41 protein-coding genes and 1 tRNA gene (1 of these 42 only partly in view) are annotated in these 50,877 nt (G+C 71.4%); 24 read left to right on the plus strand and 18 right to left on the minus strand.

The genetic code is table 11. The annotated features are described in order from the left end of the window. Positions 1–232, plus strand: the end of a protein-coding gene (locus E1269_RS07460) for an aminodeoxychorismate/anthranilate synthase component II (protein ID WP_131892940.1). 410 nt of this gene lie to the left of the window's left edge; only the last 232 of its 642 coding nucleotides appear in the window; the start codon falls outside the window, past its left edge; the stop codon is at positions 230–232. A gap of 60 nt (positions 233–292) precedes the next feature. Here E1269_RS07460 and pknB read toward each other — a convergent pair whose 3' ends face one another. The 6 genes from pknB to E1269_RS07490 form a co-directional block, all read right to left on the minus strand. Further along, positions 293–2,176 carry a Stk1 family PASTA domain-containing Ser/Thr kinase gene (gene pknB / locus E1269_RS07465; protein WP_131892942.1) on the minus strand — a complete coding sequence of 628 codons (1,884 nt, stop codon included), beginning with the start codon at positions 2,174–2,176 and terminating at the stop codon, positions 293–295. 85 nt (positions 2,177–2,261) lie between these two features. Beyond that, positions 2,262–3,734, minus strand: a complete 1,473-nt coding sequence (locus tag E1269_RS07470) for a peptidoglycan D,D-transpeptidase FtsI family protein (RefSeq protein WP_131892944.1) — start codon at positions 3,732–3,734, stop codon at positions 2,262–2,264. Continuing rightward, complete coding sequence (locus E1269_RS07475) at positions 3,731–5,125, minus strand: FtsW/RodA/SpoVE family cell cycle protein (protein WP_131892946.1); 1,395 nt, start codon at positions 5,123–5,125, stop codon at positions 3,731–3,733. Before E1269_RS07475 ends, E1269_RS07470 begins: the two co-directional genes overlap by 4 nt. Then, the gene (locus E1269_RS07480) at positions 5,122–6,567 is read right to left on the minus strand and encodes a PP2C family protein-serine/threonine phosphatase (protein WP_131892948.1); all 1,446 of its coding nucleotides are present in this window, start codon (positions 6,565–6,567) and stop codon (positions 5,122–5,124) included. The genes E1269_RS07475 and E1269_RS07480 overlap by 4 nt, the downstream gene beginning before the upstream one ends. 6 nt (positions 6,568–6,573) lie before the next feature. After that, positions 6,574–7,050 carry an FHA domain-containing protein FhaB/FipA gene (locus tag E1269_RS07485; protein ID WP_131892950.1) on the minus strand — a complete coding sequence of 159 codons (477 nt, stop codon included), beginning with the start codon at positions 7,048–7,050 and terminating at the stop codon, positions 6,574–6,576. A 4-nt stretch (positions 7,051–7,054) separates the two neighbouring features. Further along, positions 7,055–7,774, minus strand: a complete 720-nt coding sequence (locus tag E1269_RS07490; RefSeq protein ID WP_131892952.1) for an FhaA domain-containing protein — start codon at positions 7,772–7,774, stop codon at positions 7,055–7,057. Positions 7,775–8,054: 280 nt separating this feature from the next. On the opposite strand from E1269_RS07490, the gene E1269_RS07495 reads away from it, so the two are divergent. Then, positions 8,055–8,141 (plus strand) — tRNA-Leu (locus E1269_RS07495). Positions 8,142–8,233: 92 nt separating this feature from the next. After that, positions 8,234–8,824, plus strand: a complete 591-nt coding sequence (locus E1269_RS07500) for a short chain dehydrogenase (protein ID WP_131892954.1) — start codon at positions 8,234–8,236, stop codon at positions 8,822–8,824. A gap of 21 nt (positions 8,825–8,845) precedes the next feature. On the opposite strand, the gene E1269_RS07505 is transcribed toward E1269_RS07500, so the two are convergent. Both E1269_RS07505 and E1269_RS07510 read right to left on the minus strand, forming a co-directional pair. After that, positions 8,846–10,273 carry an MFS transporter gene (locus E1269_RS07505; RefSeq protein ID WP_131892956.1) on the minus strand — a complete coding sequence of 476 codons (1,428 nt, stop codon included), beginning with the start codon at positions 10,271–10,273 and terminating at the stop codon, positions 8,846–8,848. A gap of 23 nt (positions 10,274–10,296) precedes the next feature. Beyond that, the gene (locus E1269_RS07510) at positions 10,297–11,019 is read right to left on the minus strand and encodes a TetR/AcrR family transcriptional regulator (protein ID WP_131892958.1); all 723 of its coding nucleotides are present in this window, start codon (positions 11,017–11,019) and stop codon (positions 10,297–10,299) included. Positions 11,020–11,177: 158 nt separating this feature from the next. Here E1269_RS07510 and E1269_RS07515 point away from each other — a divergent pair, with 158 nt between their 5' ends. Continuing rightward, positions 11,178–12,101 (plus strand): NAD-dependent epimerase/dehydratase family protein, encoded by a 924-nt coding sequence (locus E1269_RS07515; protein ID WP_131892960.1) that lies wholly within the window; start codon positions 11,178–11,180, stop codon positions 12,099–12,101. A gap of 7 nt (positions 12,102–12,108) precedes the next feature. Here E1269_RS07515 and E1269_RS07520 read toward each other — a convergent pair whose 3' ends face one another. From E1269_RS07520 to E1269_RS07530, 3 genes are read right to left on the minus strand one after another with little or no spacing between them, the layout of a single operon-like run. Then, a complete protein-coding gene (locus E1269_RS07520) occupies positions 12,109–12,708 on the minus strand; it encodes a class II aldolase/adducin family protein (protein WP_203433108.1) in 600 nt (199 codons plus the stop codon). Continuing rightward, a complete protein-coding gene (gene otnK, locus E1269_RS07525; RefSeq protein ID WP_131892962.1) occupies positions 12,705–13,985 on the minus strand; it encodes a 3-oxo-tetronate kinase in 1,281 nt (426 codons plus the stop codon). The genes E1269_RS07520 and otnK overlap by 4 nt, the downstream gene beginning before the upstream one ends. Next, positions 13,982–14,770 (minus strand): DeoR/GlpR family DNA-binding transcription regulator, encoded by a 789-nt coding sequence (locus E1269_RS07530; protein ID WP_203433110.1) that lies wholly within the window; start codon positions 14,768–14,770, stop codon positions 13,982–13,984. Before E1269_RS07530 ends, otnK begins: the two co-directional genes overlap by 4 nt. Before the next feature lie 67 nt (positions 14,771–14,837). On the opposite strand from E1269_RS07530, the gene E1269_RS07535 reads away from it, so the two are divergent. From E1269_RS07535 to E1269_RS07575, 9 genes are all read left to right on the plus strand, one after another. Then, positions 14,838–15,728, plus strand: coding sequence for a hypothetical protein (locus E1269_RS07535; RefSeq protein ID WP_131892964.1), 891 nt, complete (start codon positions 14,838–14,840; stop codon positions 15,726–15,728). Beyond that, complete coding sequence (locus E1269_RS07540) at positions 15,725–16,408, plus strand: aspartate/glutamate racemase family protein (protein ID WP_131892966.1); 684 nt, start codon at positions 15,725–15,727, stop codon at positions 16,406–16,408. Before E1269_RS07535 ends, E1269_RS07540 begins: the two co-directional genes overlap by 4 nt. A 249-nt stretch (positions 16,409–16,657) precedes the next feature. Then, the gene (locus E1269_RS07545) at positions 16,658–18,064 is read left to right on the plus strand and encodes an extracellular solute-binding protein (protein ID WP_131892968.1); all 1,407 of its coding nucleotides are present in this window, start codon (positions 16,658–16,660) and stop codon (positions 18,062–18,064) included. A gap of 70 nt (positions 18,065–18,134) precedes the next feature. Beyond that, positions 18,135–19,031 (plus strand): carbohydrate ABC transporter permease, encoded by an 897-nt coding sequence (locus E1269_RS07550; protein WP_131892970.1) that lies wholly within the window; start codon positions 18,135–18,137, stop codon positions 19,029–19,031. Further along, a complete protein-coding gene (locus E1269_RS07555; RefSeq protein WP_131892972.1) occupies positions 19,028–19,933 on the plus strand; it encodes a carbohydrate ABC transporter permease in 906 nt (301 codons plus the stop codon). The genes E1269_RS07550 and E1269_RS07555 overlap by 4 nt, the downstream gene beginning before the upstream one ends. Further along, entirely contained in the window at positions 19,930–22,500 is a 2,571-nt protein-coding gene (locus E1269_RS07560; RefSeq protein WP_131892974.1) for a glycoside hydrolase family 2 protein, read from the plus strand. The genes E1269_RS07555 and E1269_RS07560 overlap by 4 nt, the downstream gene beginning before the upstream one ends. Then, a complete protein-coding gene (locus tag E1269_RS07565) occupies positions 22,497–23,879 on the plus strand; it encodes a GH1 family beta-glucosidase (RefSeq protein ID WP_131892976.1) in 1,383 nt (460 codons plus the stop codon). Before E1269_RS07560 ends, E1269_RS07565 begins: the two co-directional genes overlap by 4 nt. A 33-nt stretch (positions 23,880–23,912) precedes the next feature. Beyond that, the gene (locus E1269_RS07570) at positions 23,913–25,760 is read left to right on the plus strand and encodes a hypothetical protein (RefSeq protein ID WP_131892978.1); all 1,848 of its coding nucleotides are present in this window, start codon (positions 23,913–23,915) and stop codon (positions 25,758–25,760) included. Then, complete coding sequence (locus E1269_RS07575; protein WP_131892980.1) at positions 25,757–27,289, plus strand: FAD-dependent oxidoreductase; 1,533 nt, start codon at positions 25,757–25,759, stop codon at positions 27,287–27,289. Before E1269_RS07570 ends, E1269_RS07575 begins: the two co-directional genes overlap by 4 nt. 81 nt (positions 27,290–27,370) lie before the next feature. On the opposite strand, the gene E1269_RS07580 is transcribed toward E1269_RS07575, so the two are convergent. Continuing rightward, positions 27,371–29,032, minus strand: a complete 1,662-nt coding sequence (locus tag E1269_RS07580) for a glycoside hydrolase family 84 protein (RefSeq protein WP_131892982.1) — start codon at positions 29,030–29,032, stop codon at positions 27,371–27,373. 24 nt (positions 29,033–29,056) lie between these two features. On the opposite strand from E1269_RS07580, the gene E1269_RS07585 reads away from it, so the two are divergent. Both E1269_RS07585 and E1269_RS07590 read left to right on the plus strand, forming a co-directional pair. After that, positions 29,057–30,889, plus strand: coding sequence for an MBL fold metallo-hydrolase (locus E1269_RS07585; protein WP_131892983.1), 1,833 nt, complete (start codon positions 29,057–29,059; stop codon positions 30,887–30,889). Positions 30,890–30,937: 48 nt separating this feature from the next. Further along, positions 30,938–31,942, plus strand: coding sequence for a LacI family DNA-binding transcriptional regulator (locus tag E1269_RS07590; protein ID WP_131893037.1), 1,005 nt, complete (start codon positions 30,938–30,940; stop codon positions 31,940–31,942). A gap of 123 nt (positions 31,943–32,065) precedes the next feature. On the opposite strand, the gene E1269_RS07595 is transcribed toward E1269_RS07590, so the two are convergent. After that, positions 32,066–34,693, minus strand: coding sequence for a glycoside hydrolase family 38 N-terminal domain-containing protein (locus E1269_RS07595; RefSeq protein ID WP_131892985.1), 2,628 nt, complete (start codon positions 34,691–34,693; stop codon positions 32,066–32,068). 226 nt (positions 34,694–34,919) lie between these two features. Between E1269_RS07595 and E1269_RS07600 the strand changes: the two genes are divergently transcribed. From E1269_RS07600 to E1269_RS07630, 7 genes are all read left to right on the plus strand, one after another. Beyond that, positions 34,920–36,302, plus strand: a complete 1,383-nt coding sequence (locus tag E1269_RS07600) for an extracellular solute-binding protein (RefSeq protein WP_162606268.1) — start codon at positions 34,920–34,922, stop codon at positions 36,300–36,302. After that, on the plus strand, positions 36,289–37,260 hold the full coding sequence (locus E1269_RS07605; RefSeq protein WP_203433112.1) for a carbohydrate ABC transporter permease: 972 nt from the start codon (positions 36,289–36,291) through the stop codon (positions 37,258–37,260). Before E1269_RS07600 ends, E1269_RS07605 begins: the two co-directional genes overlap by 14 nt. Continuing rightward, positions 37,257–38,168: a carbohydrate ABC transporter permease gene (locus tag E1269_RS07610; protein WP_203433114.1), complete on the plus strand. Its 912-nt coding sequence runs from the start codon at positions 37,257–37,259 to the stop codon at positions 38,166–38,168. Before E1269_RS07605 ends, E1269_RS07610 begins: the two co-directional genes overlap by 4 nt. 73 nt (positions 38,169–38,241) lie before the next feature. Further along, entirely contained in the window at positions 38,242–39,300 is a 1,059-nt protein-coding gene (locus E1269_RS07615) for an ROK family protein (RefSeq protein WP_203433117.1), read from the plus strand. Beyond that, positions 39,293–39,913: a D-sedoheptulose-7-phosphate isomerase gene (locus E1269_RS07620; protein ID WP_131892989.1), complete on the plus strand. Its 621-nt coding sequence runs from the start codon at positions 39,293–39,295 to the stop codon at positions 39,911–39,913. The genes E1269_RS07615 and E1269_RS07620 overlap by 8 nt, the downstream gene beginning before the upstream one ends. After that, on the plus strand, positions 39,910–42,486 hold the full coding sequence (locus tag E1269_RS07625; protein ID WP_203433119.1) for an alpha-mannosidase: 2,577 nt from the start codon (positions 39,910–39,912) through the stop codon (positions 42,484–42,486). The genes E1269_RS07620 and E1269_RS07625 overlap by 4 nt, the downstream gene beginning before the upstream one ends. Then, complete coding sequence (locus E1269_RS07630) at positions 42,464–44,470, plus strand: YyaL domain-containing protein (RefSeq protein ID WP_131892993.1); 2,007 nt, start codon at positions 42,464–42,466, stop codon at positions 44,468–44,470. Before E1269_RS07625 ends, E1269_RS07630 begins: the two co-directional genes overlap by 23 nt. 175 nt (positions 44,471–44,645) lie before the next feature. Here E1269_RS07630 and soxR read toward each other — a convergent pair whose 3' ends face one another. After that, positions 44,646–45,125 (minus strand): redox-sensitive transcriptional activator SoxR, encoded by a 480-nt coding sequence (gene soxR, locus E1269_RS07635; protein WP_131892995.1) that lies wholly within the window; start codon positions 45,123–45,125, stop codon positions 44,646–44,648. Between the two features lie 279 nt (positions 45,126–45,404). Between soxR and E1269_RS32135 the strand changes: the two genes are divergently transcribed. Then, positions 45,405–45,566 carry a hypothetical protein gene (locus E1269_RS32135; protein WP_162606269.1) on the plus strand — a complete coding sequence of 54 codons (162 nt, stop codon included), beginning with the start codon at positions 45,405–45,407 and terminating at the stop codon, positions 45,564–45,566. A gap of 31 nt (positions 45,567–45,597) precedes the next feature. Here the strand turns inward: E1269_RS32135 and betC are convergent, their stop codons facing one another. Genes betC through E1269_RS07655 form a run of 4 tightly spaced genes read right to left on the minus strand, consistent with a single transcriptional unit; the run spans position 45,598 to position 49,937 of the window. Continuing rightward, positions 45,598–47,142 carry a choline-sulfatase gene (betC, locus tag E1269_RS07640; protein ID WP_131892997.1) on the minus strand — a complete coding sequence of 515 codons (1,545 nt, stop codon included), beginning with the start codon at positions 47,140–47,142 and terminating at the stop codon, positions 45,598–45,600. 60 nt (positions 47,143–47,202) lie between these two features. Beyond that, a complete protein-coding gene (locus E1269_RS07645; RefSeq protein WP_162606270.1) occupies positions 47,203–48,222 on the minus strand; it encodes an ABC transporter substrate-binding protein in 1,020 nt (339 codons plus the stop codon). Between the two features lie 45 nt (positions 48,223–48,267). After that, positions 48,268–49,056, minus strand: a complete 789-nt coding sequence (locus E1269_RS07650; protein ID WP_131893001.1) for an ABC transporter ATP-binding protein — start codon at positions 49,054–49,056, stop codon at positions 48,268–48,270. Beyond that, a complete protein-coding gene (locus E1269_RS07655; protein ID WP_131893003.1) occupies positions 49,053–49,937 on the minus strand; it encodes an ABC transporter permease in 885 nt (294 codons plus the stop codon). The genes E1269_RS07650 and E1269_RS07655 overlap by 4 nt, the downstream gene beginning before the upstream one ends. Before the next feature lie 199 nt (positions 49,938–50,136). On the opposite strand from E1269_RS07655, the gene E1269_RS07660 reads away from it, so the two are divergent. Beyond that, positions 50,137–50,877, plus strand: a 741-nt coding sequence (locus E1269_RS07660; RefSeq protein WP_131893005.1) for a GntR family transcriptional regulator, incomplete at its 3' end; no start/stop codon positions are given.

A 50,877-nucleotide genomic window follows, 5' to 3' on the forward strand; every position in this document is an offset into this window, starting at 1 on the left:
GGACGCGCTCGAGGTCACCGCGCGCACCGAGGGCGGCGTCATCATGGCGCTTCGCCACCGCGACCTGCCGGTCGAGGGCGTCCAGTTCCACCCCGAGTCGGTACTCACCGAGGGCGGGCACCGCATGCTCGCCAACTGGCTGACCACCTGCGGCGACGACGGCGCCGTTGAGCGCTCCGCCGGGCTCGCCCCGGTGGTGAGCCGCGGCCCGTCGCTGGAGCTGACCGGCTGAGCCACCGACGACGCCGGCCCGGGTTCGTCCGAGCCGGCCGGCGAAGGCCCCCGGCTGCCCCTACGGGTTGCCGAGGACCCCACCTTCCTCGCCCTGCTCGCCGCTCTCGTTGCCGGTATCGGTGCCCGTATCGGTGCCGGTATCGGTGCCGGTATCGGTGCCGGTCTCGTCGCCCGTATCGGTGCCGGTCTCGTCGCCGGTGGGCTCGTCGGTGGGCGACTCGGTCTCCGTCTCGGTGGGCTCCTCGGTCGGCTCGTCCGGCTCCTCGGCGACGTAGATGATGACCGTGTCACCCTCTTCGGCCTCGGTACCTTCCGGGGGGTCCTGGTTGAAGACCACACCGGGGGGCTGGTCGCCAGTGACCTCGGTGACCACCGACGGCGTCAGTCCGAGCTGCTCGAGCCTCGCTTCGGCCTCGGCCTGGGTGTCGCCGATCAGGTTGGGCACCTCGACGGTCTCGGTGCCGCTGGAGTAGACGATGTCGACCGAGGTGTTCGGCGCCACGGGGCTACCACCCTCGGGGTTGGTGCTCAGCACCTCACCCTCCGGGCGGTCGCTGTTCTGCGCAACCCTGTTGCCCGCACGTAGGCCGGCTTCCTGGATCGCGGTCTCGGCCTCTTCCAAGGGCCGGCCGACGACGGAGGGCACTTCGACCATCTCCGGCGGCGCGCCGATGACGATGGTGACCGCGGTGCCCTCGTCCAGCTGGGTGGACGGCCGCGGGTCCTGCCGGACGACGGTGCCGACCTGGGCTTCGTCGTCGACGGGCTCGGACTCGATGGTCGCCTCGAGGTTCTCCTCGGTGAGCCGGGTCTCGGCCTCCTCCTGCGTCATGCCGACCAGGTTGGGCACGGTGGCCTGGGCCGTTCCGCCGGAGTTGAAGATCAGGTAGCCGATGAGCCCGGCTATGGCCAGCACGGCGAGTGCGCCGAGCACGACGGCCCACCAGCTGAAGCCCCTGCGCTCGTCCTCGTCCTCCTCCGGCTCGTCCGGGTAGGGCGTCTCGTCGTCGAGCGGCATGGCCTCCGTGCCGGCCGCCATCCCCGCGGGTCCGTGCGCGATGAGCTGGGTGGCCGCGGAGGTGTCGGCGGCGGCGGCGACGGGCAGCCCGGCCGCGGCCCGCTCGAGGTCGGCGCGCATGTCGTAGGCGCTCTGGTAGCGGTCGAGCCGGTCCTTGGCCAGCGACTTCATGACGATGGCGTCGAGGTCCGGCGGGATCGACGGGTCGAGCGCAGACGGCGGGGTCGCCGTCTCGCGCACGTGCGACACGGCGACGGAGACCAGGGACTCGCCGATGAACGGTGGCCGGCCGGTGAGCAGCTCGTACAGCACGCAGCCGCTGGCGTACAGGTCGCTGCGTGCGTCGGCCTGCTCGCCGCGGGCCTGTTCGGGCGAGATGTACTGTGCGGTTCCGACGACGGCGGCGGTCTGGGTGAGCGCCATACCGGTGTCGGCGAGTGACCGGGCGATGCCGAAGTCGGTGACCTTGACCTCGCCGGTGCTGGTGATCATGATGTTGCCCGGTTTGATGTCGCGGTGGACGATGCCGGCGCGGTGGCTGTACTCGAGCGCGTCCAGGGTGGAGCTGAGAATCTCGATGGACCGCTCCGGCGTGAAGCGGACCCGGTCCTGCAGCATCTCGCGCAACGTCTGGCCCTCCACGTACTCCATGACGATGTACGGGAGGCGGTGGCCGTCGACGATGTCCTCGCCGGTGTCGTAGACGGCGACGATGTTGCGATGGTTGAGCGACGCGGCCGATTGCGCCTCGCGGCGGAACCGGGCCTGGAACGTGGCGTCGCTGGCGTGGTCGACCCGCAGCATCTTCAGCGCGACGATGCGGCCGAGCCGAGAGTCGCGGCCGCGCCGGACCTCGGCCATGCCGCCACGGCCGATGACCTCGCCCAGCTCGTAGCGATCTCCGAGGAGTCGCAACTCGTTCATTGTGCGGCCCTTTCTCGTCTCAACCCCGCGCAGGCTACCGTCATCGGCATCCTCGGCGCTGCTCCTGACCGAACAGTGAGGATGGTCACGATCCCAGCACCGCCTCCATGACGTCGCGCGCGATCGGGGCGGCCAGCCGGCCGCCGCCGATGTCGTCGCGTGCTGTCTCGGGCGCTTCTTCGATGACGACGGCGACCGCGACGCGCGGCTCGTCGGCGGGTGCGAAAGAGGTGAACCACGCGTACGGTGGGTCCTCCTCGCGGCCAGTCTGCGCGGTGCCGGTCTTGCCGGCCACCTGGATGCCCTCGATCTGTGCGTTCTGTCCGGTCCCGTTCTCGACGACGTCGACCATCATCTCGGTCAGCTGCTCCGCCGTTTCAGGGGAGACGGCGCGGGTCCGCTCCTCCGGCTCGGTCTGCTCGATAGGGCTGACGAGGTCAGGACCGCGCACCGAGTGGACCAGGTACGGTTCCATGAGCACGCCGTCGTTGGCGATGGCGGCGGAGACCATGGCGATCTGCAGCGGCGTTGCCGCCACCTCGAACTGCCCGATGGCCGAGTACGCCGTGAGGGCGTCGTCGAGCTCGCTCGGGAAGACGCTGGTGGCGGCGTTCATGTCGTCGTTGGTCAGCGGCTGGGTGCCGAATCCGAACCGCTCGGCCTGTTCGCGCAGCGCGTCGGCGCCGACCTCGTTGCCGAGGTAGGCGAACGCGGTGTTGCAGGAGTCGCGCAGCGCCTCGATCAGCGTGGGCGTGCCGTCGGCACACGCCTCGCCGTTCTGGTTGGGCAGGTCGCGGTCGGACAGCGGGACGTCGTACTGCGCCGGGCCGGGCACCTCGGTGCCGGCGTCGAAGTCGCCGGTCTCCAGTGCCGCCGCGGCCGTGACCAGCTTGAACACCGACCCCGGTGGTAGCCGCTGCGCGAACGCGCGGTTGAGGTCCGGGTTGTCCGGGTCGGCCTCCAACGCCTCACGCGCTGCCTGCTGCTCCTCGATGGAGTGGCTGGCCATCGCGTTGGGGTCGTACGACGGGGTGCTGACCGCAGCGAGGATGGCACCGGTCTCGACGTCGATGGCGACGACGGCGCCCTTGTAGCCCTCGGCGACCATGGCGTCGTACGCGGCCTGCTGCGCGGCCGGGTCGATGGTGAGCCGGACCGCGCCGCCGCGAGGCTCCTCGCCCGTCACCAGGTCGATGAGCCGCCGGACGAAGAGGCGGTCGTCGTCGCCGGAGAGGATGTCGTTCTGTGCCCGCTCCAGCGCGGTGCGGCCGTAGTAATACGAGTAGTAGCCGGTCAGCGGCGTGTAGGCAGGGCCCTGCGGGTATTGGCGCAGGAACTGGTACTCGTCGTCACTGGGCACCGACTCGGCAACCGGCGTGTCGTCGGCCAGCAGGATCGGGCCGCGCTCGCGGGAGTACTCGTCGAGCAGGACCCGGCGGTTCTCCGGCCGCGCGTTGAGCTCGTCGGCCCAGAACGCCTGGACGTACGTGACGTTGATGAGCAGCGCAACGCACAGCAGCAGGCAGCCGGCGGAGATGCGGCGGATGGGCGAGTTCATCGGATCCTCACCACCTGGGTGACCGCGGTATCGGCGGCCGGCGACGACGACGAACTGGCCGGGACCGGCCGCCGGGCCGCGTCGGAGAGTCGGATGAGCAACGCCACGAGAACCCAGTTCATCACGAGCGACGAACCACCCAGTGACAGGAAGGGTGTGGTCAGGCCGGTCAGCGGGATGAGCTTCGTCACGCCGCCGAGCACGATGAACACCTGCAGGAAGAACCCGGCGGCCAGGCCGGCGGCCAGCAGCTTGCCGAACGGATCGCGCAGCAGCAGGCCTGCGCGCAGGCCGCGGGAGGCCAGCAGCGCGTACAGCAGGATGACGGAGATGAGCCCGGTCAGGCCGAGCTCCTCACCGAGCGCGGAGCCGATGAAGTCGCTCTCGGAGATCTGGGTGAGCTCGGGCCGGCCCTGCCCGAGGCCGGTGCCGAGCAGGCCGCCGTAGGCCAGTCCGTACAGCGACTGCGCGATCTGCCCGGTCGGGTCGATGAACGGGTCGAGCCAGAAGTCCACCCGCGTCTGCACGTGACTGACGACGGCGTTCGCGGCGAGGCCGCCGGCGACGATGAGCAGCAGGCCCAGGATGATCCACGAGATGCGCTCGGTGGCGACGTAGATCATCAGTACGAAGATGCCGAACAGGAGGACCGACGGGCCGAGGTCGTTCTGGACCACCAGGATGCCCAGGGCGGCCACCCAGACGATGAGGATGGGGCCGAGGTCGCGGGCCCGCGGCAGGTCGATGCCGAGGATGCGGCGCCCGGCCAGGGCGAGCGCGTCGCGCGTCTGCACGAGGTAGGCCGCGAACGCGATGATCAGGATGATCTTGGCTGCCTCACCCGGCTGGAACGTCATCGGGCCGACGTTGATCCAGATGCGAGCGCCGCGGATGGAGTGGCCGATGACCGGCAGCAGCGGCAGCACCAGCAGGAGCAGGCCGGCGAGCCCGGCCAGGTACGGCAGCCGGGAGAGGACCCGGTGGTCGCGGACGACTATCAGCACGCCGACGAACATGGCCACGCCGACGGCCATCCAGGTGAGCTGGATGGTCGCGTGCGTGGTCTCTCTGGCGATGTCGATCCGGTGGATCATCGCCAGGCCCAGTCCGCACAGCGTCACCACGATGGGCAGGATCACGGGGTCGGCGTACGGAGCTCGGATGCGGATGACGACGTGTGCGACGCCGGTGGCGGCGGTCAGCCCGCCGAGGTAGGCCAGGGCGTTCGGTGGCACTCGTCCGAGAGCACCGAGGTCGACGTTGATGTACGCGAACGTCGCGATGCCGATGGCGAACATCAGCAGGATCAGTTCGGTACCCCGGCCGCGGCGGGGGACGATCGAGTCGGCCGCCGGGGGCTCCAGGCGGGCTCGGGCGCGGTCGAGGCTCATGATGACGTTCCCGCACAGAGCAGACCGGGGTAGCCGACCTCGTTGCCGAGCCAGTCCTCCGGGTCGTCCGGCTGATCGGTGTCGGTGCCCTCGGTGCTGCCCGGTGTCTGCGTCGACCGCGGTTCGCCGGACGCGGCCGGCGGCGGGGTCGTCGTCTGTCCCGGTGTCGGCGTGGGCGTGGGTGTCGGCGTGGCCGTCTCCAGGCGCTCGTGGGCGCGGCAGGCGTTCAGCCGCAGGCCGTCGATGACGCGCTGGGCGTCGTCGAGGTTGTCCGCGGCGATGGTGTCCTCGACCTGTTCGCGGTAGATCTCCGGCAGGGACTCCACCGGCAGCCCGCCAGGGATGTCGTACAGCTCGGACAGTCGGATCGGGCCGATCTCCTGGCTGACGCCCTGGTAGATGGCGACTTGGCCGGAGCTGTCGGCGACGTAGTACTGGTCGCGGATCCAGTCGTTGGCGAGGTTGAGCCCGGCCCAGCCCAGCAGGGCGATGGCGGCGACCAGCACCACCGCGCGCGCCCAGCGGAACCGCCGCGGCGGCTGCGGCGCGTAGCGCATGGCCTCGAGGTCGTCAGGGGTCGGCTTCTCCTCGGCGCCCAGCAGCCCACGAAGCGCCGCGCCGGGGCGTCGTCGGTGCGGCCGCTCTGGCGCCGCCGGGGTGTTGCTGGCCGCCGCACCCACCAGGAACGCTTCAGCGGTGTCGTCGGGCTGTCGCGGGGTGTCGGTCTCGATGACGTCGGCCAGCACCAGCGTGACGTTGTCGGGCGCGCCACCGGCCAGAGCCAGCCGGATGAGCTCGTCGGCGGCCTCGTCCAGCTGCGCCACCGAGCCGAGGGTCTCCGCCAGGGTTGAGTCGGACACGACACCGGTGAGGCCGTCGCTGCACACCAGCAGCCGGTCTCCGGGACTGACCTCGAGCAGCTCCATGTCGGGGTCGACCTCACCCTGTCCCTGCAGCGCCTTGAGGATCAGTGACCTCGCCGGGTGAACGCCGGCCTCTTCGAGCGTGATGCGGCCCTCGTCGACGAGGGACTGCACGAACGTGTGGTCGTGGGTGAGCTGCCGGATGGAGCCGTCGCGCAGGAGGTAGGCCCGGGAGTCGCCGATGTGGACCAAGCCCAGTGCCGTGCCGGTCCACATGACGGCGGTGACCGTGGTGCCCATGCCCTCGCGGCTGGAGTCGTCGACGATGAGCTGCCGGATGCGCGCGTTGGCGGAGTCGATGGCGGCGGTCAGCGCCTCGAGCGGGTCGGTGTCGCGGGGATCGCGCTCGGCCAGGACCAGCTCGTCGATAGCCGCCTGGCTCGCCACCTCGCCGGCCGCGTGCCCGCCCATGCCGTCGGCGACGGCGAGGAGGTACGGCCCCGCGTACCCGGAGTCCTCGTTGCCCTCCCGGACCAGGCCGACATCAGAGCGCGCGACATAGCGCAGCATCAACGGCATCGGTTCCTACTTCCGCAGCTCGACAACGGTCTTGCCGAGCCGGAACCTGCTCCTGGCCGTGACCGGTGTACTGCGGGTGAGCCGCTGGTTGCCGACATAGGTGCCGTTGGTCGAGCCGAGGTCCTCGACGTACCACTGGTTGTCGTGGAACCGGAGTCGCGCGTGCTGGGTGGACACGTACTCGTCCGCGAGCGGCACGGTGCAGTCGCCGCCGCGCCCGAACGTGACCGGGCGGCCGTCGAGCGCGGCGCTGCGTCCGGTGTCGGGGCCTTCGACGATGACCGCCTTGGTGGGTGTGCCCTTGCCGGCCCGCGGCTGGCGGGTCTGCCGGGCGGCCTCACGCGCCTCCCGGCCCGGCTTGGGCTGCTTCGGTGGGCGCACGCCGAACAGGTCGGCCCGCATGGCCGACGTGACGGAGAGGATGAGTAGCCACAGAACGGCGAGGAAGCCGAGCTTGATGACCGTGAGCGTCAGCTCCGACACCCGCTCACCTCCCGGGGACGCGCCGACTGACGTCGGCGACGGTGGAGCCGAGAACGATGCGCGAGCCGTCGCTGAGCGGCGCCTGCCCGATGCGGGCACCGTCGACCACGGTGCCGTTGGTGGAGCCGAGGTCGACTGCCACGAGCTGAGTCTGCGTGCCCTGCTGGTACACCCTGATCTCCAGGTGCCGTCGGGAGACGCCGGGATCGTCGATCCGGAGGTCGCATTCGCTGCCCCGGCCGAGCACGATACCCGGTGCGATGACGGGGTGCTGCGTGCCGTTGATGATCAAGAACGCGGCTGCCTGCCGCTCCGTCGTCGAGCTCGGCGTGAACGACGAGCCGCGGTCGACACCCGCGCGGACCGCGCTGCGGATGCGGAAGTCGCCGACGATGAGGTCCTCGTGCCGCTCGAACCCGACGCCGACGGGGCCGGTGAACGCGTAGTGCTGCAGCTCGGCGTGCTCGCGCGCGAGCTCGACCAGCTCGGTCGCGAGGGTCCCGAGGTAGGCGGAGAGCCGCTCGTGGTCGCCCGGTCCGAGCTCGACCACGAAGTCGTTGGGGACGAGAGAGCGGTCACGGCTGACGATCTGGGCGTTGTTGTCCAGCTCACGCTGGATGGCAGCCGCGATCTCGACCGGCTGGACCTCGGAGCGGAACGCCCGCGTGAACGCGCCCTGAACGAGGTTCTCGAGCCGGCGCTCGAAGCGTTGCAGAACCCCCACGGAAACCTCCCTCCACCTGTCAGTCTCTGGTGCCGCCCTGGCAGTGCCCCTGATCGTAACCGCGAGCGGCACGACGATACGGTCCCGCCCAGGAACGCAGCCATACTGATGCCGCGACGCAACTCGTGTGACGACTGCGGGCGGCTCAGGAGTTCCGGCGGCTCGGCGTGTGCTCGCGCCCATGGTGTCATTTCAACCCTACGTCTGTGGAATCGCGCACCGTCGAAGGCGTGTTAACCTTGGTGCCGCAGCACCGGCCCGGCAAGGGTCTGGTGCCCATGCGCGGGTGGCGGAATAGGCAGACGCGCACGGTTCAGGTCCGTGTGTCCGAAAGGACGTGGGGGTTCAACTCCCCCCTCGCGCACCACACAGAACTCCCGGTCAGGAAGCCCTGACCGGGAGTTTCGCGTCGTGCGCCCACCAGGACGTGGACGCCGGGAGGCGATAGGAGTCAGCACTGTGAAGGTCGTCGTGATCGGGGCCAGCGGGGTCATAGGGTCGGCCGTGGCCGATGCTCTGGAGGAGCGGCACGAGGTGGTGCGTGCGTCCCGGCGCGGGCCGGTGGCCGTCGACGTGGGGCGGCCGGAGTCGGTGGAGGCCCTGTTCGAGGCGGTGGGCGGGCTCGACGCCGTCGCGTGCTGTGCGGCGAACGCGCCGACGGCCGACCTGGTGACGGCCGGCGACGACGAGTTCACCGCGGGCCTGCCGGGCAAGCTGCTGGGCCAGGTGCGGCTGGTCCGGACGGCGCTGCACCACCTGAACGACGGCGGATCGGTCACGCTCACCGGCGGGACGTTCGTGGAGCCGCTGCCCGGCGGGTCGTTCGGCGCGCTGGTCAATGCGGGGCTGGCGGCGTTCGTCGAGTCGGCCGCGCCGGAACTGCCGCGCGACCTGCGCCTCAACCTGGTGGCGCCGGGCTGGGTGCGTGAGTCGCTGGTGGCGTTCGGCTGGAATCCCGCGAAGGGTGTCCCGGTAGCCGACGTCGCCCGAGCGTACGTGGCGGCGGTCGAGGGGACGGCGCGGGGCGAGGTCGTCACCGTCACCGCGTGAGCCTATGGTCGACGGGACACCTCACCTGTCCCCGTCGTCGGCAACCGGGCTGACCGTGACGCGGCCGGCGCTGAGCAGTCCGGCCAAGGCGACACCGGCGCTGGCGGCCAGGATCACCCCGAACGTCGCCGGCCCGGGCGACGGCGCGGCGAACGCGATGGCCGTGCCGCCGATCGCGAACGCGGCCGCCGTGCTCAGCGAGCCGGCCAGGTGGCCGGCGCTGACGTTGCGGCCCTGGTTCGTGTCGTCGGAGCCGTCGAGGATCAGCAGTGAGAGCACCGGCGACGTCAGCCCCATCCCGATGCCCGCGACCGCCCAGCCGGTCAGCCCGACCGCGGGCGGCAGGTCCGGCCACGCCAGCGACGTCGCGATCGCGATGCCGGCGGTCATCGTCGCCATGCCGGTTCGCAGGACGGTGACCCGCGCGAAGCCGTGGTCGCGTCCCTGGAGCCAGGAGCCGAACGCCCACGACACCCCGGTGATCGAGAGGCTGATCCCGGCCGTCGTCGGGCCGAAGCCGTGCACCAGCGTGAGCAGCAGCGGCAGCCAGGCACCGGACGCGCCGAACGCGGCGGCGGCGAACCCACGCTGGGCGACGACCGTCGGCAGCCCGCGGCGCAGCCGGAACGTGCCGGCGGGAAGGAGCCGGAGCGCCGCGAGCGCGGTCGCGGCCGAGCAGACGGCGACGGCCGCGCCGACGGCCACGGGATGGGCCTCGAGGTGGTCGCCGGCCAGGGTGAGGCCGAAGACGGCGGCGGCCGCCGTGGCGGCCCACGGCAGGACCGCGGCCGGCGAGGACACCCCGGGCGAGGACGTTCCTGACGACGGTCGACCCGACGGCGACCGCGCGTCGGCGTCCCGGGCGGCCCGGATCGCCGGCTGGATGAGCAGCCAGGTCGGCACCAGGATGGCCAGCGCGCCGAGGAACACCCAGCGCCACCCGGCCCCTTCGGTCACGACGCCGGTGAGGAACGGGCCGATCACCGACGGCAGCACCCACGCCGCGGCGAACAGTGAAAACATCCGCGGCCGCAGCCGCTCCGGCAGCGCCCGCGCGACCAGCACCATGATCCCGACGTCGATCAGGCCCTCGGCCAGCCCGCTGAGCAGCCGTCCGGCGATCACCTGCGGCATGCCGACGGCGGTACCGACCAGCACCTGCGCGACGGCGAACAGCAGCACGCCGGCGCGCAGCGGCGACACCGGGCCGGACCGATCGGCCCATACGCCGGCGATCGCCAGGGAGACGGCGTAGCTCGCGACCGGCGCGGCGTTGGCCAGGCCGAAGCTGCCGATGGCGTCGAACTCGCGGACCAGCGTCGGGAGTGCTGTGCCGACGGCCCGGTTCTCGAACGCGCCGAGCGTCACCAACGCGACAGCACCGACGGCGAGCGGCAGGTGTTCCCGGCTGAAGAGGGTCGACGGCGCCTGCGCCGGACTGGTGGCCATGGAGGCGATGATCCAACCTCGACCTAAGTTGAGGTCAAATCGTGGTCGCTCACCGGCAGCCCGACGAGCCGTCCCAGGGTGTCGATGGTGTGCTCGAACAGCGTGGTGCGGTCGTCGACCACGTTGTTGAACTGGCCGAAGATCTCGAAGCTCAGAATGCCGAAGAGCCCCGTCCAGCTGGCGACGGCCCGTGCCACCAGATCGTCCGGGAGGCCAGGCATCAGGGACCGCACCGCCTCGGCGTCGTGGCTGAACGACGGCGGCGGCGCGGGGAACCCGTCGGGCGGCGAGAGAGCGCCGCCGGCGTACGCGTCGGCGAGGATGCGCCCGTAGACGACCGTGTCGCGGATGGCCGGTTCGACGGTGTCCTGCGGCGCCTGGTAGCCGGGCACCGGTGACCCGTAGAGCAGGGCGTACTCGTGCGGGTGTGCGAGCGCCCAGCCTCGGGCGGCCCGGCAGACCGCGCGCCACCGTCCCGGGTAGTCGTCCTCGGCGCAGCGGGCGTCGGCCTGCTCCACGGCCTCTCCGATGGCGTTGTAGGCGTCGATGATCAGCGCGGTCAGGAGGTCGTCGCGGCTCGGGAAATAGCGGTAGATGGCCGACGAGACCATGCCCATCTCGCGGGCGATGGCCCGCAGGGACAGGCCCGTGGCGCCCTCGCTAGCGAGCTGCCGTCGGCCGATTTCGGTGATCTCCCTGGTCAGCTCGGCCCGGGCGCGTTCGCGGGCGGTCCGGCTCGCACTCATGGTTCGGACTCTATCAGAGCGGCGCATCGAAAAGAGAGCGCCGCTCTTGACATCGCCGATCCAAACAGAGAGCATTGCTCTCGAAAGGAAGCACCAGTTTCACTTCGAGACTGCGACGACGCACCTCGGCGGAACAGCGACCAGAGCGGAGCAATCACATGAGCAAGCAGGTCATCGTCGGAGCCGGCCAGGTCGGCAGCCGGCTCGCCACGCTTCTGTCGGACGAGGGACACGACGTCGTCGTGGTCAGCCGGTCCGGCTCGGGCCCGGACGGGGTCACGAAGGTGTCCGCGGACGCCGGCGACCAGGAGCGCCTGACCGAGATCACCCGTGGCGCCGACGTCATCTACAACTGCGCGAACCCCCGGTACCACCGGTGGACGCAGGACTGGCCGCCGATGGCCGCGTCGCTGCTGGCCGCGGCTCAGGACAACGGCGCCGTGCTCGCCATCCTCGGCAACCTCTACGTCTACGGACCGGTCGACGGCCCGATGACCGAGGACCTGCCGCTCGCGACCATCGGCGTCAAGGGCGGCGTCCGGGTCAAGATGTGGGCCGATGCGCTGGCCGCCCACCGGGCCGGCCGGGTGCGGGTGACGGAACTGCGCGGCTCGGACTACTTCGGGCCCGGCGTCCTCGACCAGGGCCACGTGGGCGAGCGGTTCGTGCCGGCGCTGCTGGCCGGCAAGCCGGCCACGTACCTCTTCTCGCCCGACGTCGTGCGCAGCTGGACGTACGTGCACGACGTGGCCCGCGCGCTGGCCGTCGCCGGCAGCGACGAGCGGGCGTGGGGACGTGCCTGGCATGTGCCGACCGCGCCACCCCAGAGCGCCCGGGAGCTGGCCGAGCGCATCACCCGGATCGCCGGCGCACCGCGGCCCCGCGTCCGCCAGGTGCCCCGCGTCGTGATGGAGGCCATGTCGCTCGGGTCGCCGATGCTGCGCGAGCTCCGCGAGCTGCGGTACCAGTTCGACCGGCCGTTCGTGCTGGACTCGTCGGACTTCCAGGAGACGTTCGGGCAGCGGCCGACTCCGATCGACGAGGCGCTGGCTGAGACGATCCGCTGGTGGCGGGCGCGCTGAGTCGGCGTCAGCGGCTGGTGGGGCCGGCGACGGCGTCAGGTGGCAGCTCGTGATGTGGCAGCCCACGCAGCAGCAGCGCCAGCTTCGCCGTCGAGTCCAGCTCCTCGGCGAGATCGGCGGCCAGGTCGACGTCGTCCGCGGCGACGACGCTGCCGTGGTTGGCCATCAGCACCGCGTGGTGGCCGGCCATGAGCGCGGCCACGCCGTCGGCCAGGTCCTGGCTGCCGGGCGGTGCGTACGGCGCCACCGGCAGCGGGCCGAGCCTCGTGACCTGGTACGGCGTCAGCGTCGGCAGTGGATCGGCCAGGCAGGACGCCGCCACAGCATGGACGGAGTGCAGGTGCACGATGGCTTGCGCCCGCGGCCGAACCCGGTACGCGGCCAGGTGCAGCGGGAACTCCTTCGACGGGCGGTTCGCCGACAGCGAGGTGCCGTCGGCGGTCAGCACCGCCAGGTCGTCCTCGGTGACCCGGCCGAGGGAGCTGCCGGTCGGCGTGACGAATACCTGGTCACCCACCCGGACGCTGACGTTGCCGGAGCCGCCGGGCGACAGCCCCAGCGCGGCGAGCCGCCGGCAGGCCCGGATCAGCTGCCCCGCCGGGGTCACGGCGCCACCGCCCAGGCCGTGGAGAACAGGTCCGGCGGGCCGAAGTTGCCAGCCTTCAGCAGCAGCGCCAGCCGGGTCGGCCCGACACTGACCGTCCACGGAACGCCCGGGGCCACTTGGTCGCCGACGAGCACCTGACGGACGCCCAGCGCCGCGGTGACCGCGCCGGAGGTCTCGCCGCCCGCGACGATCAGCCGCCGTACGCCCGTGTCGACCACCGCGCTGGCCACGGCGGCGAGGGCGTCCTCAGCCAGCTGCGCGGAGCGGTCGCGGCCGTGCCGGTCTTGGACCCGGCGCAGCTCGCCGGGGTCGAGGCTGGTGGTGACGAGCACCGGCCGGCCGTCGCCGGACCTCAGCGCCGCGGCAACGGCGGCGACGGCGGCCGTCACCGCCCGCTCCTGGTCCGTGGCGAGGTCGTCGACGGCGATCCACACCGATGGTCCGGGGAAGGCGGCGATCTGCTCACGCGTGCGCCGCGAGCAGCTGCCCGCGAGCACCACGCGGCCGCCCGCCCGGCCCACGTCCGGCAGCGAGGTCGCCGCAGCGGCGGACCCGGCCAACTTCACATGCCGTCGGGCCAGCGCCGCCGCCAGCCCGGACGCCCCGCCCAGCAGCTCGTCGCCCTTGAACAGCGCGGCGGAGTGCAGGTCGAGGTCGGCATCGGTGAGCGCGTCGAGCAGCACGTGTCCGGTGGGGTCGTCCCGCACCCGACGGCGCACCGCGTCGGCCGCGTCGCGCTCCGTCCGCCCGCCGAACGACGGCCAGGGCACCAGCGCCACCGGCCGCGGGGTCTGTGCACCCAGCACGCGTACGAGGTCGGGATCGGTCATCGGGGTGAGCGGATGGTCACGCAGCGGCGACTCCGACAGCAGCCGCCCGTCCACGAACAAGTGCCCCTGGTAGACAGTGCGCCCGACGGCCGGCGTGGCGGGTGTGCCCGCCGAGACGCCGCCGGTCAGGTCGGCCAGCGCGTCGGCGACCGGGCCGATGTTGCCGGCCTTCGTGGAGTCGAACGTCGAGCAGTACTTCTGGTACAGCCGCCGCGCGCCGTGGTCGAGCAGCCACCGGCCCGCCGCGACCGACCAGGCCACGGCGTCGTCGACCGGTGCGGTCCGCGACGTGAGGGCCACGACGGTGCAGCCGGCTCCCGGCGCGGGCTCGTCACCGGCGCGCGGTGGTCCGAGCAGGACCGTCGCTGGTACCCCGGTGGAGCCGACGACGCCGGCGAGGTCGCAGGCACCGGTGACGTCGTCGGCCACCACGCCGAGCCAGGTCATCGCGGCTCCCCCGCCAGCACCACCCGCACCCCCGCGGTCCGGACGGCCGACACCGTCACCGCCGGCGCGGAGTCGTCGGTGACCAGCACGGCGACGGACTCGATGCCGGCGAACCGGATGGGTGCCCGGGCCCGCAGCTTGGAGCCGTCGGCGGTGACGATGACCGAGCGGGCGGCGCCGGCGATGGCCTGCTTCGTCTCGGCGTCGTACGGGTCGCTGCAGTACACACCATCCGAGCCGACGGCGGTGGCCGACAGCACGGCGACGTCGACGACGATGTTGCGCAGCGCGGTGCGCACGGCGGGGCCGCCGAACGACCGGGTGACCGGATGGAAGATGCCGCCGAGGCCGATCAGCCTGAGGTCGGTGCGGTCGGCGCAGCTGGCGATGACCGGCACCGAGTGGGTGACGACGGTCAGGTCGGGCGGCAGCACATCGGCCAGCCGCGCCACCGTGGTACCGGAGTCCATGGCCACCGTGGCGCCGGGGTCGAGCAGCGAGGCAGCGGCGTTGGCGATGGACCGCTTCTGCGCGGCGCTGTGGTCGGTGCGCTGCTCGAACGGGACACCAGCGCCGTCGGGCAACCGCGCGCCGCCGGTGACGCGCACGGCCAGCCCGTCGTCGGCCAGCTGATGCAGGTCGCGGCGGATGGTCATCTCCGAGACGCCGAGGTCGGCGGCGGCATGCGACGCCGAGATGTAGCCGGACGCCCGTAGCCGCTTCAGCAGCTCTTCGCGCCGGCGCGGCGCATCGGTGTAGCGCACCAGCCCAGCCAAGTCGATCACGGACTTTTCTGTCAAGTTGCGAACAGTCCCTTGACGTATTTGTTCAACTCCGCACAAACTTGCCGGCATGACGAACTCCCCCACCCTGGCAGCGCTGGCCCGGCCGGGCGGCGGGCTCGCAATGGTCGCCATGGACCAGCGGGAGAGCCTGCGCACGATGTTCGACCAAGCCGGAGCCGGCCGGCCGCCGACCAGCCGGCTGGTCGAGTTCAAGCTCGAGGTGGCCCGCCATCTCGGAAATCTCGCGTCGGGCTTCCTCATCGACCGTGAGCTGGGCTTCGACGAGCTGCGCCGCCGCCGGCTGCTGCCGTCGGACTGCGGGCTGATCCTGGCCGTCGACGCCCTGGAGCAGGAAGAGGGTGGCCCGGTCGAGGACACCGGCCTCGACGAGGCATTCCTCGCCGCGGACAGCGACCTCGACGGCGTCGCGGCGGTCAAGCTCCTGGTGATCTGGCGGCGCGACGAGAGGCGCGCCGCGCGGGTGGAGCTGGCCCGGGCGTTCATCGAGGCCGCCCGTGCGCGCGGCGTCCTGTCGGTCCTGGAGCCGGTGGTCCGTGCGACACCGGCCGAGCATGACCGGGGCAGCTGGGACCTGAACGCCGCCATCGGTGCGGCGGCGCGGGAGCTGTCGGTCCTCGGTCCGAGCCTCTACAAAGCACAGGTCCCCAGCGCGGGCGAGGGCGAGCCCGCCAAGTTGCTCGACGCGTGCCGGGTGCTCGACGAAGCCGTCGCCGGTCCGTGGGTGGTGCTGTCGCAGGGCGTTCGCCAGGATCGGTTCGCCGCGGCGGTCGAGGCGGCCTGCCGGGCCGGTGCCTCTGGGTTCCTCGCCGGGCGGGCGCTGTGGAGCGACGTCGTCGGCCAGCCGCCGGCGCAGCTGTCGGCCCGATCCGTGCCGCGACTGGAGCGGTTGGTGTCCATCGTCGACGAGCACGCGACGCCCTGGTGGGAGAAGGCATGACCGGACTCGGGTTGATCCACACCGTTCCCGCGCTCGGCGCTGTCTTCCACGAGCTGGTGGTCGACCACGCCGGCGACCGCGAGGTCGAGCCCATTCACGTCATCGATCCGTGGCTGCTGCGGACCGCCATGGCCGATGGCGTCACGCCCGAAGTGGTCGACCGCCTCGCGGCACACGTCGAGCACCTGCGGCGGCGCGGCGTCGCCGGGGTGCTGGTCACCTGCTCGACACTGGGCGAGGCCAGCGAGGAGGTGGTGTCGCGGTTGGGCGCGGGCACCCCGGTGGTCCGGGTCGACCAGGGCATGGCCGATCGCTCGGTCGAGATCGCCGGCGACGGCGGCCGGGTCGCGGTCCTCGCGACGGTGGCCTCGACCCTGGGACCGACCGAGCGGCTGGTGCGGCGCAGCGCGACGGCGGCTGGGGTCGCGGTGACCGTCGACTCCGAGCTGCTGGACGAGGCCGGCCGGGCCCGCGAGTCCGGCGACGGCGACCGGCACGACGCCCTGGTGGCCGAGGCGGTGGGCCGGTGGGCGCGGCCCGAGCGCGCGGACGTCGTCGTCCTGGCCCAGGCGTCGATGGCCGAGGTGGGTGGTGCGGCTGGCGCCGGCCGGGCGGTGCCGGTTCTCAGCTCGCCGGAGCTGGCCGCGCGCCGTCTGGTCGACGTCGCCACATCCGCCTGAGCACGCTGTTTCCATTTCGTTAATCCGAACCCGTTGACTCCGAAGTTGCGTGTGGGTACGTTCTCACATGGCAACGATGCCACACCGGTGACGAGCCCTTTCCAGCTCGCCACGGGGCGCGGCGCTGACCGTCCGGCCGTTGGGTACGGGCGGCCCCGAGATCTGGACATCGCGACGCTCCCGCCTGGACGTCGCCCGACGTGCAGGCGTCGTCACACCTGACGCCTCCCCACAGATGGAGGACAGTCCATGAGACCAGCAGCTGTTCGATGGTCCGTCGTGGCGCTGACGGCCGGCCTCGTGCTCGCCGGGTGCGCCCAGGGCACCAGCGACGACGACTCGTCCGACGACGGGACCGGTGGCGGCACCGCCTTCGACCCCGAGGCCGAGCTGAGCGGCGAGCTCAACGTCATGGGCTTCGGCGCGACCGACGAGATCGGGCAGACCCGGCTGGACCTGGCTTCCGAAGCCATCGCGCCGGCCGAGGTCAGCCTCATCGAGGGCGACCTGGACATCCAGCAGTTCCTGTCCGCCGTCGCGACCGGTGAGCCGCCGGAGCTCGTCTACGCCAACCGCGACCAGATCGGCACCTTCGCCTCCCGCGGCGCGATCATCCCGCTCGACGAGTGCATCGAGGGCGAGGGCATCGACACGTCGATGTACCTCGAGCCGGCGCTGGAGCAGGTCACCTTCGACGGCAGCGTCTACGGCATCCCCGAGTTCAACTCGGTCCAGATCACCCAGGCGAACGCCGATCTGCTCGCGGCGGCCGGGCTGACGCTCGAGGACGTGAACGGATCGGACTGGGACGCCGTCAGCGCCGCGAACGAGGCGATGCACCAGGGCGACGGCGGGCTCTCCGTGATCGGCTACGACAGCAAGCTGCCGGAGTTCCTGCCGCTGTGGGCCAAGGCCAACGGCGCCGACCTGCTGTCCGAGGACGGCCGGACCGCGCAGCTGGACGACCCGGCCGTCCTCGAGGCGCTGGAGTGGGCGGTGAGCATCTACGACGCCCAGGGCGGCTTCGGCACGGTGAAGGCCTACCGCGACTCCGCCGACTTCTTCGGTTCGGGCAACCAGTTCGCCACCAACGTGCTGGGCGCGATGCCGATGGAGCAGTGGTACGTCAACGTGCTCAACGACGTCTCGCCGGACGCGCCGATGGCCTTCGACACCGTCCGCGATCTCGAGGGCGAGCCGCTGGCCTATGCGTCGGGCTCGGCGTGGGCCATCCCGGCGGATAGCGCCAACCCGGAAGCGGCCTGCCGGTTCATCAAGACGATGACCGAGACCGAGAGCTGGATCGCTGCCGCGCAGGCGCGCGTCGACCTGCGCGAGGCCGAGGGCAAGCCGTTCACCGGCCTGCTGACCGGCAACGCCGAGGCCGACGCCGCCATCCAGGACCAGTTCGTGCACCCCAGCGGCGACGAGAAATGGGACGCCGCGGTGGCAGCCACCTACGAGGCCAACGAGCACACGTTCAGCCTGCCGGCGAACCCGGCCGACGCGGAGTTCAAGACCGCCTGGCAGGACGCGGTCAACCGGGTCCTCAACGGGCAGCAGGAGCCCGCGGACGCCCTGGCCCAGGCGCAGGAGGAGGCCCAGGCGGCGCTGGACGAGGCATGGGCGACCTGGGACGAGCGGGAAGAGGGCTGACGCCTTGGCCCGCACGCAGGTCGATGCGCCCGGGACGCTCGGTGACGACCGAGCGGCCCGGGCGCGCCGCATGAGCCGCCGGCGTGAGACGCGGGCGGCGCTGCTGTTCATCAGCCCGTGGATCATCGGGTTCCTGGTCTTCACGGCGTGGCCGATCATCTACAGCGCGTACCTGTCGCTGACCGACTACGACGTGATCAACGACCCGAACTACGTCGGGTTCGAGAACTACGAGGAGCTGTTCCGCGACCCCGACGTCGGGCTGGCGCTGTCGAACACGTTCTACTTCACCATCATCCAGGTGCCGCTCTACGTCATCGTGTCGCTGGCGCTGGCTCTGCTGCTCGACAAGGCCGGGCGGGCGTCCGGCTTCTTCCGCACCGCGTTCTTCCTGCCGAAGATGACGCCTCCGGTCGCCGTCGGCATCCTGCTCCTGCTGCTGTTCAACGGGCAGAGCGGCCTGATCAACGAGGCGCTGGGCTGGTTCGGCGTCGACGGACCGGCGTGGACGACAGACCCCGACTGGGTGAAGCCCGGCCTGATTCTCATGAGCCTGTGGTCCGTGGGCTCGTCGGTGATCATCTTGCTGGCCGCGCTGCGCAACGTGCCGCAGGAGCTCTACGACTCCGCGAGGGTCGACGGCGCCGGCTGGTGGAAGACGACCATGCGGATCACCGTGCCCATGATCAGCGGCGCGCTGTTCTTCATCTTCATCGTCAACACCATCGCCGGGTTCCAAACCTTCACCGAGGCCTACACGGCCTACTTCGGGTCGGGCAACACGACGTACAGCAACGATGCGGCGCTGTTCTACGTGATCTACCTGTTCCGCCAGGCGTTCGAGTTCCTCAACATGGGCTACGCCTCGGCGATGGCCTGGCTGCTGTTCGTGATCATCATGATCTTCACGGCGATCCAGATCAAGGTCAGCCGGCGGTTCGTCTACTACGAGGGTGAGCAGCGATGACGACGCAGACGCGGCTCGACTCCGAGGCGGCGCCGGAACCGCGGGCCACGCGGACACCGGTGCGGCGGCGCCGCAAGATCACGCCGGTCAAGGTGTTGATCTGGGTGGCGCTGATCCTGGCCACGCTGATCTTCATCTACCCGTTCATCTGGCTGCTCAGCGCGTCGTTCAAGCCCCGCGGGGAGGTCTTCGACAACAAGCTGATTCCGGAGACGTTCACCTTCGACAACTACCTGAACGTCTGGCAGGAAGCGCCGATGGCGCTGTGGCTGTGGAACACGGTCCTGGTCACGGTGCTCGCGGCGGTGACGGTGACGGTCAGCAGCGCCATGGTGGCCTGGGGCTTCGCGTACTTCCGGTTCCGCGCCCGCAACCTGCTGTTCGCAGTGGTGCTGGCGACGATGATGCTGCCCGGCGCGGTGACGATGATCCCGCAGTTCCTGATCTGGAACAGCCTGGGGATGGTCGACACGCTGACCCCGCTGTGGGCACAGAACCTGTTCGGCAGCGCGTTCTACATCTTCCTGCTGCGACAGTTCTTCCTCGGCCTGCCGAGGGAGCTGTTCGACGCGGCGAAGGTCGACGGCGCGAACAACTGGACGATCTTCACCCGCATCGCGATGCCGCTGTGCAAGCCGGCTCTGATCATCACGCTGCTCTTCGAGTTCCAGGCCATCTGGACCGACCTCATGCGGCCACTGATCTACCTGCGCGACAGCGACAACTTCACCGTCCCGCGCGGGCTGAAGGCGCTGTTGGACCAGTACGGGTTCGGTGGCGAGTGGCACTGGGAGATCGTGGTCACGGCGAGCGTTATCACGACGGTACCGATGATCATCCTGTTCTTCCTCGGCCAGCGTCACTTCGTCCAGGGGATCGCGACCACCGGCAGCAAGGGGTGACGACGGTCGACCTGGGCGGCGGGTGGTCGGTGCGGGAGGCGCTCGGCGACACCTGGCAGTGGTACCTGGACAAGCCGGTCGAGGCGCGCAACAACGCCGGTGACGCGGTGGCCGGCGCTGGCCTGACCCCGGGCTGGCTGCCGGCCCGGGTGCCCGGCGCGGTGATCGGCGACCTGCACCGGGCGGGCGAGCTGCCCGACCCGTACGTGGGCCGCAACTCGCGCTTCGCCGAGTGGGTGAGCGCCCGCTCGTGGGTGTACCGGCGTTCGGTCGAGGTCCCGCCGCTGGCGGACGGGGAGCGCGCGGTGCTGTGCCTGGACGGGGTCGACCCGGGCGGGACGGTGTACGTCGACGGCGTCCGCGCCGGGCGGGCGGTCGGTCTCTACCGTCGCTGCCGGTTCGACGTCACGGCTCAGCTGGCCGGCGGCGGCACGCACCGGCTGGCGGTCGTCGTCGACCCGGCGCCGGTCGGCGAGCCACAGGTGGGCCGCACGGAGCGGGTCACGATACACGCGCCGCGAATGGGCTACGGCTGGGACTTCTGTCCGCGGCTGGTCCACCAGGGGCTGTGGCGCGACGTCCGGCTGGAGATCGGCCGGCTGCACCTGGCCGACGTGTCGGTGCGGCCGTCGGTGGCGGCGGACCTGAGCACTGGACGGGTGCACGTGCGAGCGCTGGCCGAGGTGCCGGACGGGTCGGCCGTGACCGCCGAGGTGGTGGTCCGGTACGACGGTGCCGAGATCGCGGCCGCACCGCTCGCCGTCGGCCCGGCGGGCGAGCTGAGCGGATCTGTCCCGGTGCCGTGGCCGCGGCTGTGGTGGCCACGCGGGCTCGGTGACCAGCACCTGTACGACGTCGAGCTGCGGGTCGCCGACGGTGCCGGAGCCACCGCGGCGGCCCGGGCGAGCACCGGGTTCCGGCACGTACGCATGGCCGGCAACGACGGCGCGGAGCCGGGCGCGCTGCCCTACACCGCGGTCGTGAACGGCCGCCGGGCGCAGCTGCTGGGCTGGAACTGGGCGCCGGCCGACGCGATGTATGGCGACATCGACGCTCTGAAGGTCGAGCATCTCGTCGACCTCGCGGCGCGCTCCGGTGCCCGGCTGCTGCGGGTGTGGGGCGGCGGGCTGGTCGAGACGCCGGCCTTCTACGCCGCCTGTGACCGAGCCGGCCTGCTGGTCTGGCAGGAGTTCTCCCAGTCCAGCTCCGGCCTGCAGAGCGCCCCGTCGGACGACCCCGGCTTCGTCGCCCAGCTGCGGGCCGAGGCCGACGCCGTCGTGCCCGCGCGCACCCATCATCCGTCCCTGCTGATGTGGGGCGGCGGCAACGAGCTGGAGGACGACGACGGCCCGCTGACCGAGCACCGCTCGCCCGCGCTGGCCGCGCTGCGCGACGAGGTGGCGCGGCTCGACCCGGGCCGGCACTGGGTGGCGACGTCGCCGACCGGGCGCCGCTTCCACAACCGGCTCGACGTCATCGAGACCGACCCCGACGGCATGCACGACGTGCACGGCCCGTGGGAGCACCAGGGCCTCGAAACGCACTACACCCTCTACAACCGCGGCCGGGCGCTCGCGCACACCGAGTTCGGCGTCGAGGGCATGGCCAACCGTCGGGCGTGGACGGCGCTGGTGCCGGAGCCCGACCGGTGGCCGGTCGGCCGCGACAACCCCGTCTACCGGCACCTGGGCGACTGGTGGAACAACGCCGAGCTGGTGCGTGCGTCGTTCGGCGGCCGGCTCGACTCGCCCGACGCCTACCGCCGGGCCAGCCAGTTCCTGCAGGCCACTGGGCTGGCGTACGCGGTCGAGGCGGACCGGCGGCGGTGGCCCCGCTGCAGCATGGTGCTGCCCTGGCAGCTGGCGGAGTCCTACCCGAACGCCTGGTGCACGGCCGTCGTCGACCACGCCGGTGAGCCGAAGCCGGCGTTCCACGCGGTCGCGCGGGCCTACCGGCCGGAGCGGGTGACGGCTCGGGTCGATCGGATCGCACTCGCCGGCGCGCCGCCGTCGGTGCAGGCGTGGGTCTGGTCCGAGCCGGGCCGGGCCGCCGGCGGCACCGTCACCGCGCGGCTACTCGACCAGGACGGGCGGCAGGTCGCGACGCGGACCTGGCCGATGATCAGGGCCGTCACGACGCCGTGGCCAGTGGGCGAGTTGTCCGTCGGGGCCGACGCTGTCACGACGCCGGTGGCGTTCTGGCAGCTCGACTGGAGGGCCGCCGACGGCTCCGTCGTCGATGAGGAGTGCGTCGTCCTGGCCACCGGCGCGGACCTCTCCGGGCTGCTGGAGCTGCCTCCGGCCGACGTGACGTTCCACGTGGAACGGACACCTGAGCAGTGGATCGTCGACGTCGAGCACGTCGGTGGGCCGGCTGTCGTCGGGCTCCAGCTCGCCGACGACCGGCCGGCGGAGTCGAGCGGCTGGGGCGTCGTCGCCGGTGACCCGCGACCGCTCCTGCCCGGCCGGCGGCGCCGCTTCACCGTCGAGTGGCGGCACGACGCCGGACCGCGCCGGCTGCTGCTCGAGTCGTGGAACACCGAACCTTCTGTCCTGGAGCACCAATGACGTATCGGTTCCCGGCCGAGTTCCTGTGGGGCGCGGCCACCTCCGCCTACCAGATCGAGGGCAGCCTGGACGCCGACGGCCGCGGCGAGTCGGTGTGGGACGTGTTCGCCCGGCAGCCGGGCGCGATCGAGGGCGGCGGCGACGGCTCCCGGGCCTGCGACTCCTACCGGCGCTGGGCCGAGGACGTCGAGCTGGTAGCGGCGCTGGGGCTGAGCGCGTACCGGTTCTCCGTCGCCTGGTCGCGGATCGTCCCGGACGGCCGCGGCCGGGTCGAGCAGCGCGGCCTGGACCACTACGAACGGTTCGTCGACGCCCTGCTGGAGCGCGGCGTGACGCCCGTGTTGACGCTGAACCACTGGGACCTGCCGCAGGCGCTGATGGCCGACGGCGGCTGGGCCGCGCGGTCCACCGTCGACGCCTTCGCAGAGCTCACCGTTGCTGTCGCGGACCGGCTGGCCGACCGCGTAGAGTGGTGGATAACTCAGAACGAGCCGTGGATCATCGCGCTCCTCGGCTATCACCTCGGCTTGCACGCCCCCGGGGTCCGCGATCTGGGCGCGTCGGTCGCGGCCGGGCACCACGTCATGCTCGCGCACGGCGCGGGGGCGGACGTCCTGCGCGCGCATCGGGGCGCCAAGGTCGGCGTCGCCCTGAGCCTGTTCCCCTGCGATGCCGCGACACCGTCCGAGGAGGACGCCGCCGCCGCCCGGGGCTCCGACGGCTACGTCAACCGCTGGTACCTCGACCCGCTGTTCGGCCGCGGCTACCCGGTGGACATGCGCGAGCACTACGAGCGGGCACTGGGTCGCGAACTGACCGAGATCCGGGACGGCGACGAGGGCGCGATCGCCGGGCGCTGCGACGTCCTCGGCGTCAACTACTACACGCGGCGGGTCGTGGCCGCGGCCGAGCCCGGACCGGACCGTCCGTTCCCGTGGCGCGTCGTCGGCCCGTCCGGAGACGTGGCCCGGACCGACGAGGGCTGGGAGATCGCGCCGGACTCGTTCCGTGACCTCCTGCTGCGGCTGCACCACGAGTACGGCACCCCGGTGCTGATCACCGAGAACGGCGGCGTCTTCGGCGACGCGCCGACGCACGACGGCCGGGTGCACGACGTCCGCCGCTCGGCGTTCCTTCGCGGGCACGTCGCCGCGATGGCAGAGGCGATGGCCGCCGGAGCGGACGTGCGCGGTTACCTGCACTGGTCGCTGCTGGACAACTTCGAGTGGTCGCTGGGCTACCGGCCCCGGTTCGGCCTGGTGCACGTCGACTACGCGACCGGCCGGCGTACGGTCAAGGACTCCGCCCGGCTGTACGCCCGGGTCGCCCGCGACGGGAAACTGCCGGCCGACGATGAGCCGATCGCCGCGTTCGGCTGACCCGATCCCACGAGGAGAGGACGTGTTCCCCCGATGACGTTGACCAGCCCCGAGCTGTCGGTCCACCAGGGAGCCGACGGCGGCACCGTCGTGCTCGGCACGGCGTACCGGCTCGAGGTGGACCCGAAGCAGCCACGCGCCGTCCTGCGCGACCGATCGGACGGGCAGGTCTGGACCGAGCTGTCGCTGCTGGCCGGGCTGGACCTGGTAAGTGGCCGGGACGAGTCGTACGACATCGGCGCGGCCCGGGTGTCGAGCCTGGCCGACGACGCCGTCGAACTCGTCGTCGAGGCTTCCAGCTCGGTCTGGGAGAGCAAGGCCCTACACGTGCTGTGCACGCCGGGCGAGATCGAGGTGTGGGCGCGGGCCGCCGGCCCGCGCGTGGGCGAGCGGGCACGGCTGGGTGAGATGACGTTGTTGGGTGGCCGCGCGGTGCTGCCGAACGGGGCCGGTGGCACGTTCCGCTCGTCCATCCGGTTCGCCGCGCTGTTCAGCCCAACGCCGACCGAGCCGGTCCACGTCGTGCGGCCGGCCACGTCGCCGTCGTCGCTGGGTGTCGTCGGCGACGCCGCACCAGGGCGGCTGCACGGCATCTTCTCGCCGCCGCCGCTGTGCTGGGCCCTCGGCGACCGGCTCGCCGACGGCGCCACCGACGTGCCGGACGGGCGCTGGTGGGGACTGTCGCTGCGAGCGCCGGTCGAGCAGCTGACCATGACCGCGGTGCGCTACGCGCCACTGGACGGCGGGTTCGTGCTGCGGCTGGACTACGAAGGTCACACGCTCGTGGATGCCGAGGGGACACGGACCCCGTCGGTCGTGCTGCGCCCGGCGGCCTCGCCGTGGCAGGCGCTCACGGAGTACCGCGACGACCTGGTGCAGCGAGGACTGGCGCCGGCCGAGCCGCCACCGGGCCCGAACTGGTGGGCCGAGCCGATCTTCTGCGGCTGGGGGGCACAGTGCGCGCGGGCGTCCCGCACCGCTGACCATGCTGACGGCGCTACGGTCACCGGCGCCTCGCAGCTGGCCCGCCAGGACGTCTACGACGAGTTCCTGGACATCGTGGACGGCGCGGGACTGGACCCGGGCACGATCGTGATCGACGACCGCTGGCAATACGCGTACGGTACCGGCGACGTGGACCTCGACCACTGGCCCGACCTGCGCGGGTGGATCGCCGCCCGGCATGCCGAAGGACGCCGCGTGCTGCTGTGGTGGAAGGCGTGGGACCCCCAGGGCGTGCCGGTCGAGGAGTGTGTCACCGACCCGGCCGGTCGACCGGTCGCCGTCGACGTCGCCGACCCGCGGTATCGCGAGCGGCTCGCCGGGATCGTCGCGCACCTGCTCGGACCGGACGGCCTCGACGCCGACGGACTCAAGATCGATTTCACCCAGCGGGCGCCGTCCGGCGAGTCGCTGCGGGCCGCCGACGGGCCGTGGGGCATCGCCGCTCTGCACCTGCTGTTGGCGACGATCTCCACGGCGGCCAAACGTGCGAAGTCGGACGCTCTGCTGGTGACGCACACGCCGCACCCGTCCTTCGGCGACGTCTGCGACATGGTGCGGCTCAACGACGTCCTGGAGCGTGATGTCGCGGGTGAGCCGGTGCACGTGGTCGAGCACCTGACCTTCCGGCACGCGGTCGCCGGCCACAGCCTGCCCGGGCACCTGATCGACACCGACCAGTGGCCGATGCCGGACCGCGTCTCGTGGCGGTCCTACGTCGAGGCCCAGGGTGACCTCGGCCCGGGCGCGGTGCCCGCGCTGTACTACCTGGAGTCGATCGACGGCTCGGGCGAGCCGCTGACCGCGGACGACCTGGCGCTGGTGGCGACGTCGTGGGCGCGGTACCGCGCCGTGCGCGCCCAGGAGATGACGCCGTGACCGACGTCGTCGTCTACGGCGCCACCTCCGGCGGGGTTTGTGCGGCGGTGGCCGCAGCCCGCGCCGGCGCCCCCGTCGTGCTGCTCGAGCCCGGCCGGCACGTCGGCGGCATGACCTCGGGCGGGCTCGGCTACACCGATGTCGGCGACGTGCGGGTGGTTCGCGGCATGGCCGGCGAGCTGCGCACGGCGATCGCGTCCTGGTACGGCGTCGCCGAGGGACACTTCGCCGGGCCGGAGCCGCGCGTCGCCGAGAGCATCTACCTCGGCTGGCTGGACGAGGCCGGTGTCGACGTCCGCTTCGGTGCGGTGCTGGCCGGCGCGGACGTCGTCGACGGCGTCATCGGCGCGGTGGTGCTGAGGGACGGCTCCAGGGTCTGCGGTGCGGTGTACGTCGACGCGTCCTACGAAGGCGACCTGCTGGCCGCGGCCGGAGTGCCGTACGCCGTCGGGCGCGAGGACAGGTCGCTGTACGGGGAGCGATACGCCGGCCGGCAGGAGCTGGTGCCCGGCCGGCACACCGTCCCGCCGTTGATCTCACCGTTCGCCGGCGACGCCGCGGGCGAGTCCGGTGGCGACGTCCTGCCTCAGCTGCACGACCGGCCGCTGGCGCCGGTCGGGGCCGGTGACCGCGGGGTGATGTCGTACGGATACCGGGTCTGCCTCACCCAGGCCTCCGATCGCGTTCCGTTCACCCGGCGCGACGACTACGACGAGGCGCACTGGGAGCTGGGCCGCCGCATCTTCGACCGGTGGCGTCGCGACGGCGTCGACGTGCGCGCCGGCCAGCTGCTCGGCCTGGAGCGCAACCTGCCGGGCGGCAAGTGCGACGGCAACTCGATCGGCCCGTTCTCGCTGAGCGTGCTGGACGGCTCGGCGTGGTCCTACCCGGACGCGGGCCCGGACGAGCGCGAGCGGCTCCGCCTGCACCACCTGCACCACGCCCAGGACTTCCTGTACTTCCTCTCCCACGACGCGGCCGTGCCCGCCGCGGTTCGAGACGAGATGTTGACTTGGGGCTACCCGGCCGACGAGTTCGTCGACACCGACCACCTGCCCCATCAGCTCTACGTCCGCGAGGCGCGCCGGATGCTCGGCGAGTACGTCCTGACCGAGCACGACCTGCTGCCCGCTCCGCGACCACAGCACGACGCGGTGGCGATGGGCTCGTACCACGTCGACATCCGCGAGGTACAGCGCACGTGGCGCTGGGTGCACGAACACCCGAAGCCGGTCGGCATGGTGTTCACCGAGGGGTACCTGTCGGTGCCGGTGCGGCCCTACCCGATTCCGTTCCGCTCCATCGTGCCGCGCTACGCCGACTGCGCGAACCTGCTGGTCCCGGTCTGCCTGTCCGCGTCACACGTGGCGTTCTCGTCGGTGCGGATGGAGGTGCAGTACCAGATGCTCGGTCACGCCGCCGGCCTCGCCGCGGCCCAGGCGGCGTCGTCCGGCCGCCCGGTCCAGTCCATCGACGTCGCCGTCCTGCAGGAGAAGCTGCGCGCCTCCGGCCAGGTCCTAGCCCTCTGAAATGATCACGTTCAGCAGGATCCCCCGAGCCTCACCATGATTGCGAGCATGGTGCGACACGAGATCTCGTGCTGAACGTGATCATTCGAGGACGGCGTGGACGAACGGGGGGACGATCGTCCGCAGAACGTTGTGCTGCTCGTGGGCCTCGGCTGCCGTGACGGCGGCAGCGGCGGCCGCGCGGGCATCGTCGTCGGCGGGACCGGCCAGCAGGTCCAGTGCCGCGAGGCCGGCCCGGCCCATGGCGGCCATCGCGATCAGCCACGGCATGACCTCGCGCTCCAGCCGGTCGGCCGGCTCGCGCGGACCGTTCGGCGCGGCGGCGACCATGGCCGCGAACCGGTGCCGCAGGCGCGCCCCGGTGGCGGCCGAGCCGTCCTGGGCGCCGCCGATGAGCGCCGACAGCTCCGAATCCTGGGGCGCCGACGGCGGCCACGACGCGCACGCGCGGGCGAGCGTCCGGACGGCCTCCGATGCACCGACGGAGTCCAGGGCCCGGGCGTGCGCCGACGCCGGGTCGTACCCGTCGAGCTTCCACGCCCAGTCGGCCACGGTGGCGACGGCGATCTCCGAGGCGGCCTCGTGCGGCATCGGGTTCGCGGTGATGCCGGCGAGACGCGCGCCGGCCAGGTCCGTCGTCCGGCCCACCAGCGGCCCCAGGAACAGGCGCGGGAAGTCGAAGTCGTTCACCGGGAAGTTGTCCCAGAGCAGCAGCTCGTGGTCGTAGCTGACGGCGGCGGCGTCGATCTCGTCGCGCGTGAGGTCGCCGACCACGACATCGCGGCCGGTCCACCACACCAGGACGTCTTGGGGAAGCTCGGCCGCCAGCAGGTCGCGGTGCGGGGACGCCGTAATACCGGCGTAGTCGGTCGGCACCATGATCAGCGGCCGGTCGAGCCCGTGCGGCCGGAGGAACCGGTCGATGACCTGCCGGCAAACGGCGGCGTGCGCGCGCGCCGACGAGCCCGGTGCGTCGCCGAACGCCTCGAGGTCGGCCCGGTGCGAGAGCTCCGGCGGGATGTCGTCGAACAGCAGCGCGACGTCGCGGACCCCGACTTGCCACACCTGCTCCAGCTTGGCCAGCAGCAGGTCGAGCTCGTCCGGGTCGCTGTAGACCATGGACAGCCCGGGCGAGATGGAGAAGACGAAGCGCACGTGGGACCGCTGCGCCGCCCGCACCAGGTCCGCCAGGCGCGCCAAGTCGGCTTCCGGATACGGGTCGCGCCATTTCTTGCGGTGGAAGGGGTCGTCCTTCGGGGCGTAGACGTACGCGTTGAGCTTGTGCCGGCCGGCGAATGCGAGGTGGGCCAGCCGGTCGGCGTGTGACCACGGCGGTCCGTAGAAGCCCTCGATCGTGCCGCGCCAGGGCAGGTCCGGCCAGTCCTCGACGCTGACCCGCGGCAGCACCCCGTCGGCGGCCAGGGAGAGCAACGTCTGTGCGCCGTAGAACGCCCCGGCCGGGTCGGCGCCGGTGATGGTCACGGTCGAGCCGTCCACGGTGAGGCGGTAGCCCTCCGCGGGCCGGCCGCTCCCGGGCTCCACGCCGACGACGACGGTGAGCGGCGCGGCGTCGCTGGTGGAGTCAGGTGGCGTCAGTGCCGCCAGCACCTCCGCCGCCGTCGCGCAGACCGGCTCGGCGAGCACCTCGACGGAGCCGAATCGGATGCCGTCGTCGGCGACCTGGATGTGCTGGGGACGGGGGATGAGCCGCGCGGCGGCGGTGGCAGGCGACCCGGTCGGCATTGTGGGAACGATACCATCGGGGGCATGTCGTGGAACGAGGTCGCGCCGGGCGTGTTCCGGGTGCGCGACACCTGCAACGTCTACGTCGTCAAGGCCGAGGACACCGGGGAAGGCATCGCCATCGACTTCGGGTCCGGTGTCGTGCTCGATGTCCTGGACGAGCTGGGCATCGACCGCCTCACCGACGTGCTCATGACGCACCACCACCGCGACCAGGGGCAGGGGTTGCCGCGAGCGGTGGAGGCGGGCATCCGCGTCCACGTGCCGCCGGTCGAGCAGGACCTCTTCGCTCGGGTCGACGACCTGTGGGCTGGGCGCCCGATCGCCAACGACTACAACCTGCGCCAGGACAAGTTCTCCCTCCTGGAGCCGGTGCCGGTCGACGGGATCGTCCCGGAGTACCGCACAACCGGCTACGGCGGTGTCGACGTGCGGGTCGTCCCCACGCCCGGGCACACCACCGGCTCCGTGACGTACGTCGTCGAGCGCGCCGGGCGGAACCTGGCCTTCACCGGCGACCTGGTCTACGCGCCGGGCAAGGTGTGGTCGCTGGCGGCGACCCAGTGGTCCTACACCGAGAACGAGGGACCGGCGATGACCGTGCTCAGCTGCTACCAGCTGATGGACGAGCCGCTGGACCTGCTGCTGCCGTCGCACGGCGAGCCGATGGACGACCCCCGCGGCGCGCTGGGCCTGCTGGCCGAGCGCATGCAGCGCTACGTCGACTCGCGCTGGCCCCATCCGTGGGACCTGCGCGGCCGGCTGGACGACCCGTTCACCGCACTGACACCGCACCTGCTACTGAACCGCACCAGCAACTCCTGCTCGTACGTGCTGCTGTCGGAGACCGGTGCCGCCATGGTCATCGACTACGGCTACGACATGACCACCGGGCTGCCGGCGGGCACCGACCGGGCGGCGCGCCGGCCGTGGCTGGCGTCGCTGCCCGCGCTGCGGCGCCGGTTCGGGGTCGAACGCATCGAGGTGGCGCTGCCCACGCACTACCACGACGACCACGTGGCCGGGATGCCGCTGCTGCGCGACGTGGCGGGCACCGAGATCTGGGCGCCGGCCACGGTGGCGCCGATCCTGCGTGACCCGGAGCACTACGACCTTCCGTGCCTCTGGTACGACCCCATCCCGGTGGACCGCGACCTGCCGGTCGGTGAGTCGTTCCGCTGGCACGAGTACGAGATCACGGTGCACGACCTGCCCGGGCACACGCTGTACCACGCCGGCTTCGAGCTGGTCGTGGACGGCGTCAAGGTGCTGGTCACCGGGGACCAGCAGGAGCACCTCGGCGTCGCGGGCCGGCGCCGCGAGATCCTCAACTACCAATACCGCAACCTGTTCCGAATCGAGGACTACCGCCGCAGCGCCCAGCTGTACCGCAAGGTCGCACCGGGCCTGATGGTCAGCGGCCACTGGGAGCCGCGCTGGGTCGACGACGCCTACCTGGACATGGTGGCCGATCTCGGCGAGGAGTTGATCGAGATCCATCGCGAGCTGCTGCCGCTGGACGAGCTGGACATGGGCGCCGGCGGCGTCGTCGGCCGGATCGAGCCCTACCGCAGCCGCATCGGGGCCGGCGAGACGCGGCCGTTCGAGGTGACCGTCCGCAACCCGCTGCCGGCGACGGCGGACATCACGGTACGAATGGTCCTGCCGCTAGGCTGGGCGGCGGACCCGGCGGAGCTGGTCGCCACCGTGGACGCGGGGGAGGAGGTCTCGGCGACGGTCGGCATCACGGCGGCCGGCGTGGCGCGGCGCCGGGCCCGGGTCGCGGCCGATCTCACGGTGGGCGAGCTGCGGCTCGGTCAGCACATGGAGGCGTTGGTCGACGTCGTCGAGCACTGACAGGGGTTGAAGGTGGCACTGGACGGTAGCGGGGCGGCCGTGCCGGAGATGACGCGCCGAGCGACTATCAAGGACGTCGCCGTGGCAGCGGGTGTCTCGCGGTCCACGGCGTCGCGGGCGCTGACCGGCCGCGGCTACGTCGCCACCGACGTTCGCGAGCGCGTGCTGTCGGCCGCCAAGGACCTCCGCTACGTCCCCGACGCCACGGCCCGCTACCTCAAGCAGCAGGTCAGCCTCTCGCTCGGGGTGCTCGTCTCGGACCTGCGCAACTCTTTCTACGCCCGGCTCGCCGCCGGGGTTGGGCAGGCCGCCCGGGCCCAGGGCTACAGTCTCGTGCTGGCCGAGGACGGCGGGTCGGCCGACGCCCAGGTCGAGGCCGCCGAGACGTTCGTGGCCACCCGGGTCGCGGGCGTCGTCGTCACCCCGGTGTCCGAGGACGTCACCACGTACCTCTCCCGCCACCGCATCCCCGTCGTCGAGGTCGACCGCCAGTTCGCCGCTGGTGCCTGCGACGCCGTCGTCGTCGACAACCAGACCGCGTCGCAGCGGGTCATCGACCATCTCATCGGGCTCGGGCACCAGCGCATCGCCCTGTTCATCGACGAGACGACGTGGACGACCGGGCGCGAGCGGCACGCCGGCTACCGGGCAGCGCTGGCGGCGGCCGGCATCCCGCTCGACCCCGACCTCGTTGTCTCGTCCGGCTGGGATGTCGATGCCGCGCACTCGGCCGCGTCGGCGCTGCTGGCCGACGAGCACCGCCCCACCGCGGTCTTCGCGGCGAACAACGTGCTCGCCGAGGGCGTCTGGCGGGCCGCGAACGACCTCGGGTTGCAGATCCCCGATCACCTCAGCCTGGTCTCCTTCGACGACGCGCCCTGGATGAGCCTGGTGACGCCCGGACTCACCGCCGTCGCCCAGGACGAGGCCGCGCTCGGCGAGACCGCCGTACGGCGGCTGCTCGACCGCATCGCCGCCCCCGAGGCCGCTCCGGTGACCGTGATGATGTCCACGAAGATCGTGCACAGGCAGTCCACCCGAGCTCTGCGCTGACTGGATTCCGAATGATCACGTTCAGCACGAGATCTCGCGTCACACCATGCTCGCAATCATGGTGAGGCTCGGGTGATCCTGCTGAACGTGATCATTTCGGAATCCAGAGCACTCGGATGCTGATCAAGAGGGACGACGGAGCCAGACGTCGACGACGGCGTGCGGCGCCAGGTCGATCCCCAGTCGGCGTTCGGGGCCGAGCGGCTGCCACCCGGCCTGGCCGTCGCCCACAGAGGCCTCGACCGAACCATCGATCACCCAGCCGAGCTCTGCGGTGATCGGCACGTCGGACAGCGACCGCAGGCGCGCGCGCACCAGGCCGTCCGCATCGGCCGGCCGCAGGTCGACCAGCAGGTCGTCGCCGGGGTCGACGATCAGCGCGGCGGCGCCCGCGGGTTCGACCGGGCCGGCGTAGTGGCGTCCCACGATCGGGCGCAGGAGGTCGTCGCCGAAGCGCCGGACGGCGGCGGCGTCGTGCGGGCGCGGCGCGAACCGGTACCGGAATGTCTGCGTCCCGCCCTGTGCGGCGCGGAAGTTGGTGAAGTGCAGGTTGTTCATGAGCCAGCTGTTGACGTGCCCGGTCCGCGCCTCCAACCGTCGCGCCCACCGGCCGGTCTGGAAGCCGCCCAACTGCACCAGCGGGGCGTCGTACGAGCCCCAGAGCACCGCGGCGCCATCGCCCGCGACGCCGAGCGCGTGCTGGATCGCGTACCAGTCGCGGCTGGTGTCCGGCAGCTGCTCGTGCTCGGCGACGAACGCGGCGCCGGCGGTCTCGACCGTGAACCGCGGATCGGCGATGGCGAACGGGAACGTCACGAAGACGCTCTCCGGCTCGAACGTCTCCGCCTTGGTCACCGTGATGTCGAGGTCGACGATGTCCGACAACGGGTAGAGGCGCAGTGTCGTTCGCACGTCGATCGCGCCGACGGCGCCTTCCCAGGTCAGCGCGACGAACCCGGTGCCGTTCACGATCCGCGCCGGGCCTGACGACGTCGCCGCCGTCCGCTCGAACTCCGGGCCGGGGAAGTCGGGATGGAAGTCCCGGGGCCGGGTGAGGAACGGGTGGTCGGAGTCGGCCGGGATGGTCTCCGCCACCAACGCACCCAACGGGAACGCCGCGTCGCGATCCACCAGCTCGCGACCGGTTCGCCGGTCGACCAGGCTGATCACGCCGCCCCGGGTGGGGTCGGCGGTGACGGCGTACTCCGGCGTCTTGATGGCGTCGCCGATTCCGCCGTCGACGGGCTCGGCGGGCAGCGCGACGGTGGCTACTCCGAATGGCTCGACGGGCGCGACCACGACGGCTCGACCGCCGGCCACGTCGACGACCACCGGGTCGGTCCGGCGCCTGACCGTCGGGTTCACCAGCACGATGGACGACCCGCCGAGGCAGGTGCGGTCCGTGCCGGGGCCGGTCCGATGCATCGCGGGACGTCTGGCGTCATCGCCTTCCGAACCGCCCGACGAACCGCCCGACGAACCGCCCGACGAACCGCCTGACGCTCCGCTGGCCAGCAGGCGGAACAGGCCCTCGACGGCGACGTGCCGAGCGAAGTCGTAGGCGCCGTAAGCGAAGCCGGCCTTCGCGTTCCAGTGCGACGCGGTGTATGTGCTGCCGGGGTTGGAGAAGCTCTCCCACGATCCCCAGGTGTGCTCTGCGAACAGCCACAACAGCCGGTCCACCTCGGTGAGGTCGTCGGCCAGCTCGGCCCGGGACCGCAGCCGCACCGGGCCGCGGGAGTGGCCGAGCACCGAGGCCAGGTCCACCGCGCCATCGCCGCGGAGGTCGGCCAGGGCATGCATGGTCTCGCCGGTCAGCTGATGGCTGCGAGCCAGGCGGTGCACCGACAGCTCACGCGCGGTGGACCCGTGACCGTGCGACCACCAGTCGGCCCACTCGCCGCGGACGACGGGCAGCTCGACACCCTCCGTCGCGGTCCGCTCCAGCCGGTCCAGCGCCTCATCCATGGTGGCCAGCCGCATCGGCCGGTCCGCGTGCGCGTCGTTCCAGTGCGCCACGAGAGGCAGGAACTCCAGCGTGGGCCAGCGGTTGTCGTTGGCGGCGTGGACGACGGCGACGTCGAACGGGTAGTCGTCGCGCTCGTCCAGGTCGTCGACCAGGGAGGTCACCCGCTTGGCGGCCAGCCTGACGTCGCCGTCGATGATGCCCCATTCCTCGCCGATGCCGTAGTGGGTGCTGAGGAACACGAAGACCCGGGAACCGTCAGGTCCCTCCCACCAGAACCCGCTGGGCTGGGTGAACGGGGGGCGGCCGTGGTCGGGGTTCAGCGCCATCACCAGCCGGGTGATGCCGTGGCGCCGCATCGCAGGGACGGCGCCCCAAGGCAGACCGTTGACGTCGCCGTGCTGCTCGGTGCGGATCGGGATGCCGGCCTCGATGAGCGGCGCGAGCGCCTCGTACGTCCGCTCGATCTCCTGCTCGCCGGGAAGTTGCGTCATGTTCAGATAGCCGCCGGTGACGGCGACGCGCCCGCGCACCACCAGCCGCCGCAAACGGTCGACATCGCCGGCATCGGCGTGCCGGAGGAACTCGATGACCGGCCGGCTGACCTCGAACGTCCACCGCAGTGCGCCGGCACCGTCGGACGTCGTCTCCTCACATAGGTCCAGGACCCGGCCCACGATGTCGCGATGCTGCCGGTCGATGAGCCGAGGGCTGTCGGTGTAGCCGACGTCGTGATGGGTGTGCGGGACGAGCAGGATCTCCGTGATGCGGGGGCGCGACGGCACGATGGACACTCCGGTGTGGGAACGATCTCGGCATCTGAGCCAAGCAGCTGCCCCCTTGGGGCGTCAAGGGCCATGCCGGTGACGTGCAGGAACCGCGGAAATCGGTTCCTCGCCCTTGCTGACGGGCTTGACGGCCCTTCGAGCGCTTGTCATGATTCCGAGGAATGATGGGATCGATCCCACTACGGTCCTGCCGATCTCGACGTATCAAACAGGGAGCGCAAAGATGCGGAGACCTCATGTGATGCCGGTGGCCATCGCCGGAGCGGCCGCGCTGACGTTGACCGCCTGCGGCGGCGTCGGCGGCGGGGACTCAGGCGACGACGGCGGTGACGCCCAGTCCGGCGGCATGTCGGCGGAGCCCGGAGGTTCCATCACCACGATCGGCTTCGCACTGCCCGACGAGATCGCCACGGTCCGCGTCGAGGCGTTCGAGGAGACGTACCCAGACGTCGAGGTCAACATCAACGAGGGCGGCTTCGACGAGCAGCAGTTCCTGTCGTCGGTCGCCAGCGGCAACCCGTCCGAGCTGGTGTACATCCCCGGCGACCAGGTGGGAGCGTTCGCCGCCCGCGGCGCCATCCAGCCGCTCGACGAGTGCGTCGAGCAGCGCGACATCGACCTCGAGCAGTACAGGCCGAACGTGCTGGACCTGGTGCAGTACGAGGGCTCCACCTACGCGATCCCCGAGTTCTACAACACCCCCGTCCTCATCCTGAACAACACCGTGCTGGCGGAGGCCGGATTGACACCCGAGGACATCGACATCGCTGACCAGGAAAGCCTGCTCGCCGCGGCCGAGGCGATGACGGTCCGCAATGGCAGCACCTACGAGCGCATCGGTGTCCACCTGCGGCTGCCGGACATCACGCCGTTCTACGGCGTGCTTGACGGGAACCCGTGGGTCGCGGCCGCGGACGACTTCCTGCTCGACGACCCCGCGACCGTCGCGACCATGGAGCGGCTGAAGGCGGTCCAGGACGCCCAGGGCGGCCACGTGGCGCTCAAGGACTTCGAGAACACCTGGGACCTGTTCGGCGAGGGCAACCCCTTCGCGCAGAACCAGGTCGGCGCCATGGTCATCGAGCAGTGGTACGTGAACGTGCTGGCCAACACCTCGCCGGACGTCGACATCACCGTCCTGCCCATCGCCGACGCCAGCGGCGACACCGTCACCTGGGCGACGTCCAACGCCTGGGCCATCCCGGACGAGGCCGACAACACCGCCACCGCGTGCGAGTTCATGAAGATCATGACGGCACCGGACACCTGGGCCGCCGCGGCCGAGGAGCGCATCCAGCTGCGCGATGCCGAGGGCAAAGCGTTCACTGGCATCTACACGGCGAACGAGGCCGCCGACGACAAGGTCTTCGGTGAGCTGTACACCCCGGGCACCGGTGAGAACCAGAAGTGGGATGACGCCGTCCAGGCGGTCCTGGAGGCCCAGGCCGACGCCTGGGTGATGCCGGCCAACGCGGTCGGCGCGCAGTTCAAGGACGCCTGGCTGGAGGCGACCAACCGGATCCTCACCGGCGAGCAGGACGCCGCCAGCGCGCTGGCCGAAGCACAGGACAAGGTCGAGCAGGCGCTCGCCGATGTCGGCAGCTGACGTCCGCGTCCCGCTGGCAGCGCCACCGATGACTCGGCGGCGCCGCTGGCAGGCGGCCTGGCGACGACCCGAGACGCGCTGGGCCTACCTGTTCCTGCTGCCGTGGATCCTCGGGTTTCTCGTGTTCACGGCGGGGCCCATGCTCGCCAGCCTGGTCCTCTCGTTCACCGACTACGACGTCATCAACCCCGCGACCTACGTCGGCGGCGAGAACTACCAACGTATGGTCGAGGACCCCGAGGTCCGCACGGCGCTGTTCAACACGGTGCTCTACACGGTCATCCACGTGCCGCTGTCCATCGCGATCGCGCTTGCCCTGGCGGTGCTGCTCAACCAGATCGGCGGCCGGTTCGCCGGGTTCTTCCGAACTGTCTTCTACCTGCCGGCCATGACGCCGACCGTCGCCGTCGGTGTGCTGTTCCTGTTGCTGCTGAACGGGCAGAACGGCCTGGTGAATGCGCTCCTGAGGTTGTTCGGCATCAACGGGCCGGCGTGGACGACGGACCCCGACTGGGTCCGCTGGGGCATCATCATCATGAGCCTGTGGACGATCGGCGGGACCATCGTCATCCTGTTCGCCGCGCTCAAGAACGTGCCGAACGACCTGTACGAGGCCGCGCGCATCGACGGCGCCGGCGCTTGGCGGCAGTTCCGCGAGGTCACCGTCCCGATGATCTCCGGCTCACTGTTTTTCGTGACCATCGTGAACACCATCGCCTCGCTGCAGATGTTCACCGAGGTCTACACGATGTTCTACGGCAACGCGCAGAGTGAGCTGCAGGCGTCGGACAGCGCGTTGTTCTACGTGATCTACCTGTTCCAGCAGGGCTTCCAGTTCCTCGAGATGGGCTACGCCTCAGCCCTGGCCTGGGGGTTGTTCGCGATCGTACTGATCGTCACCCTCGTGCAGGTCAAGCTCGGCGACAGGTTCGTCTACTACGAGGGGGACGACCGATGACCCAGATGGTCCACGTCGAGCCGGCCCAGGAGCAGTCCGGGGGGCAGCGCCAGCGTCCCCCGTCGGGCACCTCCCCGGCCCGCCGGGTAGTGCGGACGGGGTTCATCGTCACCGCGGTCGCGATCGTGGCGGTGACGTTTACCTACCCGCTGCTGTGGCTGATCAGCGCCTCGCTCAAGCCGAGGTACCAGATATTCGACAACGTCCTGGTCCCCCGCGAGGTACAGCCGGAGAACTACAGCGGCCTGCTGGACACCGTCCCGTTCCTCACCTGGTTCGGCAACAGCATGGTGGTCGGCGTGATGGCCGCCCTGACGGTGACGCTCAGCAGCGCCATGGTGGCGTTCGGGTTCGCATACTTCCGCTTCCCCGGACGGAACGTGCTGTTCCTGCTGGTTCTGGGCACGATGATGCTCCCGGCCGCGGTGACCATGATCCCGACGTTCCTGATCTGGCAGGAGTTCGGACTGTCGCAGACGCAGGTGCCGCTGTGGGCGCACAACGTGTTCGCCTCGGCGTTCTACGTGTTCCTGATGCGGCAGTTCTTCCTCAGCCTGCCGCGCGACACGTTCGAGGCCGCGCGCGTGGACGGCTGCGGGTACTTCGGGCTGTTCTGGCGGATCGCCATGCCGCTGTGCAGGCCCGCGCTCATCGTGGTGTTCATCTTCGAGTTCAGAGCCAGCTGGACCGATCTCATCCGGCCGCTGATCTACCTGCAGGACGAGGCGCTGTACACGCTGCCGCGGGGACTGAAGGCCGTGCTGGATGCGTTCGGGCAGGGCGGTGAGCAGCGCTGGGAGATCGTGATGGCCGCGTCGGTGCTGGCCACCATCCCGCTGATCATCTTGTTCTTCTGCGCGCAGCGGTACTTCGTCGAAGGCATCGCCACGCAGGGGCGCAAGGGGTGAACTGGAGGTACCGCGCTCGGGATCCCCGAGCGGCGGCAGGACGGTCCCGACGGAACAGGGAAGAGCAGGGTGGATGAACGAGGCAAGACGGGCACAGGAGATGCGGTCCGCCGGTGACCCCAGCCGGTCCGGGTATGAATCCACGGCCAGCCGGACAGGTGGTGCCGAATCCGCTGTGCTGGCACTGGACATCGGCGGGACGAAGCTCGCCGTCGGCGTCGTCACCGCCGACGGCCGCGTGCACGGCCTGATCATCGAGCCGACACGAAGGTGGGAAGGCCCGGACGCCGTCATCGCCCGGCTGTTCGACCTGGGCGATCGGGCCGTCGTCGCCGCGGGGCTGGGGCGACCGGTCAGCGCCGTCGGCATCTCCTGCGGTGGGCCGCTCGACAGCGTCACCGGAGTGCTCATCTCTCCGCCGCACCTGCCCGGCTGGGTCGACGTGCCGCTGGGCGAGATGGCGCGCGACCGGTTCGGCGTGCCCGCCTATCTGGAGAACGACGCGACCGCGGCGGCACTGGGCGAGCACCGGTTCGGGGCCGCCCGCGGCCTGCGCACCATGATCTACCTGACCATCTCCACCGGCGTGGGCGGCGGCGCGGTCATCGACGGCGCGCTGCACCGCGGTGCGGCCGGCAACGGCGGCGAGCTCGGCCACCTCATGGTCCGGCCGGGCGGGCGGGCGTGCACCTGCGGCCGGCACGGCTGCTTGGAGGCGTACGTGTCCGGCACCAACATCGCCGCCCGGGCTGCCGACGGCGTGGGAGCCGGGCGGCGGACCAGCCTGAGCGCCGTCGACCCGCTGACTGCCGCCGACGTCGCCGCGGCCGCGACCGCCGGCGACGCTTTCGCGCGGGCGATCTGGGACGAGACCACACAGGTGCTGGGCCAGGCCCTCACCGACCTGGTCAACGTGTTCGAGCCGGAGATGGTGGTGCTCGGTGGTGGTGTCACGAGGTCCGGGGCGATGCTGCTGGACCCAGTCGCCGAGATCGTGGCCCGCGACGCGATGCCGCCGGCGGCGAAGGCCGCGCGGGTGGTGCTCACGCGACTCGGTGATGTGGTGTGCGTGGTCGGCGCGGGCGTGGTGGCGCTCGACGCACTGGCCGCGGCGGAGGTGGATCATGCCTGAGCAGGCCGTCGACGCGCAGTCGGGCGAGCTCGAGCGGCAGCTGGCCGACCATGTCGCCGTCGCCGATGGGATGCGCGAGCTGCTGCCGGCGATCCGAGCCGTGGGCAGCCTGCTGTGCGACCGGTTCGCCGCCGGCGGCGTGCTGTACACCTTCGGCAACGGGGGCAGTGCCGCCGACGCCCAGCACCTCACCGGCGAGCTGGTCGGCCACTACAAGCGCGACCGCCGGCCGCTGCCCGCTGTTACCCTGACCACCGACCCAACCGTCATGACCTGCATCGCCAACGACTACTCTTTCGACGACGTGTTCGCCCGGCAGGTCACCGCGCTTGCCCGGCCCGGTGACGTCGTCGCGGCATTCACCACCAGCGGCCGCTCGGCCAACGTCGTCGCCGGGCTGGCGGCGGCCAGCGCGAAGAATGCGACCACTGTGCTGTTCGCCGGCGGCGACGGCGGACCGGCCGGGCAGCACGCCGACCACCTGCTGCTGGCGCCGTCGACCGAGACCCCGCGCATCCAGGAGATGCACACACTCGCCCTGCACCTGATCAGCGAGCTGGCCGACGTATGGGCCGCCGCGACCGAGAGCACATCGGAGGAGCCGACCGCATGACCCCCGAATTTCCGGCCGAGGGCTACCGGCCCCTCGCCGCCCGGAAGCGCACCCTGCACATGGTCGGCAACTCCCACCTCGACCCGGTGTGGCTCTGGCCGTGGCAGGAGGGCTACCAGGAGGCGCGGGCGACGTTCTGGTCGGCGATCCACCGCATGGAGGAGTACCCCGACTTCGTCTTCACCTGCGACCAGATCGTCCTGCTGTCGTGGGTGGAGGAGCAGGACCCGGAGCTGTTCGAGCAGATCCGCAAGCGGGTCGCGGAGGGCCGCTGGGTCATGGCCGGCGGCTGGTGGGTCGAGCCCGACTGCAACATGCCCGGCGGCGAGTCGTTCGTCCGGCAGGGACTGTACGGCCAGCGGTACCTGCGCTCGCGGTTCGGCGTGACCGCCAGCGTTGGCATGAACGTCGACCCGTTCGGGCACAACGCGATGCTGCCGGCCATCCTGCGCGGCCAGGGCATGGACTCCTACACCTTCCTGCGTCCCGGGCCGCATGAGAGTGACCTCGACGGCACCGCGTTCTGGTGGGAGGCGCCCGACGGCAGCCGCGTGCTGGCTTACCGCATCCCGTTCGAGTACTGCAGCCCACCCGGGGACGTCGCGCACCAGACGGAGAAGGCACTCGGCCAGCTGGACCGGTCGCTCGGCGACGTCATGATCTTCTACGGTGTCGGCAACCACGGCGGCGGACCGACCAAGGCCAACATCGAGTCGATCCACCGCCACGATCAGCGGGGTTCGTACGGAAGGATGATCATGTCCTCGCCGGCGCGCTACTTCGACGAGCTGATCGCCCGGGTCGACGCTGCCAGACTGCCGGTCTGGCGCGACGACCTGCAGCACCATGCCGCCGGCTGCTACTCCTCGCACTCGGGCATCAAGCAGTGGGTGCGCCGCACCCAGGCCGCGCTGCTGTCAGCGGAGCGCTGGGCCGCGGTCGGCTCCGTCACGCACGGCCTGGAGTACCCGCGCGACGAGCTGGGCCACGCTTGGAAGCAGCTGCTGTTCAACCAGTTCCACGATGTGCTGCCGGGATCGGCCATCGAGCCGGCGTACGACGACGCCCGCGATCAGCTCGGCGAGGCGGTGGCGATCGCCAAGCGGATCATCACTCGCGTCCACAACGTCATCGCCCGCGATGTCGAGGTGGCGTTCGAGGACGGCAGCCAGCCGGTGCTGGTGTTCAACCCGCACCCGTGGCCGGTCACCACCGACGTCGAGCTCCAGTACGGCGTCCAGCCCGCCGGAGTGCACGTCGTGGACGCGGACGGCGGGCTGACGCCGTCGCAGCCGACGCAGTCCGTCGCCACGACGAACGACAAGGGCCGCGGCGCCGTCGTGTTCCGCGCCGAGCTGCCGCCGCTGGGGTACCGCCTTTACCGGCTGCGGCCGGGCCTCGAGGCGCCGGCCACGACGCGGTGGAGCGGTGCCGCTCCGGGCGCGCTGTCCGCGTCGGAGACCGTGCTGGAGAACGACGTGCTGCGGGCCGAGATCGACCCGTCGACGGGGTGGCTGACCAGCTTGCTCGACAAGCGCACCGGCGTGGACGTCGTCGCGGGCGCCACCGGCGCGCACACGCAGGTCAGTGAGGATCCCACGGACACGTGGGGGCACGGCGTCGTGTCGTACGCGTGGCCGGGGGAAGCCATGCGCACAATGCGAGTCGTCCTTCGCGAGAGCGGCCCGGAGCGGGCCCGGCTGCGGGTCGAGCGCTCGTGGGGCCGGTCGACTCTGGTCGAGGAGCTCATCCTCCGGCAGGGTGCCGACGAGCTCGAGGTGCGGGTGACGCTGGACTGGCGGGAGCAGGCGCATCTGCTGAAGTTGCGCTTCCCGGTGGCGCTGATGGACCCGAGGGCCACCTACGAGATCCCCTTCGGCACCCTGGAGCGGCCGGTCGACGGCGCCGAGGAGCCGGGCCAGTCGTGGGTCGACCTGACCGGGACGGTGGGCGGCACGGCCGCCGGGCTGGCGGTGGTGAACAACGCCAAGCACGGGTACGACGTCTCGCCGGCAGACGCGGCCGCGTCGCCGAGCATCGGTGTCACGGCGGTTCGCAGCCCGGTCTACTCGTGGCACGACCCGCGGCTGCTCGACCCCGACGGGGTCTACTCCTTCCAGGACCAGGGCGTTCAGCGGTTCGCCTATCTGCTGGTGCCGCACGCCGGTGACTGGCGGCAGGTGGGGCTGGTCCGTCGCGCCGCGGAGCTGGGGTCGGCGCCGCTGGCCATGCTGGAGAGCTTCCACAGTGGCACGCTGCCGCCGGCCGGCAGCTACGCCGCGGACGGGGCCGGGCAAGTCATGGTCACCGCGGTCAAGGGCTGGGAGGACGGCGACGCCGATGCGCCCGACCTGGTCGTCCGGGCGGTCGAGACCACCGGCGCGCCCGCGACCGCACGGCTGGGGCTGCCGTTGTTGGACCGGGTGGTCGACGCCGAATTCGGTCCGTACCAGATCCGCACGTTCCGGGTGCCGCGCGACGCGTCGCGGCCGATCGTCGAAGTCGACCTCCTCGAGTGGGACGTCGACGGTGGACCGCCGGCGTCGAGCGATGACGACGAGCGCGCCTCCTGACCTGGCGGCCGCCGGCGCGGCACCGGGTGCCCAGGTGCGGGCGTCTGCTCGTGCGGTGCCGGCGTTGCGGGTCGAGGTCCTGGACGCCGACGGCGTCGTCGTCGGTTCGGCGGGGCTGGCGGACACCGACCCGGTGGTTGCCGGGCCGCTGCGCATCCGGGCGACCACCGGTCGGCGCATGTACACGGAGGCAACGGCCGGTCTGCCGGGGGCGCTGACCGAGGTCCGGCTCGACGTCGTCAACACAGGTGCCGAGCCGTTCACCGGGCACGTGCGGCTGGTGACCGACGTGTCCGCGGCGGCCGAGCCGTGGTGGCTGATTCCCGGCCTGTTCTACGGCGAGAACCGTCCGGAGGGCTGCGACCGCGTGTTCCCCCGGTTCGTGCCGGGCGCCGACGACGGTCCCGGCATGGTCAGCGACCACTGGTCGTTCCGGTCCGACCGGGCGGCCACGCCGGCGGCGTTCGCCTGGGGTGCGCACGACGGCGTCGTGGTCGCGGCCGGCGAGCTGTCGGAGTGTGGCCCCACCGGCGTCGGGTTCGCCCACCGAGGCTCGGTCGCGAGCGTGCACGTCGTGTTCCCGTTCCGGGAGGACCCGGTCACGTACTACGGCTCGGCGGACCCGCTGCCGGCCGAGGTGGCGCGGTACGCCTGGCAGCCGGGCGAGCTGGTGACGTTGCAGGCGTCGGTCGGCCGGCTGCCGGCCGACCGGCACGCCTACGCGCCGGTTCTGCGCGCGCTGCACGAGCAGAGCCGCCCGCTGCACCCGGTGAAGCCGTGGCTGCCCGTCGACGAGGCCGCCGACGTCGCGGCCGAAGGGTTGCTGCGCTGGCATTACGACCCCGACCCAGGAGTGCTCCTGGAGACGGTCGGGTTCGACCGCGAGGTCACCGGCGGCGACGGTCGCCCGGTGGACCGCCAGGCCATGCACGTCGGCTGGGTGAGCGGCATCCCGTGGGCGTACGCGCTGCTGGCGCATGGGCGTCGCGTTGGGTCGGGCGCTTCGGTCGAGGCGGCGCGGCGGGTGATCGACTTCGTGTGCGGCAACCTGTCGCCGTCCGGGACGTTCTGGGGCCGCTGGGAGCGCTCCCGTGGGTGGACCCAGAGCTGGACGCCGCTAGGCCACGGCCTGCACGCGCGCACGCTCGGTGAGGCGACGCTGTTCCTGCTGCGTGCCCTGGAGCTGGAGGGCGGCGCGAGCGCTCAGGAGGAATGGCTGACCGCGGCCCGGTCCAACCTCGACGTCGTCCGCGGTCGGCAGCGCGCCGACGGCAACCTCGGCTCCGTCCACCACGGCGTCGACGGGACCGTGCTGTCCTGGGCCGGCGCGTCCGGACTGACCTGGATCGCGGCCTTCTGCGAGGCGTCGGCGCTGGATGCCGACGGTGGATATCTGGCCGCCGCGGTGCGGGCCGGCGAGTACTACGCGCGGTTCGTGGAGCACGAGTTCATCCACGGCGCACCTGAGGACGTCGACCTGGCCCCGACGTCGGAGGACGGGTACGCCGCGGTGATGGCCTACGTGGCGCTGCACCGGCGAACTGGTGCGCCGCGCTGGCTGGAGCTGGCGCGGCGGGCCGCTGACTGGATGCTGACCTTCCGCTACACCTACAACGTGCGGTTTTCGGCGCGGACGATCCTGGGCGCGTACGGCTTCGCCAGCCGCGGCGCCGACCAGGCCTCGCCGTCCAACCAGCACCTGCACGCCTACGGTCTCGTGTGCACGCAGGAGCTGGCCGAGCTGTCGGCCGCGACCGGCGACCCGCATTACGGTCGACGCGCCGAGGAGACGCTGGCCTGTTTCCGCCAGCTCATCGCCCGCGAGGACGGCGAGGTGAACTCCTACCGCGGAATGATCACCGAGCGGTACTACCAGACGTCGTGCTTCCAGCCCAAGGGCATGCTCCTGACGCTGTCACACGCATGGAGCGCCGGCGTCCTCCTGCTCGCCTGCGAGCAAGCCCTCGCCGCCGCCTCCATCTGAGCCTCTTCCGCTCCATCCGTGTGGCCTCGGAATGATCACGTTCAGCACGAGATCTCGTGTCACACCATGCTCGCAATCATGGTGAGGCTCGGGTGATCCTGCTGAACGTGATCATTCCGAGGCCCGCGGTGTAGATCGCTGCCGTTGACCGGGCGGCGGGGTTGTCGCGGCTTCGTCACGACGTGCGGCTGGGCGCCTCCTCGTCCTCCAGGAGCCGCCGCGGTCCCGGGCCGTGCTCGCCGAGCTCGTCGTGCGAGTTGGCCAGCGAGCAGCAGCTCAGCGACAGGCAGCCGCAGCCGATGCAGTCGGTGAAGTCGTCGCGCAGCTGCTGCAGCCGCTTGATGCGCTCGTCGAGGTCGGTGCGCCACTTCAACGACAGCTGCTCCCAGTCCTCCTGGTTCGGCGTGCGGCCGTCGGGCAGGCTGGCGAGCGCCGCGGCGATCTCGGCCAGCGGAATGCCAACGCGCTGGGCGATGCGGATGAGCGCAACCCGCCGCAGCGTCGCTCGCCGGTACCGGCGCTGGTTGCCCGAGGTCCGGCGGGACGTGATGAGCCCTTGGCGCTCGTAGAAGTGCAGTGCCGACACGGCGACGCCGCTGCGCCGCGACAGCTCTCCGACCGTCAGCTCGGACTTGTTCCACGCCACGGTCTCCATCGCCCGTCTCCCGGAGTTGACCTCAACAATGATTGAGGTTCTAGCGTAGCCGCCGGAAGCCACCACCGACACCCTCAGGAGCCAGCGAGATGCGCGCGATCCGACTGTACGAGCTCGGCCCGGCCAGGGACACCGTCGGCAAGGTCGTGCTCGTGTAGCCCTCACTGGTTCACCGTGATCACGATCTTGCCGAATTGTCCACCCGACCCCAGATGCCGGCGCGCCTCGACGACCTAAGCCAGCGGCCACGACGTCAAATACGGCGACGTCGACCTGCCCGTGAGCAAGTCCACCGCCACGCACCACTTCACGGTCCTGCGTGAGGCGAGCATGATCTGCAAGTACTGCGTCGGGACGGGCGCGCGGATGAACGCCCTGCGCCCGGCCGACCTGGAGACGCAGCGCTACCCGGCCTGCTGGACGCCGTCATGTCCCGGCTGACGGTGCGCAGCTCCCAGAAAGATACGCTCTCCTAGAATCCGAACAGCGGGTCCCAGGGGTCGTCGTCGGCGCCGCGGATCCACTGTCGCGCCGCGTCGACCTCGGGCTGGTGGTCCCACGAGTGGTGCCGCCCGTGTGCCATCGCCTCGCCGAGGAACGCGCGGACCCGCTGGCTGTGCATTACGGCGCGCCGGGCGGCCTCCGGGTCCCAGGACTTCGAGAGGTCGGTCCGCAGTGCCGTCGACACCTCCGCGTACTCGGGGTCGTCGACGACGTTGCGCCGTTCCCCCGGGTCGGCGCCGAGGTCGTACAGCTGGTCGGGCAGATCGGGCGCGCGCACCAGCTTGCGTTGTCCCCGGATGACCGCGCGCACCGGCGCGATGGTCCCCTCCGCGTAGTTCTCGAGCACGACGTCCGGGTGATCAGCCGGCCGCCCTGCGAGCAGCGGCGCGACGCTGACCCCGTCGAACGCATCGCTCACGCAGGACGGCACGGACGTCCCGGCCAGCTCGGCGAGCGTCGGGTGGACGTCGACCAGCGACACCGGCGTGTCGACCCGGTGGCCCGCCGCCACCCCGGGCCCGGCGGCGATCAGTGGGACCCGCACCGACCACTCGCGCAGGGTGCGCTTGAAGAACATGTCGTTCTCGCCGAGCTGGTCGCCGTGGTCGCTGGTGAAGAACACGACCGTGTCGTCGGCCAGGCCGAGCCGGGTCAGCTCGGCCGTGAGCTGACCCACGACGTCGTCGATGTAGCTGATCATCGCGTAGTAGCCGCGACGGGCCCGGTAGACCTGCTCGTCGCTGACATCGTGCAGGTCGACGCCATGGAACGCGTTGACCCAGACGTCGAGCGGGTGCCGCTCGGCCGCACCGGTGCGGTCCGGCAGCCGGATCGAGCGGCCCTCGTAGCGGTCCCAGTACTCCTGCGGCGCGGCGTACGGATCGTGCGGCTGGGTCATCGAGGTCACCAGCAGCCAGGGCTCGTCCCGCCGCGGCCCGGTCTCCATGGCCAGTTCGCGCAGACGCTGCAGGGTGCGGAACCGGACCTCCTCGTCGTAGTGCATCTGGTAGGTCCAGGGCTGCGGTCCCGAGCGGTTGAGGATGTCGACGTACTCGCGGCCTCCGCTACGCTGCTTGCCCGACAGCCGCGGCGGGTCGCCGAGGGTCTCCCAAGGGCGGGTCCAGGTGAGGTCGGCCGGGAAGATGTCGGTGGTCAGCCGCTCCTCGAAGCCGTGCAACTGGTCCGGCCCGACGAAGTGCATCTTGCCGGCGAGGATGGTCCGGTAGCCGGCCCGGCGGATCGTGTGCGCGAATGTGGGCACCGAGGCCGGGAACTCCTCGGCGTTGTCGTTGCACGGGACGGCGCTGGGCAGCCGGCCGGTCATCATGGCCGCGCGCGACGGCACGCACAGCGGCGAGTTGGCGTAGGCGTTCTCGAACACCACGCCACGGTCGGCGAGCGCGTCGAGGTGCGGCGTGAGCACCTCGTCGTTGCCGTACGCGCCCAGGCCGAACGCCGTCAGTTGGTCGACCATGATCACGAGTACGTTCGGGCCCGTCGGCTGCCCTGTCACAGGGGTGCTTCTCCTTCTGGTGCTGGGTGATTCGTGGCCGGGGGGCCTGGCCGGGCCGGGTCAGGAACCGACGGCGTCGGTGTAGATCGAGGTGTCGAAATACTTCTCCGGCTCGACGAACTCAGGCAACGCGCCGATGTCCACGAAGACCTGCTCCATCCGGCCGACCCAGTCCAGTGCGGTGCCGTCCTCGTAGTACGCCGCCCACTCGTCGTTGGTGAACGTCTGGGTCTTGCCGTAGATCTCGATGCAGGTCTCGACCGTCATGAACTCCTCCAACCGCGGGCACGCCTCGGCGAGCGCGGCGTCACGGTCGGCCGTCAGGTCCTCGTTGGAGCGCAGCCAGACCTCGGCCAGGCGGGCGAGCGTGTCTGCGTGGTCGGCATAGAAGTCGTTGTTGGCCACCCAGCCGCCGGCGATGGCGGCCTCCTCGTAGTCGGCCGACGTCGCGATGAGCGTCGCGTCCGGGAGCTGCTCCTCGACCTGTGTGTCGAACGGTGCCCACAGTGCCGCGGCCCCGATGCCACCGGTGACGAACGTGTTGGCGACGGCAGGCATGTCGAGGTTCACGATCTCGACGTCCTCGGCCGGCACGCCCTCAGCCTCGAGCGCGACGTGCAGCAGCAGGTGCGCGGCCGACCCCGTCGTCGTGGCCACCTGGGTGCCGGCGAGGTCGGCGACCGACTCGACGCCGGAGTCCGGCGCGGCCCAGATCTGCTGGATGTCGGCCTCGAGGTTGTTCAGGAGGAACAGTTTGCCCTGGCCTCGCGCCGGAAAGTTCGCGACGACCGCGCCCATGACGCCGATGTCGATGCTGCCGCCGGTCAGCGCGTTGGACAGGGAGATGCCGGTCTGGAACGGGGTCAGCTCGACCTCGATGTCGTTCTCGGCGAAGTAACCACGCTCGTCGGCCAGGAGCAGGTTCATGGCCGGCGCCGGGCCGGGGATGTAGCCGATCCGGACGGTGGCCGGGCCGGCCTCGGCGCCGCCGCTGCCACCGTCGTCGTCACCGCCACAGGCCGCCAGCAGCAGGCCGAGCCCGGCGATGCCGGCAACGGCCGCAGACGTCTTCGTCCGCATGATCATCTCCTTGGGAGGTTGTGGACGGGGCCGGTGCCCCGCGGGTCAGTGCGCCGACGAGCGCAGCAGGGTCTCGATCCGCCGGCGCAGCCGGACGAAGTCCGGGTCGGTCTTGATCTCGTGGGTGCGCCGGTCGCCCCACGGGACGTCGACGATCTCCTGCACGGTGGCCGGCCGGGCACTCATGACCACGACCCGGTCAGCCAGGAAGATCGCCTCTTCGACCTGGTGAGTCACGAACAGCACGGTGCGCCGTTCGCGCTGGTTGATGTCGACCAGGGCTTCCTGCATCTGTTCGCGGGTCTGCGCGTCGAGTGCCGCGAACGGCTCGTCCATGAGCAGGATCTCGGGGTCGACGGCGTACGCGCGAGCGATCGCGACCCGTTGCCGCATTCCGCCGGAGAGGGTCTTGGGCAACGCGTCGGCGAAGTCGGCGAGGCCCATCATGTCGAGATAGCGCGCGGTGACGCGGGCGCGCTCCTGCTTGGAGCCGCGCCAGGCCCGCAGCCGGGTGCCGAAGTCGATGTTCTTGCGCACGCTGAGCCACGGGAAGATCGCGTACTCCTGGAACACCACGCACCGCGACGGCCCCGGCCCGCGCACCGGCTCGCCGTTGACCAGGATCTCGCCGTCGTCGGGTTCGACGAAGCCGGCGATGGCGTTGAGCAGGGTGCTCTTGCCCGATCCGCTGGGGCCGACGACGGCGACGAACTCGCCATCGGCGATCTCCAGGTCGACGTCGCGCAGCACGGAGACGGCGCGGCCGCCGGAGCCGAAGCTCTTGCCGACCCCCCGGACCGAGAGCCCGTCCCGGGTGGTGGTGTGCTGCGTCATCGGGTCCCCCTGTCCTGCCAGCGGACGACGTAGGCGGAGAGCATGCGGATTCCCACGTCCATGACCAGCGCCGAGATCCCGATCAGCACGATGCCGGCGTAGACCGTGGGGATGTCGAGGAAGTTGCTCGCGTTCTGGATCACCGCGCCGAGCCCTTGCTGCGCGGCAACCAGCTCGGCCGCCACCAGTGATGCCCAGCCGATGCCCAGCGAGACCCGCGCGGCGGTCATGATGTGCGGCACGGAGAGCGGGAAGACGACCTTCGTGAGGATCTCGAACCGGTTGGCGCCCAGCGTCTGAGCCGCGCGCACGTACTTCTCCTCCAGCGACGCGACGCCCTCGTAGACGATCACGATGGTGGCGAAGAACGCCGCCCACACCAGCACGATGCCGCGCGACAGTTCGCCGATGCCGAAGTAGACGATGACCAGTGGCACGAGCGCGATGGGCGGCAGTGCGCGCAGGAAGTTCACCAGCGGGTTGAACATCGCCCTGGCGATGCCGAACCAGCCCAGCACGAACCCGATGGGCGTCGCGATGGCCAGGCCCAGCCCGACGCCGACGAGCACCCGGCGGAAGCTGATCAGCAGGTCGTCCAGGAGCCCGTCACCCAGGCCGTCGACGATGACCCGGCCGACCTCGACGGGAGTCGGTAGCAGACCCTCGCCGAAGATCTCGCCGACGGCCATCAACTGCCAGGCGGCGATGACGACGGCGAACCCAGCCGCGCCCAGGCCCATGCGGCCCAGCATGGCGCCGATCCCGGAGCGGTTGCCGCTCCGCGCGCGGCTGGTGCGGCCGGTTGCCGGCGCGCTCTCGGTGGGCATGGTCCGGGTGCCGTCGGGCGCCGCGGTGTTCGTCCGGGCATCGGCTCCCGTCATGCCGCGGCCCTCTGCGGGCGGGGAGCGGTGGTGACCATGGACGCTCCTTAATGATCGGACTATTGGACGGATAAAGTGCGGCGAAAAGATGCGACCTTTTTACGCTCGCCTGATCCGGGCGTCAAGTCTGTGCACGGCGCTTGTCTAGAGCAAAGATCGGCTATATGGTTCGACTTATCGACGGGAAGGATCTTCGCTGATGACTGGTGTGACCTCGCGACCCCAGGTCGACCTGGTGACGTCTCGGATCCGCGTCCTGATCGACGAGCAGCGAGCTCACGGCAGAGATCGGCTGCCACCGGAGAAGGAGCTCAGCGAACAGCTCGGCACCTCCCGGGGAACCCTGCGCGAGGCGCTGGCGACGCTGGAGGCGGCGGGCGAGATCGAGCGGCGCCGCCGGGTCGGGACCATCATCGCGACACCGCGGCGGTTCTCCTTGGACCAGGCGGTGGCGTACCCGATCGACTACATCTGCTCGGTGTCGGACGTCCTCGGCGGTGCCGGCGTCCGCTACGCCGTTCGCGAGGTCAGCGTCCGCCGTGAAGCCGTCGACGACGAGACCGCCCCACAGCTCGGGCTGGAGCGCGGCGCACCGGTGTTCCGGGTGAGCCGCTCCTACGAGGTCGACGGTGCTGCCGCCGCGCTCATCGAGCACACCCTGCCCACCGAGCTGAACGGGCACGACGTGCGCATCAACTCGCTGACCGACGGCGTCACCACGTTCTTCCGCGACGTCGAGCACATCCCGCTGGTGCGCAGCGACCACGCTGTGACCGCGATGGCGGCCACCGGCGAGCTGGCGGCGGAGCTGGAGGTCACGCCGGGCGCGCCGCTGCTGGTGGTGCACTGCCGGCTCTTCACCGACGGTGAGCGCATCATCGCGCTGGGCCGCCTCGTCTTCCGCCCCGACTCCCTCTACCTCACCTCGAGCGCCCACCCC

The organism is Jiangella asiatica, assembly GCF_004349065.1.
GTDB classification, from domain to species: Bacteria; Actinomycetota; Actinomycetes; order Jiangellales; family Jiangellaceae; genus Jiangella; species Jiangella asiatica.

What these genes read in the sequence shown, in the direction of transcription:
- E1269_RS07475 (WP_131892946.1), bottom strand. Translation starts at nt 5,125, where the DNA reads ATGAGCCTCGACCGCGCCCGAGCCCGCCTGGAGCCCCCGGCGGCCGAC.
- E1269_RS07625 (WP_203433119.1), top strand. Translation starts at nt 39,910, where the DNA reads ATGACCCCCGAATTTCCGGCCGAGGGCTACCGGCCCCTCGCCGCCCGG.
- E1269_RS07655 (WP_131893003.1), bottom strand. Translation starts at nt 49,937, where the DNA reads ATGACGGGAGCCGATGCCCGGACGAACACCGCGGCGCCCGACGGCACC.
- E1269_RS07480 (WP_131892948.1), bottom strand. Translation starts at nt 6,567, where the DNA reads ATGCCGTTGATGCTGCGCTATGTCGCGCGCTCTGATGTCGGCCTGGTC.
- E1269_RS07545 (WP_131892968.1), top strand. Translation starts at nt 16,658, where the DNA reads ATGAGACCAGCAGCTGTTCGATGGTCCGTCGTGGCGCTGACGGCCGGC.
- E1269_RS07610 (WP_203433114.1), top strand. Translation starts at nt 37,257, where the DNA reads ATGACCCAGATGGTCCACGTCGAGCCGGCCCAGGAGCAGTCCGGGGGG.
- E1269_RS07510 (WP_131892958.1), bottom strand. Translation starts at nt 11,019, where the DNA reads ATGAGTGCGAGCCGGACCGCCCGCGAACGCGCCCGGGCCGAGCTGACC.
- pknB (WP_131892942.1), bottom strand. Translation starts at nt 2,176, where the DNA reads ATGAACGAGTTGCGACTCCTCGGAGATCGCTACGAGCTGGGCGAGGTC.
- E1269_RS07590 (WP_131893037.1), top strand. Translation starts at nt 30,938, where the DNA reads ATGACGCGCCGAGCGACTATCAAGGACGTCGCCGTGGCAGCGGGTGTC.
- E1269_RS07470 (WP_131892944.1), bottom strand. Translation starts at nt 3,734, where the DNA reads ATGAACTCGCCCATCCGCCGCATCTCCGCCGGCTGCCTGCTGCTGTGC.
- E1269_RS07515 (WP_131892960.1), top strand. Translation starts at nt 11,178, where the DNA reads ATGAGCAAGCAGGTCATCGTCGGAGCCGGCCAGGTCGGCAGCCGGCTC.
- E1269_RS07605 (WP_203433112.1), top strand. Translation starts at nt 36,289, where the DNA reads ATGTCGGCAGCTGACGTCCGCGTCCCGCTGGCAGCGCCACCGATGACT.
- E1269_RS07565 (WP_131892976.1), top strand. Translation starts at nt 22,497, where the DNA reads ATGACGTATCGGTTCCCGGCCGAGTTCCTGTGGGGCGCGGCCACCTCC.
- E1269_RS07550 (WP_131892970.1), top strand. Translation starts at nt 18,135, where the DNA reads ATGAGCCGCCGGCGTGAGACGCGGGCGGCGCTGCTGTTCATCAGCCCG.
- soxR (WP_131892995.1), bottom strand. Translation starts at nt 45,125, where the DNA reads ATGGAGACCGTGGCGTGGAACAAGTCCGAGCTGACGGTCGGAGAGCTG.
- E1269_RS07650 (WP_131893001.1), bottom strand. Translation starts at nt 49,056, where the DNA reads ATGACGCAGCACACCACCACCCGGGACGGGCTCTCGGTCCGGGGGGTC.
- E1269_RS07600 (WP_162606268.1), top strand. Translation starts at nt 34,920, where the DNA reads ATGCGGAGACCTCATGTGATGCCGGTGGCCATCGCCGGAGCGGCCGCG.
- E1269_RS07570 (WP_131892978.1), top strand. Translation starts at nt 23,913, where the DNA reads ATGACGTTGACCAGCCCCGAGCTGTCGGTCCACCAGGGAGCCGACGGC.
- E1269_RS07585 (WP_131892983.1), top strand. Translation starts at nt 29,057, where the DNA reads ATGTCGTGGAACGAGGTCGCGCCGGGCGTGTTCCGGGTGCGCGACACC.
- E1269_RS07620 (WP_131892989.1), top strand. Translation starts at nt 39,293, where the DNA reads ATGCCTGAGCAGGCCGTCGACGCGCAGTCGGGCGAGCTCGAGCGGCAG.
- E1269_RS07645 (WP_162606270.1), bottom strand. Translation starts at nt 48,222, where the DNA reads ATGCGGACGAAGACGTCTGCGGCCGTTGCCGGCATCGCCGGGCTCGGC.
- E1269_RS07540 (WP_131892966.1), top strand. Translation starts at nt 15,725, where the DNA reads ATGACCGGACTCGGGTTGATCCACACCGTTCCCGCGCTCGGCGCTGTC.
- E1269_RS07555 (WP_131892972.1), top strand. Translation starts at nt 19,028, where the DNA reads ATGACGACGCAGACGCGGCTCGACTCCGAGGCGGCGCCGGAACCGCGG.
- E1269_RS07505 (WP_131892956.1), bottom strand. Translation starts at nt 10,273, where the DNA reads ATGGCCACCAGTCCGGCGCAGGCGCCGTCGACCCTCTTCAGCCGGGAA.
- E1269_RS07630 (WP_131892993.1), top strand. Translation starts at nt 42,464, where the DNA reads ATGACGACGAGCGCGCCTCCTGACCTGGCGGCCGCCGGCGCGGCACCG.
- E1269_RS07535 (WP_131892964.1), top strand. Translation starts at nt 14,838, where the DNA reads ATGACGAACTCCCCCACCCTGGCAGCGCTGGCCCGGCCGGGCGGCGGG.
- otnK (WP_131892962.1), bottom strand. Translation starts at nt 13,985, where the DNA reads ATGACCTGGCTCGGCGTGGTGGCCGACGACGTCACCGGTGCCTGCGAC.
- E1269_RS07580 (WP_131892982.1), bottom strand. Translation starts at nt 29,032, where the DNA reads ATGCCGACCGGGTCGCCTGCCACCGCCGCCGCGCGGCTCATCCCCCGT.
- E1269_RS07615 (WP_203433117.1), top strand. Translation starts at nt 38,242, where the DNA reads ATGAACGAGGCAAGACGGGCACAGGAGATGCGGTCCGCCGGTGACCCC.